Annotated in this window: 58 protein-coding genes and 2 pseudogenes (2 of these 60 cut by a window edge); 27 read left to right on the forward strand and 33 right to left on the reverse strand. The window is 67.8% G+C overall.

From position 1 onward, the window contains the following. Window positions 1–506 carry the 3' portion of a response regulator transcription factor gene (locus NE2_RS14205; protein WP_030513615.1) on the forward strand. The gene continues 172 nt to the left of window position 1, outside the view, so the window shows 506 of its 678 coding nt (coding positions 173–678); its start codon lies beyond the left edge, outside the window; the stop codon is at window positions 504–506. Between the two features lie 6 nt (window positions 507–512). Next, window positions 513–1,823: a sensor histidine kinase gene (locus NE2_RS14210; RefSeq protein ID WP_063026362.1), complete on the forward strand. Its 1,311-nt coding sequence runs from the start codon at window positions 513–515 to the stop codon at window positions 1,821–1,823. Between the two features lie 9 nt (window positions 1,824–1,832). On the opposite strand, the gene NE2_RS14215 is transcribed toward NE2_RS14210, so the two are convergent. Beyond that, complete coding sequence (locus NE2_RS14215; protein WP_063011191.1) at window positions 1,833–2,378, reverse strand: GtrA family protein; 546 nt, start codon at window positions 2,376–2,378, stop codon at window positions 1,833–1,835. A gap of 151 nt (window positions 2,379–2,529) precedes the next feature. Between NE2_RS14215 and NE2_RS14220 the strand changes: the two genes are divergently transcribed. From NE2_RS14220 to NE2_RS14235, 4 genes are all read left to right on the forward strand, one after another. Next, a complete protein-coding gene (locus tag NE2_RS14220; RefSeq protein WP_063026505.1) occupies window positions 2,530–3,732 on the forward strand; it encodes a 5-(carboxyamino)imidazole ribonucleotide synthase in 1,203 nt (400 codons plus the stop codon). Window positions 3,733–3,799: 67 nt separating this feature from the next. After that, window positions 3,800–4,273: a 5-(carboxyamino)imidazole ribonucleotide mutase gene (gene purE, locus NE2_RS14225; RefSeq protein ID WP_030513619.1), complete on the forward strand. Its 474-nt coding sequence runs from the start codon at window positions 3,800–3,802 to the stop codon at window positions 4,271–4,273. A gap of 231 nt (window positions 4,274–4,504) precedes the next feature. Continuing rightward, window positions 4,505–5,215 (forward strand): TetR family transcriptional regulator, encoded by a 711-nt coding sequence (locus NE2_RS14230; RefSeq protein WP_063026364.1) that lies wholly within the window; start codon window positions 4,505–4,507, stop codon window positions 5,213–5,215. Window positions 5,216–5,366: 151 nt separating this feature from the next. Beyond that, a complete protein-coding gene (locus tag NE2_RS14235; RefSeq protein WP_063026366.1) occupies window positions 5,367–6,527 on the forward strand; it encodes an acyl-CoA dehydrogenase in 1,161 nt (386 codons plus the stop codon). Window positions 6,528–6,557: 30 nt separating this feature from the next. On the opposite strand, the gene NE2_RS14240 is transcribed toward NE2_RS14235, so the two are convergent. The 10 genes from NE2_RS14240 to NE2_RS14285 form a co-directional block, all read right to left on the reverse strand. Next, window positions 6,558–7,820, reverse strand: coding sequence for a tyrosine-type recombinase/integrase (locus tag NE2_RS14240; RefSeq protein WP_063026368.1), 1,263 nt, complete (start codon window positions 7,818–7,820; stop codon window positions 6,558–6,560). Continuing rightward, complete coding sequence (locus tag NE2_RS14245) at window positions 7,820–8,005, reverse strand: helix-turn-helix transcriptional regulator (protein ID WP_063026370.1); 186 nt, start codon at window positions 8,003–8,005, stop codon at window positions 7,820–7,822. The genes NE2_RS14240 and NE2_RS14245 overlap by 1 nt, the downstream gene beginning before the upstream one ends. Before the next feature lie 13 nt (window positions 8,006–8,018). Further along, window positions 8,019–9,698, reverse strand: a complete 1,680-nt coding sequence (locus NE2_RS14250; protein ID WP_218018607.1) for a replication initiator — start codon at window positions 9,696–9,698, stop codon at window positions 8,019–8,021. Further along, window positions 9,698–10,333, reverse strand: coding sequence for a hypothetical protein (locus tag NE2_RS14255; protein ID WP_063026372.1), 636 nt, complete (start codon window positions 10,331–10,333; stop codon window positions 9,698–9,700). The genes NE2_RS14250 and NE2_RS14255 overlap by 1 nt, the downstream gene beginning before the upstream one ends. Next, window positions 10,330–10,494, reverse strand: a complete 165-nt coding sequence (locus NE2_RS35680; protein ID WP_157110938.1) for a hypothetical protein — start codon at window positions 10,492–10,494, stop codon at window positions 10,330–10,332. Before NE2_RS35680 ends, NE2_RS14255 begins: the two co-directional genes overlap by 4 nt. Beyond that, on the reverse strand, window positions 10,491–10,697 hold the full coding sequence (locus NE2_RS14260; RefSeq protein ID WP_063026374.1) for a hypothetical protein: 207 nt from the start codon (window positions 10,695–10,697) through the stop codon (window positions 10,491–10,493). The genes NE2_RS35680 and NE2_RS14260 overlap by 4 nt, the downstream gene beginning before the upstream one ends. 112 nt (window positions 10,698–10,809) lie before the next feature. Continuing rightward, window positions 10,810–12,132, reverse strand: coding sequence for an FtsK/SpoIIIE domain-containing protein (locus NE2_RS14265; protein WP_063026376.1), 1,323 nt, complete (start codon window positions 12,130–12,132; stop codon window positions 10,810–10,812). A 302-nt stretch (window positions 12,133–12,434) separates the two neighbouring features. Continuing rightward, window positions 12,435–13,058 (reverse strand): DUF2637 domain-containing protein, encoded by a 624-nt coding sequence (locus NE2_RS14275; protein ID WP_063026380.1) that lies wholly within the window; start codon window positions 13,056–13,058, stop codon window positions 12,435–12,437. Then, window positions 13,058–13,291 (reverse strand): hypothetical protein, encoded by a 234-nt coding sequence (locus tag NE2_RS14280; RefSeq protein ID WP_233429779.1) that lies wholly within the window; start codon window positions 13,289–13,291, stop codon window positions 13,058–13,060. The genes NE2_RS14275 and NE2_RS14280 overlap by 1 nt, the downstream gene beginning before the upstream one ends. A gap of 14 nt (window positions 13,292–13,305) precedes the next feature. Continuing rightward, the gene (locus tag NE2_RS14285) at window positions 13,306–13,767 is read right to left on the reverse strand and encodes a hypothetical protein (RefSeq protein WP_063026384.1); all 462 of its coding nucleotides are present in this window, start codon (window positions 13,765–13,767) and stop codon (window positions 13,306–13,308) included. Window positions 13,768–13,968: 201 nt separating this feature from the next. Here NE2_RS14285 and NE2_RS14290 point away from each other — a divergent pair, with 201 nt between their 5' ends. The 3 genes from NE2_RS14290 to NE2_RS35685 all read left to right on the forward strand — a co-directional run bounded on the left by NE2_RS14290 (window position 13,969) and on the right by NE2_RS35685 (window position 16,357). Beyond that, the gene (locus tag NE2_RS14290) at window positions 13,969–14,826 is read left to right on the forward strand and encodes a P-loop nucleotide/nucleoside kinase family protein (protein WP_063026386.1); all 858 of its coding nucleotides are present in this window, start codon (window positions 13,969–13,971) and stop codon (window positions 14,824–14,826) included. A gap of 8 nt (window positions 14,827–14,834) precedes the next feature. After that, complete coding sequence (locus NE2_RS14295) at window positions 14,835–15,353, forward strand: AAA family ATPase (RefSeq protein ID WP_233429780.1); 519 nt, start codon at window positions 14,835–14,837, stop codon at window positions 15,351–15,353. 830 nt (window positions 15,354–16,183) lie between these two features. Beyond that, complete coding sequence (locus tag NE2_RS35685) at window positions 16,184–16,357, forward strand: hypothetical protein (RefSeq protein WP_157110939.1); 174 nt, start codon at window positions 16,184–16,186, stop codon at window positions 16,355–16,357. A gap of 282 nt (window positions 16,358–16,639) precedes the next feature. On the opposite strand, the gene NE2_RS14300 is transcribed toward NE2_RS35685, so the two are convergent. Then, window positions 16,640–17,014: a hypothetical protein gene (locus NE2_RS14300; RefSeq protein ID WP_063026390.1), complete on the reverse strand. Its 375-nt coding sequence runs from the start codon at window positions 17,012–17,014 to the stop codon at window positions 16,640–16,642. Window positions 17,015–17,392: 378 nt separating this feature from the next. On the opposite strand from NE2_RS14300, the pseudogene NE2_RS37075 reads away from it, so the two are divergent. Continuing rightward, a pseudogene (locus NE2_RS37075) lies at window positions 17,393–17,464 on the forward strand (hypothetical protein); the annotation flags it as partial. A gap of 301 nt (window positions 17,465–17,765) precedes the next feature. After that, window positions 17,766–18,074, forward strand: coding sequence for a hypothetical protein (locus tag NE2_RS14305; protein ID WP_063909392.1), 309 nt, complete (start codon window positions 17,766–17,768; stop codon window positions 18,072–18,074). Between the two features lie 40 nt (window positions 18,075–18,114). Here NE2_RS14305 and NE2_RS14310 read toward each other — a convergent pair whose 3' ends face one another. The 3 genes from NE2_RS14310 to NE2_RS14320 form a co-directional block, all read right to left on the reverse strand. Then, window positions 18,115–18,405 (reverse strand): GNAT family N-acetyltransferase, encoded by a 291-nt coding sequence (locus NE2_RS14310; protein WP_030513630.1) that lies wholly within the window; start codon window positions 18,403–18,405, stop codon window positions 18,115–18,117. A gap of 45 nt (window positions 18,406–18,450) precedes the next feature. Then, complete coding sequence (locus NE2_RS14315) at window positions 18,451–18,768, reverse strand: hypothetical protein (protein ID WP_063026394.1); 318 nt, start codon at window positions 18,766–18,768, stop codon at window positions 18,451–18,453. A 110-nt stretch (window positions 18,769–18,878) separates the two neighbouring features. Beyond that, window positions 18,879–20,237, reverse strand: coding sequence for an FAD-binding oxidoreductase (locus NE2_RS14320; protein WP_030513632.1), 1,359 nt, complete (start codon window positions 20,235–20,237; stop codon window positions 18,879–18,881). Window positions 20,238–20,287: 50 nt separating this feature from the next. Here NE2_RS14320 and NE2_RS14325 point away from each other — a divergent pair, with 50 nt between their 5' ends. Then, complete coding sequence (locus tag NE2_RS14325) at window positions 20,288–20,608, forward strand: GroES family chaperonin (protein WP_030513633.1); 321 nt, start codon at window positions 20,288–20,290, stop codon at window positions 20,606–20,608. A gap of 47 nt (window positions 20,609–20,655) precedes the next feature. Here the strand turns inward: NE2_RS14325 and NE2_RS14330 are convergent, their stop codons facing one another. Then, a complete protein-coding gene (locus NE2_RS14330; protein ID WP_063026509.1) occupies window positions 20,656–22,119 on the reverse strand; it encodes an MFS transporter in 1,464 nt (487 codons plus the stop codon). A 157-nt stretch (window positions 22,120–22,276) separates the two neighbouring features. On the opposite strand from NE2_RS14330, the gene NE2_RS14335 reads away from it, so the two are divergent. Continuing rightward, window positions 22,277–22,864: a TetR/AcrR family transcriptional regulator gene (locus tag NE2_RS14335; protein ID WP_063026396.1), complete on the forward strand. Its 588-nt coding sequence runs from the start codon at window positions 22,277–22,279 to the stop codon at window positions 22,862–22,864. Between the two features lie 11 nt (window positions 22,865–22,875). On the opposite strand, the gene NE2_RS14340 is transcribed toward NE2_RS14335, so the two are convergent. Then, complete coding sequence (locus NE2_RS14340) at window positions 22,876–23,520, reverse strand: cysteine hydrolase family protein (RefSeq protein ID WP_063026398.1); 645 nt, start codon at window positions 23,518–23,520, stop codon at window positions 22,876–22,878. Between the two features lie 4 nt (window positions 23,521–23,524). Then, window positions 23,525–23,851, reverse strand: a complete 327-nt coding sequence (locus NE2_RS14345; protein ID WP_063026511.1) for a hypothetical protein — start codon at window positions 23,849–23,851, stop codon at window positions 23,525–23,527. A 67-nt stretch (window positions 23,852–23,918) separates the two neighbouring features. Here NE2_RS14345 and NE2_RS14350 point away from each other — a divergent pair, with 67 nt between their 5' ends. Then, a complete protein-coding gene (locus NE2_RS14350) occupies window positions 23,919–24,251 on the forward strand; it encodes a winged helix-turn-helix transcriptional regulator (RefSeq protein WP_063026400.1) in 333 nt (110 codons plus the stop codon). A 27-nt stretch (window positions 24,252–24,278) separates the two neighbouring features. On the opposite strand, the gene NE2_RS14355 is transcribed toward NE2_RS14350, so the two are convergent. Genes NE2_RS14355 through NE2_RS14365 form a run of 3 tightly spaced genes read right to left on the reverse strand, consistent with a single transcriptional unit; the run spans window position 24,279 to window position 26,242 of the window. Further along, the gene (locus tag NE2_RS14355; RefSeq protein WP_063026402.1) at window positions 24,279–24,929 is read right to left on the reverse strand and encodes a Type 1 glutamine amidotransferase-like domain-containing protein; all 651 of its coding nucleotides are present in this window, start codon (window positions 24,927–24,929) and stop codon (window positions 24,279–24,281) included. Between the two features lie 6 nt (window positions 24,930–24,935). After that, window positions 24,936–25,775 carry a maleylpyruvate isomerase family mycothiol-dependent enzyme gene (locus tag NE2_RS14360; protein WP_063026404.1) on the reverse strand — a complete coding sequence of 280 codons (840 nt, stop codon included), beginning with the start codon at window positions 25,773–25,775 and terminating at the stop codon, window positions 24,936–24,938. After that, window positions 25,772–26,242 (reverse strand): HIT family protein, encoded by a 471-nt coding sequence (locus NE2_RS14365; protein ID WP_063026513.1) that lies wholly within the window; start codon window positions 26,240–26,242, stop codon window positions 25,772–25,774. The genes NE2_RS14360 and NE2_RS14365 overlap by 4 nt, the downstream gene beginning before the upstream one ends. A 248-nt stretch (window positions 26,243–26,490) precedes the next feature. On the opposite strand from NE2_RS14365, the gene NE2_RS14370 reads away from it, so the two are divergent. The 4 genes from NE2_RS14370 to NE2_RS14385 all read left to right on the forward strand — a co-directional run bounded on the left by NE2_RS14370 (window position 26,491) and on the right by NE2_RS14385 (window position 29,913). Further along, entirely contained in the window at window positions 26,491–27,657 is a 1,167-nt protein-coding gene (locus tag NE2_RS14370; protein ID WP_373862246.1) for a Re/Si-specific NAD(P)(+) transhydrogenase subunit alpha, read from the forward strand. Further along, complete coding sequence (locus NE2_RS14375; protein WP_063011164.1) at window positions 27,657–27,998, forward strand: NAD(P) transhydrogenase subunit alpha part 2; 342 nt, start codon at window positions 27,657–27,659, stop codon at window positions 27,996–27,998. Before NE2_RS14370 ends, NE2_RS14375 begins: the two co-directional genes overlap by 1 nt. Before the next feature lie 3 nt (window positions 27,999–28,001). Further along, window positions 28,002–29,414: an NAD(P)(+) transhydrogenase (Re/Si-specific) subunit beta gene (locus NE2_RS14380; protein WP_063026406.1), complete on the forward strand. Its 1,413-nt coding sequence runs from the start codon at window positions 28,002–28,004 to the stop codon at window positions 29,412–29,414. 148 nt (window positions 29,415–29,562) lie between these two features. Beyond that, complete coding sequence (locus tag NE2_RS14385) at window positions 29,563–29,913, forward strand: hypothetical protein (RefSeq protein ID WP_233429781.1); 351 nt, start codon at window positions 29,563–29,565, stop codon at window positions 29,911–29,913. Window positions 29,914–29,919: 6 nt separating this feature from the next. Here the strand turns inward: NE2_RS14385 and NE2_RS14390 are convergent, their stop codons facing one another. Continuing rightward, complete coding sequence (locus tag NE2_RS14390) at window positions 29,920–30,426, reverse strand: MarR family winged helix-turn-helix transcriptional regulator (RefSeq protein ID WP_063026410.1); 507 nt, start codon at window positions 30,424–30,426, stop codon at window positions 29,920–29,922. Between the two features lie 59 nt (window positions 30,427–30,485). Between NE2_RS14390 and NE2_RS14395 the strand changes: the two genes are divergently transcribed. Continuing rightward, a complete protein-coding gene (locus NE2_RS14395) occupies window positions 30,486–31,940 on the forward strand; it encodes an MFS transporter (protein WP_063026412.1) in 1,455 nt (484 codons plus the stop codon). A gap of 767 nt (window positions 31,941–32,707) precedes the next feature. Here the strand turns inward: NE2_RS14395 and NE2_RS14405 are convergent. Further along, complete coding sequence (locus tag NE2_RS14405; protein WP_063026523.1) at window positions 32,708–34,036, reverse strand: MFS transporter; 1,329 nt, start codon at window positions 34,034–34,036, stop codon at window positions 32,708–32,710. A 430-nt stretch (window positions 34,037–34,466) separates the two neighbouring features. On the opposite strand from NE2_RS14405, the gene NE2_RS14410 reads away from it, so the two are divergent. Then, window positions 34,467–34,928 carry an acyl-CoA thioesterase gene (locus tag NE2_RS14410; RefSeq protein WP_084494033.1) on the forward strand — a complete coding sequence of 154 codons (462 nt, stop codon included), beginning with the start codon at window positions 34,467–34,469 and terminating at the stop codon, window positions 34,926–34,928. A gap of 21 nt (window positions 34,929–34,949) precedes the next feature. Here NE2_RS14410 and NE2_RS14415 read toward each other — a convergent pair whose 3' ends face one another. Genes NE2_RS14415 through pdhA form a run of 3 tightly spaced genes read right to left on the reverse strand, consistent with a single transcriptional unit; the run spans window position 34,950 to window position 38,503 of the window. Then, window positions 34,950–36,374, reverse strand: a complete 1,425-nt coding sequence (locus NE2_RS14415; RefSeq protein WP_063026416.1) for a dihydrolipoamide acetyltransferase family protein — start codon at window positions 36,372–36,374, stop codon at window positions 34,950–34,952. A 24-nt stretch (window positions 36,375–36,398) separates the two neighbouring features. Then, entirely contained in the window at window positions 36,399–37,379 is a 981-nt protein-coding gene (locus tag NE2_RS14420; RefSeq protein WP_063026418.1) for an alpha-ketoacid dehydrogenase subunit beta, read from the reverse strand. Beyond that, complete coding sequence (pdhA, locus tag NE2_RS14425; protein WP_063026420.1) at window positions 37,376–38,503, reverse strand: pyruvate dehydrogenase (acetyl-transferring) E1 component subunit alpha; 1,128 nt, start codon at window positions 38,501–38,503, stop codon at window positions 37,376–37,378. The genes NE2_RS14420 and pdhA overlap by 4 nt, the downstream gene beginning before the upstream one ends. 186 nt (window positions 38,504–38,689) lie before the next feature. On the opposite strand from pdhA, the pseudogene NE2_RS14430 reads away from it, so the two are divergent. The 3 genes and pseudogenes from NE2_RS14430 to NE2_RS14440 all read left to right on the forward strand — a co-directional run. Beyond that, window positions 38,690–39,172: pseudogene (locus NE2_RS14430) on the forward strand (Lrp/AsnC family transcriptional regulator); the annotation flags it as partial. A 263-nt stretch (window positions 39,173–39,435) separates the two neighbouring features. Further along, the gene (locus NE2_RS14435; protein ID WP_063026528.1) at window positions 39,436–40,590 is read left to right on the forward strand and encodes a benzoate/H(+) symporter BenE family transporter; all 1,155 of its coding nucleotides are present in this window, start codon (window positions 39,436–39,438) and stop codon (window positions 40,588–40,590) included. 62 nt (window positions 40,591–40,652) lie between these two features. After that, the gene (locus NE2_RS14440; protein WP_063026530.1) at window positions 40,653–41,468 is read left to right on the forward strand and encodes a sulfurtransferase; all 816 of its coding nucleotides are present in this window, start codon (window positions 40,653–40,655) and stop codon (window positions 41,466–41,468) included. Here the strand turns inward: NE2_RS14440 and atzF are convergent, their stop codons facing one another. The 5 genes from atzF to NE2_RS14465 are packed head-to-tail and all read right to left on the reverse strand — an operon-like array spanning window position 41,469 to window position 48,024. Then, window positions 41,469–43,070 carry an allophanate hydrolase gene (gene atzF, locus NE2_RS14445; protein ID WP_063026532.1) on the reverse strand — a complete coding sequence of 534 codons (1,602 nt, stop codon included), beginning with the start codon at window positions 43,068–43,070 and terminating at the stop codon, window positions 41,469–41,471. 10 nt (window positions 43,071–43,080) lie between these two features. After that, complete coding sequence (locus NE2_RS14450) at window positions 43,081–45,102, reverse strand: 5-oxoprolinase/urea amidolyase family protein (RefSeq protein ID WP_084494035.1); 2,022 nt, start codon at window positions 45,100–45,102, stop codon at window positions 43,081–43,083. Then, entirely contained in the window at window positions 45,099–45,719 is a 621-nt protein-coding gene (locus NE2_RS14455) for an urea amidolyase associated protein UAAP2 (protein WP_030513661.1), read from the reverse strand. The genes NE2_RS14450 and NE2_RS14455 overlap by 4 nt, the downstream gene beginning before the upstream one ends. Further along, window positions 45,716–46,468 carry a DUF1989 domain-containing protein gene (locus tag NE2_RS14460; protein WP_063026422.1) on the reverse strand — a complete coding sequence of 251 codons (753 nt, stop codon included), beginning with the start codon at window positions 46,466–46,468 and terminating at the stop codon, window positions 45,716–45,718. The genes NE2_RS14455 and NE2_RS14460 overlap by 4 nt, the downstream gene beginning before the upstream one ends. Window positions 46,469–46,500: 32 nt before the next feature. Beyond that, on the reverse strand, window positions 46,501–48,024 hold the full coding sequence (locus tag NE2_RS14465) for an amino acid permease (protein ID WP_063026424.1): 1,524 nt from the start codon (window positions 48,022–48,024) through the stop codon (window positions 46,501–46,503). Window positions 48,025–48,241: 217 nt separating this feature from the next. Here NE2_RS14465 and NE2_RS14470 point away from each other — a divergent pair, with 217 nt between their 5' ends. Next, entirely contained in the window at window positions 48,242–48,910 is a 669-nt protein-coding gene (locus NE2_RS14470; RefSeq protein WP_063026426.1) for a TetR/AcrR family transcriptional regulator, read from the forward strand. A 129-nt stretch (window positions 48,911–49,039) separates the two neighbouring features. Here the strand turns inward: NE2_RS14470 and NE2_RS14475 are convergent, their stop codons facing one another. Beyond that, complete coding sequence (locus NE2_RS14475) at window positions 49,040–49,741, reverse strand: HNH endonuclease family protein (RefSeq protein ID WP_063026428.1); 702 nt, start codon at window positions 49,739–49,741, stop codon at window positions 49,040–49,042. A 188-nt stretch (window positions 49,742–49,929) separates the two neighbouring features. Between NE2_RS14475 and NE2_RS14480 the strand changes: the two genes are divergently transcribed. Genes NE2_RS14480 through NE2_RS14490 form a run of 3 tightly spaced genes read left to right on the forward strand, consistent with a single transcriptional unit; the run spans window position 49,930 to window position 54,363 of the window. Beyond that, complete coding sequence (locus tag NE2_RS14480) at window positions 49,930–52,788, forward strand: DEAD/DEAH box helicase (RefSeq protein WP_063026430.1); 2,859 nt, start codon at window positions 49,930–49,932, stop codon at window positions 52,786–52,788. Beyond that, the gene (locus NE2_RS14485; RefSeq protein WP_063015867.1) at window positions 52,785–53,573 is read left to right on the forward strand and encodes an SWIM zinc finger family protein; all 789 of its coding nucleotides are present in this window, start codon (window positions 52,785–52,787) and stop codon (window positions 53,571–53,573) included. Before NE2_RS14480 ends, NE2_RS14485 begins: the two co-directional genes overlap by 4 nt. Before the next feature lie 16 nt (window positions 53,574–53,589). Then, window positions 53,590–54,363 (forward strand): helical backbone metal receptor, encoded by a 774-nt coding sequence (locus NE2_RS14490; protein ID WP_036526129.1) that lies wholly within the window; start codon window positions 53,590–53,592, stop codon window positions 54,361–54,363. Here the strand turns inward: NE2_RS14490 and NE2_RS14495 are convergent. Then, on the reverse strand, window positions 54,336–55,581 hold the 3' portion of the coding sequence (locus NE2_RS14495; protein ID WP_063026432.1) for a flavin-containing monooxygenase. Its footprint extends 269 nt past the window's final position; the window shows 1,246 of its 1,515 coding nt (coding positions 270–1,515); its start codon lies beyond the right edge, outside the window; its stop codon occupies window positions 54,336–54,338. The genes NE2_RS14490 and NE2_RS14495 overlap by 28 nt on opposite strands.

Below are 55,581 nucleotides of genomic sequence, written 5' to 3' on the forward strand. Positions count from 1 at the left end.
TGGACGGCCTGGAAGTGTGCCGCCAGGTCCGTGCCCGCGGCGCCGATCTCGCGGTGCTGATGCTGACCGCCCGCACCGACGAGGTCGATTTCGTGGTGGGTCTGGACGCCGGCGCCGACGATTATGTCGGTAAACCGTTCCGTCTCGCCGAACTATTGGCCCGCGTGCGAGCCCTGTTGCGGCGCAGTGGCATCGGCGACGAGGCGGTGGAGATCGGCGGAGTGCGGCTCGAACCCGCCGCACGTCGGGTGCTGGTCAACGGCCACGAGGTGAATCTGGCCAACAAGGAGTACGAACTGCTCAAGGTGCTCATCGACCGGGCCGGGCAGGTCGTGCCGCGCGAGACGATTCTGCGCGAGGTGTGGGGCGATGCCGATCTGCGCGGCTCCAAAACCCTCGACATGCACATGTCCTGGCTGCGCCGCAAGATCGGCGACGAGGGCCCGGTCGCGGAGCGGCGCATCGTCACCGTGCGCGGTGTCGGTTTCCGCTTCAACACCGATTGATCGCCGATGCGGCGCCGAATTCTGCTGTCCATGCTGGCGGCCTTGACCCTCACCACCGTGGTGCTGGGTATCCCCCTGGCGTTCACCGCCTGGCAGTGGGTGGCCGATATCACCCGCAGCGATCTGCGGGCCCGCCTGGATCGCATGTCGGTGGAGATCGTCGGCCAGGAGCGTGAGGACGGGTTGGTTCACGGCGTGCTCGACCTGCGCTCGGTGCGGCCGCTGATTCCGTCCGGCGGGCGTCTCACGATCATCTATCCGACTCCGGAGGACGCCGCGCTGCGTGTGGACGCCGGGGCGCCGGAGGTCGACAACCCGGTGGTGGAATCGCTGTCGATGGGCACGTCGGGCTCGCTGCGACTCGAGGTGCCCGCCGCCCCCATGCATTCGATGCAGCGGCAAGCGGTGGGCGCGGTGGCATTGGTGGCACTGGCCTCGCTGGCCGCGGGCGCCGCCGTGGCGGTGGTGACCGCGCGGCGGGTCGCCGATCCGCTGCGGGATGTGGCCGCCCGCGCCGCGCGGCTGGCGAAGGGCGATTTCCGGCCGGACCCGCGCCGGCACGGCATCACCGAACTCGACCGGGTCTCGGATGTGCTCGATTCGGCCACGGTGGAGATCGCGGGCCGGCTGCAGCGCGAGCACGCACTGGTCGCCGACGTGTCCCATCAGTTGCGCAGTCGCTTGACGGCGGTGCGGCTGCGTCTCGACGAATTGTCGGCGCATGCGGACCCGGCGGTCGTCCAGGAATCGGAGGAGGCGATGGCGCAGGTCGATCGGCTCACCGAGGCGATCGACGAGTTGGTTCGCGATTCCCGCGACCAGGACGCCGCCGATCACGAACCGGTTCCCGTGGTCGCGGAATTGCGTGGGGTGGTCGCCGAGTGGCGGCATCCCTTCGCCGAGGCCGGACGCAAACTCGTGCTGTCCGGCGATCCTGCCCTGCGCGCACCGGTGACCGGATCGCGGTTGCGCGAGGCGGTGGCCGTACTGGTCGACAACGCGCTGGTGCACGGCGGCGGAGACTGCTCGGTGTCGGTGCGCACCGTCTACGGCGGGCCCGACCGCGAACCGCTGGTGGCGGTCGAGGTGGCCGACGAGGGCGAGGGGGTCAGCGACGAACTGGCACCGCACATCTTCGACCGCGGCTTCTCCGGCGCCGGATCGACCGGGGTGGGGCTGGCGCTGGCGCGCGCGCTGATCGAAGCCGATGGCGGCCGGTTGGAACTACAGCGTCGGCGTCCGGCGCTGTTCGCGGTATTCCTCGGTAAGCCGACCGCGGGGCGGTCGGGTAACGGCGTCATCGGGGAGCCCCGCTGAACGGTGGGTTCAGCTGAAGCCGAGCGGTTTCTCTTCCTCGTACAGTTCTTCGAATTCTTCGACCAGTGCGTCGATTTCGTCGGGGAACACCCAGCGCTTCATCGCCCAGAATCGGAACACCATCTGCAGGATGTTGCCGATGATGAAGGCGCTGACGAAGTCGGCGATGTTCTCCACGGTCAAGCTGACATCGGGGACGTGCAGATGGAAGAAATACCGCGAAACCCACAGCGGGAGATTCGACAGCAGCACACCGATGGCGCTGACCACGAAGAACAACAGGGCTTCGTGGTGTTTCTCACGACCGCCGCGCCCCTTGAACGACCATTCCCGGTTCAGGATGTAGGACGCGATGACCGCGATAACTCCGGAAATGATCTTGGCCGTGATCGGTTTCGACTCGAGAACCGTCAATTTGAGGATGTAGAAGATACCGCTGTCGATGACGAAAGTGGTCGCTCCGACAATCGCGAACTTGATCAGCTCGTGATGACGAATAGCGAGGTCCCGTAGTGTTTTGGGGAGGATGTTGACCACATCGTCGACAAATGGCACCCGGTGAGTCTACGTCCGTCCCGCGCTGGGCAATCAACCCGCACTCATCCCCGCGTGTGGGCGCATGACAACATGGTGGGCTGTGAGCGAGCGTAGTGGGCCATCGATGGACCCCTCCACCGGGGTGCAAGAGGTTGCCGAGGGTGAACCGATGCCGGTTTCGCGCAGTTTCGAAGGTGGTGGAATGCCGACCGTCGCGATGATCGGCGGCGGGCAGCTGGCGCGAATGACGCATCAGGCCGCCGTGGCGCTGGGGCAGTGCCTGCGGGTCCTGGCCGAGCGACCCGACGATCCGGCGGCCCAGGTGAGCCCCGAGCTGGTCCTCGGATCGCATACCGACCTGGCGGCCCTGCGCAAGGTTGCCGTCGGTACGCACGCGGTGACCTTCGATCACGAACATGTGCCGACCGAACATCTGCTGGCGCTGGTGGCCGAGGGCGTGAACGTGCAGCCGCCGCCGGCCGCGCTGGTCTACGCCCAGGACAAGCTCGCGATGCGGCGCAAACTGGCCGAGATGGGCGTGCCGGTCCCGGCGTTCACCGCGGTCGAGAACGTCGCGGATGCCACCGGCTTCCTCGCCGAACACGGTCCGTTCGTGCTGAAGGCGGTGCGCGGCGGCTACGACGGGCGCGGCGTGTGGATGATCGATGACGCCGCCGAGGCCGAGCGCATCGTCACCGACCAGCTCGGGCACGGTGTGACCTTGCTCGCCGAGCAGCGGGTGGATCTGAAGCGTGAGCTCTCCGCGATGGTGGCGCGCTCGCCGTTCGGGCAGGCCGCGGCCTGGCCGGTGGTGGAGACCGTGCAGCGCGAGGGCCAGTGTGCCGTGGTGATCGCGCCCGCGCCGCAGCTGTCGGACGAGGCCGCGACCGAGGCCGAATCGCTGGCCCTGCGGCTGGCCGCCGAGCTCGGCGTCACCGGTGCGATGGCCGTCGAGCTGTTCGAAACCCACGCCGGTGAACTGCTGGTCAACGAACTGGCCATGCGCCCGCACAATTCCGGGCACTGGGGGATGGACGGTGCCGTCACCGGGCAGTTCGAACAGCATCTGCGCGCGGTTCTCGACTATCCGCTCGGTGCTACGACGCCGCTGGCGCCGGTGACGGTGATGGCGAACATCCTCGGCGCGGCCGAGGCGCCGGCGATGTCGATGGACGAGCGGCTGCACCACCTGTTCGCGCGGATACCGGAGGCGAGGGTGCATCTCTACGGCAAGGGCGAGCGCCCGAAGCGCAAGATCGGGCACGTGAACATCCTCGGTGACGATGTGGCCGAGGTGCGGGAGAAGGCCGAACGGGCGGCGCACTGGATGTCGCACGCGGTGTGGACCGATGGATGGGATCCCCATGAGTGAACAAGAGGAGGCCGGAGCTGTGTCCGATGGTCGCTCCGCAGGCTCCGCTCCGGCGGTCGGCCTGATCATGGGCAGCGATTCCGACTGGCCCACGATGGAAGCCGCCGCGGAAGCGTTGGCGGAGTTCGGGATTCGCTTCGAGGTCGGTGTCGTCTCGGCGCATCGCACGCCGCAGCGCATGCTCGACTACGCCCGCGAGGCCGCCGGTCGCGGCGTGAAGGTGATCATCGCCGGTGCCGGTGGCGCCGCCCACCTGCCCGGCATGGTCGCCTCGGCCACCCCGCTTCCGGTGATCGGCGTTCCGGTGCCCCTGAAATACCTCGACGGCATGGACTCCCTGCTGTCGATCGTGCAGATGCCCGCCGGCGTCCCCGTCGCCACGGTCTCCATCGGCGGCGCCCGCAACGCGGGCCTGCTCGCCGTCCGCATCCTCGCCGCCACCGACCCCCACCTGCGCACCCGCATGGAACAGTTCCAGGCCGACCTGGAAAAACTGGTCCTCGACAAGGACGAAGCCCTGCGCACCCGCCTGCTGGGTTAGGACGATCCGGGCGGTGCCGCGAGCATCGCCCGGAACTGCTCGGCGGTCACCGTCGAACGCGCCGTGGGATTTTCGACACCCGCCGGGCATCAGGACGTATTTCTTCTTGCTCGCCGCAACACGGCTGCCACCGCAGCACCTATCGATACCCGGGCGGTGTCGTCGGAGTACCCGGGATCTCCTCGTACGGCGCAGACATGGTCGCTCGAACATACCGATTACCGTTGTGGGGTGCCCAGCGACAATTCGACCCCCGTTCGTGCTGCCGACGCCGCGGAGTTTCGGCTGGCTGTGGTCGATCACGCGTTGCGGCTGTTTGCCGAGCAGGGATACGAGGCGACGACGGTGGACGAGATCGCGGAGGCGGCGGGGATTTCGCGGCGGACGTTCTTTCGGCAGTTCCGGTCGAAGGAGGATGTGGTCTTCGCCGACCACGAGGAGCAGCTCGCCCGGGCGAAGGCGTATCTGGCTGCGGCGCAGGGGGATCCGTGGGATGCCGTGCGGGAGGCGGTGGTCGGGATCTTCGAGCGGTTCACCGAGACCAGGGAATTGGCCGCGCGCCGGTACCGGGTGGTCCGGCAGGCCTCGGCGCTGCGCGACCGCGAGATCGTGACCGTCTTCCGGTACGAACGGCTGTTCACCGACTATCTGCGCGATCGGCTGCCGGAGGTGCCCGATCTCGCGCTGATCCAGTTCAGTGCGGCCGTCACCGCCACCCACAACTATCTGCTGCGCCGCATGGTGCGGGGCCGATCCGAGGCGAGCGCTGCCGATCTGCGCGCGGCGGTCCGGGCGATCGCGCCCCCCGGTGCGGCCCCGGAACCGGGCGAGATGGTGGTGGCGGTCTTCCCGCGCGAGATGCCCGCCCGGCAGGTCGCCGACCTCCTGGCCGACCGCCTCGAATCTGTGAACCGGGCCGCCGAATCCAGGATTTGGCACTGAGTGCCACGGCGGATTCCGGCTATCCCCTCACGTCGTCGCCCTCAGGCGGCGTATACTCGAACGCGACTGGCACTGAGTGCCGAGGTGCGCCAGTGTAGTGCCGGGATTCGCGGACCAGGCGAATCGAAACCCCACGACCAGGAGTGAACCCATGGCGGGCAACCCCGATTTCGAACTGTTCAAGTTGGACGACATCCACGACGAGTTGCGCGCGGCGATTCGCGGCCTGGCCGAGAAGGAGATCGCCCCGCACGCCAAGGATGTCGACGGCAACGCCCGGTTCCCGCAGGAGGCCCTGGACGCGCTGAACGCCGCGGGCTTCAACGCGGTCCACGTCCCCGAGGCCTACGGCGGCCAGGGCGCCGACTCGGTCGCCACCTGCATCGTCATCGAGGAGGTCGCCCGCGTCTGTGGTTCGTCCTCGCTGATCCCGGCCGTGAACAAGCTCGGCACGATGGGCCTGATCCTGCAGGGTTCGGAGGAGCTGAAGCAGAAGGTGCTGCCCGACCTCGTCGAGGGCAAGATGGCCTCCTACTGCTTGTCCGAGCGCGAGGCCGGTTCGGACGCCGCCTCCATGCGCACCCGCGCCAAGCGCGACGGTGACGACTGGGTGATCAACGGCTCCAAGTGCTGGATCACCAACGGCGGTCAGTCCACCTGGTACACCGTGATGGCGGTGACCGATCCGGAGAAGGGCGCCAACGGCATCTCCGCGTTCATGGTCCACAAGGACGACGAGGGCTTCGTGGTCGGCCCGCTCGAGCACAAGCTGGGCATCAAGGGTTCGCCGACCGCCGAGCTGTACTTCGAGAACTGCCGCATCCCGGGTGACCGGATCATCGGCGCCGAGGGCACCGGTTTCAAGACCGCGCTGCAGACCCTCGACCACACCCGGCCCACCATCGGCGCGCAGGCCGTCGGCCTGGCCCAGGGTGCGCTGGACGCCGCGATCGCCTACACCAAGGAGCGCAAGCAGTTCGGCAAGGCCATCGCCGATTTCCAGAACACCCAGTTCATGCTCGCCGATATGGCGATGAAGGTCGAGGCCGCGCGCCTGATGGTCTACACCTCCGCCGCACGCGCCGAGCGTGGTGAGAAGAACCTGGGCTTCATCTCCGCCGCCTCCAAGTGCTTCGCCTCCGATGTGGCGATGGAGGTCACCACCAACGCCGTGCAGCTGTTCGGCGGCGCCGGCTACACCACCGATTTCCCGGTGGAGCGGATGATGCGCGATGCCAAGATCACCCAGATCTACGAGGGCACCAACCAGATTCAGCGTCTGGTCATGTCGCGGCAGCTGCTCAAGGGCTAGATCGCATATCGACCGGGTGTTCCGCATGGTCTAGTTCCCCTCTTCCAGGCCGTCTACAGGCCGTGGGGGCAACTCAGGCCGGAACACTCGGTCGATCGCCATCCGAGCCCGCTCGTAGCTCGACGGCACCAGGTGGGTATAGGTGCGCAGCGTGAATCCGGGATCGGTGTGGCCGAGGAACGCCGCCAGTTCCTTGATCGAGCAGCCATCGGCGAGAAGCGTCGAGGCGAAGAAGTGCCGCAAGGCATGCATGCCATCGGCGCGCCGGCGGTACTCCAATCCGCCGTTGCGGAACGCCGCCTGCCACACGACCTTGGTGAACAGGTCACCGGTGTAGAGCCGCCCGTTTTCACCCGTCATCAGCAGACGCACAGTTACCAATTCGCCGTCCGGTTTGCCCCACGGCAGACTCACCGTGACCGGCGGAAATCGGTTCTCGTGCTCCTTGATCGAGGCGAGCAACGTCTCAGCCAGCGGAGCCGAGCGAGTCTTGCCGCCCTTCGGAAGCGCGAACATCATCACGCCGTCGACAGTCTTGATCTGGCGTTCAATGCGAATCTCGCGAGAACCGTAGTCCACATCATCAGGAGAGAAGCCGAGTATTTCCCCCTGGCGCAAGCCCGCGGCTGCACCGAGGTCGACCCCGATCCGAAACCGGTCCACGATGCTATCCCGCACTGCCATCAGCCGATCAGCAGGCCACACAACAACTTTCGGGCTTCGCGCCTGCGGACGACGAACAGTCTTGGCGTGGCAGGGATTTCGGCGGATCACCTTGTCATCAACCGCCGAATCGCACACCGACGCCACGATGGTGAACACCACGGCCTGATAGTTGTCCGACAAGCCACGCTCGCCCATCCCCGCGACGAAATCGCGAATCGTGGCCGGCTGTTCGATCCTGTCGAACGTCTGATCACCGAGATACGGGTAAATCTGGCGTTCGAGGCGACTCCTCAGAACCTCCCGAGTCGCCGGGTCCGGCGATTGCGCCTTGTACCAGCTTTCCGCCTGTTGCCGAAAGGTTTTGCGGGAGGCCCGAGGGTTGATGTACTTGCCCTCGCGCTTATCCGATTCGACCTCGATCAGGAAATCATCCGCGCGCTTCTTCTCCCGGTCGGCGAACGATTTCGACCGCTCCGAACCGTCCGGGTCGATATAGCGCACCCGATACCGAAGGCCACGGCCATACAGTTCGGTCTTCTCCATGACCGGCTTGCCGCGGCCGTTCACCACCACACGATCGTTCTCGTCGCGCTGCGGACGCCACCAACGGTCTTCTACGTGCCCCATCAGGCCGCCTCATCCATGCCGGCCCACTCCCGCACCTTGGCAGGGTTGTAGCGCAAATGCCGCCCGATCTTGCGGACCGGAGGACCTTCGCCCTGCCACTTCCACTGATACAGAGTCTTCACCGGCAGATCGAGGAAGTACGCGACTTCCTCCGCCGTCCACATACGGTTTGCAGGCAACTCCATCTAGAATCCCCTCCTAGGCTGCCGGCTGAATTGCCGAAGTCTTTTGCGACCCATCCGGTCCGAGAGCGAGCTGGGCTCTCAGGTACTCCGCTCGCCACTTCGTGCGCTTGGCGATCGCGCCCATGATCAGGTGCTCCCGCAAGGGCCGTTGTTTGTCGCCCGGCTCTACCGGTGTGATCCGCAGGTGTGAGGTGTCCGGGCGCTGGATACCGACCTCGGCGAGCAGTTGCCGAACAAATTCCGCGCGGTCGGCCTTGTGATCGGGCAGGGTCTTACCAGTCCACCTGCGGGAGACCAGGACTCGGCGGCCGGGCATGCCGAGGGTGTCTCGGCGGTGGGCTTTGCCCTTGCAGCGGCCGGGGATCGTCTTGCCGGTCGCGCCCTGGGGGACGATGCCGTATTCGAGCCAGACCGGGCAGCGAGGCGAGCACGGCACGTTCTGCAGCTCGGCGTGCAAGCGGTCGTAGTGATCGGCCGCGCGGTCCGAGCGTGGTTCGATGATTTCGCTGATGGACTTCACCAGGTATTTGGTGACGTAGCCGATGGTCTTGCCGGCCTTCTCCGCGATGACGCCCTTGATGTGCTGGCGATCCATTTGGGTTCCGAACCGCACCACGTGCGCGGGCTCGAGATCGTCTACCGAGTCGAGGATGTCGAGAGCGTCGTCCCAGAAGGTCAGCGGCTGGTGCGTGGTCGGGTCCACGAAAGTGGCCTGTCGGTGATCCCACACAGGCTGGAAGTCACCGCCGTAGACGCGGTTCTCCTGATCGAAGCGCGGCCACCACACCTGGTGATAGGTCGCCGCGGTCACTTGCTTGAGCAGCTCGCGCGAGATCGCGCCACGAATCAGGATGTGCAGGTGCGGGGCACCGCGTTTCTGGGGTTCGACCACCGCGAAGTACTGCACGTCCCAGCCGACCGCGCGCCGCAGGTTCTGAATCCAGCGATCCACCAGCTTGGAGAAGAACACGGCGTCGCGGGCCTGGCGCTGGTAGTCGTAGGTGCCCGGGTGGACCGGTGAGCCGTCCGAGCAGAGTTTGCCCTTGTCGTCGGTCGCGCCGTCCTGGTTGATGCGTCCGTAGGACGGCATGGTGAGGGTGACGAACATGCTGGACAGGTAGCCGCCGATTTCCTTGCCCACCGTGCGCTTTTCGACCTTGCGGCGCGGCAGGTCCGGAACATCCTGGCGCCGACGAGTAGAACGCCGCCGGCGATCCTTCCCGGTCTCGTCCAGACTCGGTAGCCGACCACGTACACCCAGTTCCCGAAGTTCCGCATCCAGGTCCGCGACCACTTCCTTGATGCCGGCGGCAGCGTCTTCGTCACCGTCAGCGACCGCGGCGCGATATTGCTCGGCCAGATCGGAGCGAGCAGCGATGATCGCGGTCTGTGCTTCGGTGGGTTCGGGTTTGTATTCGACCGGTTCGGAGGCGATGTGCCAGCCCTCACGGCACTGCTGAATCCGCAGGGCGCGGTTGGCTTTCGCGCAGGCCGGGCACACCGATTCCATCGTGGACTTACACGGAGCGCCCTCGTAGGTGATCGTGCCAGTTTTCGGGTCCTCGATCCGCATCGGGATCGGTCGCTGGCACACGTCGAACTTCTCGGCGGTGGCTTGGGCGATTTCGACCAGGTTCGGGATGGAACGCCGTTGCTGGGCGGTCAACCGCGGTTCGGGAGCTGTCGAGTTCATCAGGCTGCGTCCTTCCGCTGTTCGGTACCGCCGATGCGGGGCAGGGTGACCGTTTCGGCGAGCGAATCCTTGTGCCGCATAACCAGTTCCACCGTTCCCGGGCCGACGATGGTGGCGCGGCAGTCGAGAGCGCCGAAGGTGTGCCCGACCCGGGAGACCCGGTTGATGTAGTCCTCGGGGCATTGGCCTTCCAGCATCCGCACCCGCAGCCGATCCACCGACGCCGAGGTTTCGACACCAGTCAACCGCGGAGCGCGCACGGTTCCGTCGTAGTGGTTCTTCACACCCAAGCCGCAAGCGATGGCGAGTTTGGCCCAGTGCCGGCGGTACCGCCACCACGCGCGTGCCCGGTGTCGTGCCCGGGAGGTGATCCAGCGCTCGAAGGTCTGCGGGCTCCGCAGTCGCCACAGCACCATCCCCGCGATGAACACCCCGACCACCACGACACCCAGCACCCACGACACCAAAACCCAAGCAGCAATAGCGATCCCGACCGGAATCGAGATCATCGGGAACAGCACCGCCCACCACGCGGCGACGAATACGAACCCGATCCCCTGCAACACCCCGAGGGCGAACAGGTCGAACACATCCAACTTCTGAGACTGCGACTGTGACTGCTGATGGTTGGTCATTTCCCGGCCCCTTCCGAGGGATCGAACAACGAGAGTTGGTTACGGCACTCCCAGCGCGGGAGGTCCTTCGCCTTGGCCGGGCGACGCCGCTTGGCCTTCACCTGATCGGCCGCGGCCTGCACAATCGGATTCACCTGCGAGGCAGAGGGTTTCGCGCTCATGCGGCCCAGTCCTCTCCGCCGTCGGGATCGAAGTCCCAGCCCGAGGGAGCCGACCCGGTTTCGGCGAGCAGATGCACCGCGACCGAGACGGGATCCAACCCGCGGCGTTCCAGCCGGCACCGGCGGTGGGCTTGCAGGTCGATCACGTCTTCCTCGTAGCCGGCATCGGGGACGACGGGGGCGGGGCGGCGGTTGCGCTTCATGGCTTGTTTCTCCTGTTCAGAGGTGGTGCGCGCCGACCGGATGAAGGCGCGCGGAACGAAGCCCGGAATTCGGGCAGAGGTCGGAAATTCCCCCCCCCCCCGGGAATCGGTGTCAGGCGGCGGCGAGACCGTCGCCGGGGGTTTCGTCGCCGAGGTCGTCGGGGTCGAAACCGCTGTAGTCGGCCTGCGGTGCGTAGTCGATCGCGGCCTGTTGAGGCTTGTACCGGTTGACGATCCAGTCGATATCGTCGTCGGTGACCTGGTAGGCGCGTGCCCGCCGGAATCCCGCGATGCCGTCTTCCTGCACGTAGCACACACCCGGTGTGGCGTAGTCGATTTCGTCGCAGTACGAGCCCCGGTCACGGGCTCCGCGGCCGTGGATCATCTCCACCTGCGTCGGCTCAGCCATCCGCAACCCGATCCGATACGGCAACAACTGTCGTTGCGGCACAGTCTCTTTCGACGGATCAATCACGGTCTCGATCACCGAGAACAGCGGCGCACGCCCCTGCGACAACAACAGCCCGTGAGCCTGCTCGAAACGAGCCCGCAACTTCGAATCGGTGAACGCCGACAGCGTTGCGGCCTCATCGATGATGATCACGACCAGCGGATTTTCCCGGGTCGGTTCGGGCTTGCGGACCTTGCCACGCCAACGTTGCGCACGTTCCTGCATGTCCGACACCGACTCTTCCAACAGCCCGATCATGGTCTCGGGCATCGTGCACTCGAACCGGGTGCACAGCGGCTCCAACCACCCCAGTTCCATGCCGCCTTTCGGGTCGATCACCCGCAACTCGACACGACCGGCGGCGATGGCCGGACCCATGCCGTTGACCAGCGACCACAGAACACCGGACTTGCCCGAGCCGGTTTCACCGCCCAACAGAACGTGGCGGCCCTGCACCGGTACCCGCCAGGTCGTGCCGTCTTCGAACACGCCGGTCGGGACCGCGGTCAGGTCCACACCGTCACCGATCACCACGGGGACCGGCGCGGATTCGGCGAGGGTGTCGTACAGACGGACGTCCAGCCGGACAACGCCCGGTGCCGGCGAGGACACAGCGACATCGGGAACACCGATGTAGTGAGCGATCGCCGCGCGGGTTTCCCGGTCCGACCAGGTCGACAGGGTGTGTCCGCCGCGCATCAGCACGTCCACGGTGATGCCCTGGCGGGTGTACTCCCACGATTCGACCTTCGGAAAGCCGAGTTCGGCCGACCCGAGTTTCAGGTCTGCGAACATCTGCTGTGCGTGAGCGTTCGAGGCGAACGACAACACAGCCGGGCGCAGCTGCACCGGGGCTTCATCGACGATGTCTTCCAGGCCCCGCGGGCGCGGGGTAGGTTGGCGGCCCCACGGCAGCAGCCACGCCATGAACGCCAGCGCACCGCCCGCAGCGGCCGCGTACGGCACCATGTCCACGGCGGTCATCGGGTTTCCTCCTTCGGGGTTTCGAGTTCGCAGAACAGGCGGCAACCGTTGTCGGTAGCCGGGGGCAAGGTGGGCTCGTTGCAGAACAAGCTGCACCCGTGCCCGTCCGCCGGCGGGGGAGTCGGTTCGTCGCAGAACATGACGCATCCCGCCGGGGTAGTGGTGTGCTGCACCGCGGCCGGGGCCACCTCGTGACGCGGCCCGAAGGCCAAGAACCCCGCGACCCCGAGAACCGCGGCAGTCGCGCCGAGAGCGGTAATGCCTACCGTGGCAGCACCATTGATACGGGTATCCATGACAGATCAGCTCCCCACCGGGACCGCGATCGGCAGCATGTCTTGCACCGGCCGCGCAGAACGAACAGGCCGCGCCGGACGAGCAGGAGCCGAAACCGGAATCGGAGCCGGTGTCGGTTCGGGCGCGGGAGTTTCGATTGGCTCCGGAACTTCCGGTGCCGCAACAGGTTCGGAGACGGGCTCCGACGCGGGAGCCGTTTCGGGCTCCGTGACAGGTTCGGGATTGCGGGCCGCGCGGAACAGCACCGCTAGGCCGTGTGTGTCCACCAGCAATGACACCGGGGCGATAGCCGCGACGATCGCGCACAACCACGGCGGAAGCGGGTGACCGTTGGCGACAGCGTGAATGCTGTTGCCGGCCACCGACACCACCGCACCCACCGCCAGGACCCAGTTGAAGAACTTGCGTTCCGGCGACTTCGCCAGCACCAGCGCGCCGGCGGTGGCTTGCACGATCGTGCCGTCGATGATCAGCGGGAACAGCCACGCATCCGAGCGCGGAATATGTGCCAGTTGCGCGAGGTCGCGCAGGGTGGCGAAGGAAAGGCGGAACGCGGCGGCACCGACGCCCACGATCACCAGGACCGCGAACACCCGCGCCGCACGCATTCCCCGCTCAGCCGTGAACATCACGCCACGGCTTTCTCATCTGCCAGCCGCTCAGCGGCGTCGTGCAGCATCAGAATCCGCGGCAGCTGCTCTGCCAGAGCGCGAGCATCCTCGATCGACAGTCGCAGCCACGCATGACTCTGGTCGTTGTCCAGATGCACATCCACACCGGCCGGAACCGGGGTGTCCTCGGTCCGACGCGCCTCGCGGTACTTCACCTCGATGCCATCCCACTTGCTGGCTGTGACCTGCATGAACGACATGGTGATCACGCAGCCTTGTCGTCGGCCGGACGCGAGGCTCCGACGTTGTTCGGGGGCCGCTTGGCGCCGGAGTTGTCGCCCTTGATGCCGGTCGCGCGGATGTTGAAACCGAGCGACTTGTACTCACCGGTGCCGGCGACCTTCGGCTTGATCTGCAAGCCCTCCAACTCGACCGGGGTGAAGCCCGGAGCGAGCTCGGGGGCGGCCGGGACGGGCTGGACGTCGGAGACGAACACGATGTCGAAACCGGCCTGCCTGGCGTTGCCGCCGGAGGGGTCCATGAAGGTGCCCTTCCACATCCGCTTACCGGTGCCGTTGCCGTCCTTGTCCAGGTCGATCTTGTGACGCTTCGGCGCGTTGCGGTCCTGGCTGAACTCCGTCACCGCGGAAATCTCGCCCAGCAGGTAGAGGCCCATCGGAAACGCCTCGTGGAACTCCGGGGTGAACCAAACATCCTTCAAAGCCATTGCCTTTTCCTCCTGCTATGTGATTGCGGCCTCGGTGTGTGCCGTGCCACAACAGTAGCAAGTGCTTTCGTTGAGAAGCAACTACTTCTCTCAAAAATGGCTGATAGCCGCTAGAAGGGAATAGGTTCCCCAGGTCAGCAAGTCGGTAGGTCAGTGACAACTGGTACCCTGCCGAAGGCAACTGCTACCGAAGGAGAAACCGTGCCGCGATCGGACCGCTCGGCCCAACTGGCTCATTTGCGGATCGCGCAGGCCATCCGGAATGACATCGAGTCCGGCCGTCTGCGCGATGGCCAGCGGTTGCCGTCCACGCGAGAACTGGCGCAGGAATGGCAGGCCAGCCAACTGACCATTACGAAGGCTATGGAACAACTTGCCGCAGATGGGTACGTGGCCAGCCGGGATCGATCCGGCCGAATCGTCACAACTCCAACCGCCTTCTCGCTCGCCCTCGCCGGCCCCGTTCGCCCCGTCCGTCCCCATGTCGTCTACGTGGCGGGGTTTCCTGGGAGTGGCAAGAGTGAGTTCGGCCGGACTCTGGCCCGTGAAACCAACTGGGCCATCCTCGACAAGGACACCATCGCGCGCCCCATCATCGAACCCGCACTGGAAGATCTCGGCTCCACCATCGATGACCGGGAATCGGATCTATACCTGTCGAGAATCCGCCCGCGGGAGTACGACGCGTTGGCTGCGGTGATCGAGGAAAACATCGCCGTGGGCAACTCGGTAGTCGCGACTGCACCGTATATCCGCGAGCTCAATAACCGCACGTGGGTGGAGCAGACGATTTCGCGGGCCGCCAACTACAACGCAGATGCAACCTTCGTGTGGGTTCGGTGCAGTGTCGAGACGATGCATCTCTACCTACGGAAACGTGGAGCAGCACGCGACAGCTGGAAGCTGTCCAACTGGGATAAGTACCTGTCCAGCCTCGATCTGTCGTTCACGCCGGCGACGGAGCATGTCGTGATCGACAACGATCCCGATAGTGAACCGCTTCGGAAGCAAGCGCAGCAGCTCATCGAGGCCATTCGCAAGCAATCGGCAAACGGATGAGCTGCGGCGTGATCCTGTACGGTGCGCCGGCGAGCGGCAAGGACACCGTGACGAGGGAGATCGCGAAGCGGGACAGCGCTTTTCGGCTGTTCAGGCGAATCAAGGTCGGCGCAGGGCGCACGTCCGGATATCGCATCTCCAGCCATGCAGAGCTGGCCCGCCTTCGCGAAGCCAATCAGGTCATCTGGGAAAACAGCCGCTACGGGGCTGACTACGCCATAGATCGGCCGGGGCTCGTCGCGATGCTCGATGACGGCCTGATTCCTGTCGTGCATGCTGGTCAAACTGCCGTTATAGATGCCCTCCGAGACGCCATGCCAGATACCAGATGGACGGTTGTCCAGTTGCAATGCAGTCGGTCGACAGCAGAGCGGCGAATCATCGACCGTGGCACCGGTGACACCGCCGAGCGGCTTGCGGCGTGGGACAGCACGCCCGTTCTCGATGAAGCCGATTGCACTATCGACACGGATATCACTTCCGCCGAGGATGCAGCGGACATGATTCGGGCGCTGGCCCGCCGATAGTCACCGGAAGCGCGTCTTCCAGACGTAGTCGATTCCGGCGGGCCAGCTGTGGTCGGCCATACGCCTTTGCCAGGAAGTTGCGCATCCTTGCCTGTGTCCATCTCTCCGCGATCGCGCGGCGTTGACCACTGTCCATACCGGTACGACGACGGCACAGGTTGCACGGTTCCTTCGGTTCGACAGCCGCACCCCGTGTCGGAGATGGCTTATCCTTCGCCGCCCAGATTGCTCGGTACTCGTTGCCGAATTCAGCCATACAGGATCAAGGGCGGCGGCGCGCACGGCGCGCCGCCGCCGCACTTCGACACGCAGCGCGCGGCCGAAAAAGCGCCGGCCGCGCGGCGCGTCGGTGCGTCGGCGGCACCCCGAGCGCGCATCGCCCAGTTCCTAATTGGCTTACCTCGTGCATCGAACTACCGGAGCAGTGCTGGGCGCGACGTCAGCCGTACCCGACATGGCCTCCCGCAGCCGAGCCCGAAGGTCCCGGCACCCAGCCCAGTCAACCGGCTGTGGTCACCCCCGCAGAATTCGTCGGAGCCGATCGGGCAGCGTCCGTCACCCCGCAGAGGTGGTGGCCGGCGGTGCCTCCGGTGGCCTCGTCCCTGGGTGGGATGTCACTTCCGGAGGTCTTTCCGCCGAGCGTGCTGCTCGCGAGTGTCCTTCCCGGTCGCGCTGTCCTGGCTTATCCGAGGACTATCACGAACCAGCCGCGGATCAAGGGCGCATTCGCGTCAGCTTCGCTGATGGGCATTCGCCCACCCTTGACCCACGACCGGCCCGTGATCGAGGCGTCCTCAGCCAGAACAGCACAACCGGGAAGGACACCCACCATGATCACCAAGTTCGGCGGAAAGACCTCCATCGTCTGCGACATCTGCGACTACGACGAGGCCACCTACCTCACCCCCGACCACCACCTCTGCTCGAAGTGCTACGACCGCTACCCGATCGGCTCCGACGAATTCTTCGAGGCGCTCGACTGGTCCGAGCGGACGCTGGGCTGAGCGACCGGGGGGCTTCGGCCCCCACCCAGCTTCCGGCCGCCCGCCACCGATGTCGGGCAGTGAGTCGCCAACGACGCCGACTCCAGGCCGGTAGCCCCGGACCCTGGCTATCCGGGGAACCACCGGTCACCCGGTGTGGACGACGGTCCTTCCGTCCGCACCGGGTCACCGCCACGGTTTCAGTTCGCGCGCTGCCGAATTCGCCTTATATCTATAGATAGAAGGGGCCCGAACTACGGCTCTTGGATGTCGCCGACGCGGTCGTGGCCGGGCCTTGGCAAGCTACGACTCGGCGGCTGAGCGGTCGATGTTCGACCGCACCTCGTCGTAATTCTTCTTCGCGGCCTTGAGGTCATCTACTGCGTCGATCAGCACCTGATTCTTCTCCACCAGATCGGCACGGTTTTCGACGAGCGTGTTGTGCTTCTCGGTGAGATTCGCGATCACTGCTTGCGCCTGCGCAACGATGTCCGGTCGGCCCAGCGCACGCGCACGTTCGATCGTCTCTTCTGCCTGTGCGATCAGCGATTCCGTCTGCCCAGTGGCCAGCAGCTCTTCACCGGACTTGATCGTCTCTTCGGCGGACTCGATCGACTCTTCGCCGGACTTGATCGTCTCTTCTACGTTGATCGGCTCGCTGGCCGAGGGGTTGGTCATGTGCCAATTGTTGCGCACGACACCGACAATGCGCCGCTACCGCGGCGTGGCCCTGGTTGTGGTCGGCCTGCATTGTGATCCCGCGCCCCTCCAGCCTCAAGGGCGCATTCGCGTCAGCTTCGCTGATGGGCATTCGCCCACCCTTGACCCCGGAGCCTCTACGCGAGAAGGGCAGGCCCTATGGGGCAGGCGGGGAGCCAGCCCACCCTATGACGCATCCCGACCACAACCAGGGCCATCGGTGGTCCGGACCGCAGGCCGTCTACAGGCCGTCCGATGCTGGAAACACCCCAGAACACGCGAGAACTCCCGAGATGCATTCGTGCAGCTCGGGAGTGGTTTTCCGATTGAAATTGCTGATCAGCCGAAACGGGCTGAGAGATCACCCAGATCTACGAGGGCACCAACCAGATTCAGCGTCTGGTCATGTCGCGCCAGCTGCTGCGCTGATCGCAGACCCGATCGACGACGCGCGCGGCGCCGGGGAACGACTCGGCGCCGCCCGCGTTCGCTTGTGACATCGAACCGAAGCGGCACCGCCTCGTGGCGCGTCGCGCACGGTGAGTTGTCAGGACGCGTTACGGTATCGAAGCGCCGAATTCAGTGAATTACCGGCAATTTTCGCTGGTAGAACGGTAGTGCCACGAAAATCTCTGCGAAGTACTTTCAGATGCAATTTCAAATGTTCGTTCAATCGCAATCGGGCGAATTCGGAATTGTCCCAACGGCTTTCGCAGCGCACTATTGATGCATGGCAGGCGTGGAGATCACCGACAGGTTCGTCCGCCGCACCCTGGACAACGGGCGAATCGAAGAGGTCACCTGGCTGGAGTTGACCGAGGTGCGGATCATCACCACCGCCGACGGTCCCTTCGCCGACGACGTGTTCTTCGTACTGATCGGTGTGCGCGGGAACGGTTGCGTGGTCCCGCATTCCGCTGCCGACACCGAGTTTCTGGCCCGCCTGCAGAAACTACCGGGCTTCGACAACGCCGCCGTGATCGAGGCGATGGGGACGGTCGGCGACCGCCAGTTCCTGGTCTGGCGGCGCCGCGTCTGATGCGGAGGCCGCGGACGAACGCGGCGCCGCAGGAGGACCGCTAGGCGACCAGATCGGCGTATTCGCGATGGTCGCCGATGTACTGCTCCACGTACCAGCAGGTCGGCACGACGGCGAAGCCGTTGTCGCGGCAGTCGGTGAGCGCGTATTCGACCAGTTGCGCCGCCACCCCGCGCCCGCGGAACTCCGGGAAGGTGAGGGTGTGGTTGAGATCGCGAATCGGCTTGTCGCCCACGCTGTTCTCGGCGTAGTCCGCGTAGCCGGCGAGCGTGTCGTCGATGTAGATCTCGTAGCGGCCGGCGGCCGTATTGTGCTCGAGCCTGGTCGTCATATCAGGTAGAACTCCGTCGTCGCCACGATTTGTTCCGCGCGCGGGTCAGCTCCCGCAGACTCGATTGAGCTCGTCGGTGAAGGGCTGCAGGTCGGTGACGTTGTCGTCGATCAGGGCATCGGCGTATCCGGTGATCGCCGCCCGCTCGTCACCCACGGCGAGATCGCCGACGGTCCACAGCCGATCGTGCAGGGCCCGGGCCGTCTCGACGTCGAATGTGCCGCCGCTCGTCTGCACGCCCGCGTTGACCATGGCGATGGCTCGATCGCAGGCCGGAGACTTCGCCTGGGCGGTGGCCGCGGGGAGAATCAGCAGGGAAGCGGTCGTCACAGCGGCGAACACGGCGGGCAGGCTCTTGAACATGTGTCCTCGGGAGGCTTTCGATAGGGGCCGCTCACCAGGCGAGCGAACCGAGATCTCGCAGCCTAGCCGTCGATTGTCCGGTTTGCGAGATTTTTTCGCCCGGCCCGAGTTCAGAGCACCGCACCCGGGTTGAGGATGCCGTGCGGATCCAGGGCTTCCTTGATGCGCCGGGTCAGATCCATCACCTCCGGACCGACCTGATCCGGCAGCCACGCCTTCTTCAACCGGCCGACGCCGTGTTCGCCGGTGATCGTGCCGCCCAGCGCGATGGCCAGGTCCATGATCTCGCCGAAGGCCTGATGCGCGCGTGCGGTCTCGTCCGCATCGGCGGGGTTGTAGACGATCAGCGGGTGGGTGTTGCCGTCACCGGCGTGCGCGATCACCGAGATCAGCACCTCCCGCCGCGCGGCGATCTCGGCGATACCCGTGACCAGCTCGCCCAGGCGCGGTAGCGGCACGCCGACGTCCTCGAGCAGGAGCGGGCCCTTGCGTTCCACCGCGGGAATCGCGAATCGCCGTGCGGCGCAGAACGCTTCGCCCTCCTCGGGGTCCTCGGTCCGGAAAACCTCGGCGGCTCCGGCGCTTTCGCATGCCTCGGCGATGATCGCGGCCTCCCGGGCCCGGTATTCGCCGGGGGCGTCCGAGCGGGCCACCAGCATGGCGGCGGCCTCGCGATCGAGTCCCATCCGCATCTCGTCCTCGACGGCGTTGATCGCCACGGAGTCCATGAATTCCAGCATCGAGGGACGCAGCCGGGCCGCGACCGCCTCGATCGCCGCGGTAGCCGCGGTGAGGGTGGAAAACGTGGCGACAACGGTGCTCTGTTGCGGCTGGGCGGGCAGCAACCGCAGCGTCAGCTCGGTGATGATGCCGAGGGTGCCCTCGCTGCCGACGAACAGTTTGGTCAGCGACAGCCCGGCGGAATCCTTGAGTCGCGGCCCGCCCAGTCGCACCACCGTGCCGTCGGCGAGCACCACCTCCATACCCAGGATGTAGTCGGTGGTGACGCCGTATTTCACGCAGCACAGCCCGCCGGCGTTGGTAGCCGCGTTGCCGCCGATCGAGCAGATCTCGAACGACGACGGATCCGGCGGGTACCACAGTCCGTGTTCGGCTGCCGCCCGCTTGACCTCGGCGTTCAGCAGTCCGGGCTGGGTGACGGCGGTGCGGGTGACCGGATCGACCGTGATCTCCCGCATGCGCTCGGTACTCACCAGCAGGGCGCCGTCCTGCGCGGTCGCGCCGCCGGACAGTCCGGTTCCGGCGCCGCGCGGCACCAGCGGGACCCGATGTTCGTGCGCCCAGCCGACCACGGTCGCGACCTGTTCGGTGGTCAGCGGCCGGACCAGTGCCGCCGGCATTCCGGCCTGTGGATCGAGCGCGCGGTCGTGGCGGTACCCGGCGAGGATGTCGGGATCGGTGACGACCGTGCCGTCGGGAAGCCGGTCTGCGAGTGTTGCGATGTCCACACCCCGAACCTACGTGCTCGCGCGGGATCCGTGCGCAGTACACTGCCGCGGTGTCCGATGCCAAGCTAGAGATCCAGATGCTCCACGACCGGATCATGGTTCGCGTCTCCCAGGAGGAGGGCGAACGACGCAGCAGCGGCGGCATTCTGATTCCCGCCACCGCGCAGGTGGCCAAGCGGCTGACCTGGGGTGAGGTCAGCGGGGTGGGTTCGCATGTGCGCAGCGTGGGCGTCGGCGACCGTGTGCTGTTCAGCGCCGAGGACCAGTTCGAGGTGGAGGTGCAGGGTCAGGCCTACCTGGTGCTGCGCGAGCGCGATCTGCACGCGGTGGCGAGCGAACGCCCCGAACACGGCACCGGCCTGTACCTGTAACCGGCACGGCGATGCCCCCGGCCGGGTAGCCGGGAGCATCGAGCGCATCAGCGGGTGTGCCGTGGCAGCGCCAGCGCGGCGGCGAGCACCACACCGAGGACCACGATCCCGGCAATCGCGGCCATCTCCATGGCGGTCACATAGCTGCCGGTGCTGTGCGCCGCGCCCAGAGCCGAGAAGAAGATGACGCCGAGAACGGTTGCGCCGATGGCGTTTCCGAACTGCTGCGCGGTGGTGAGCACGCCGGCCGCCATCCCGGCCTGCGGTGCGGGGATGCCCGAGGAGAGCACGGCCGAGACCACCGACGGGATGGTCATCCCGTTGCCGAGGCCGACGACCATCATGCCCGGAATCAACGCGAGGGCGCTCACCTGCGTGCCCATGCCGGCCAGCACCGCCAGGGTGATTCCCAGGCCGGTCAGGCTGGTGCAGGTTCCGATCACCATGACCCGGTTCCCGAACCGGTTGGCGACCCGCGGTGCCAGGAACAGCGAACTGCCCGCGAAGCAGAGTCCCAGCGGCGCGAACGCCAAACCCGCACGCAGCGGCGACAATCCGAGGCCGCCCTGCAGCATCAGCGTCAGGCAGAGCATGAATCCGGCGAAGAAGGTCAGATAGCCGCCCGCGATCACGAGGCCGAGACTGAAGCCGCGTTCGCGAACCATGGCGGTGTCGAGGACCGGTTCCCCGCCGCGGCGTGCCAGCCGGTTCTCGTAACGCAGGGTCGCCAGCAGCACCGGCGCCGCGGCCGCCATCGACACCCAGGTCCACAGCGGCCAGCCCTCCGGCCGGCCCAGTGTGATCGGAATCAGCAGCAGTGCCAGTGCCGCGGAAATGCCCACGGCGCCAACGGGATCCAGTCGCGCCCGGCGAGTGCTGCCGGTGCGGGGCAGCCAGCGTGCGGCCAGCGCGGCCGCGACCAGTCCGATCGGCACGTTGATGTAGAAGATGGTCCGCCAGCCCCAGCCGAACAGATCGGCGTCGAGCAGGACGCCGCCGAGCACCTGGCCCGCGACCGCGCCGAGGCCGATGGTGGCGCCGAACGCGGCCATCGCCCGGGGCCGTTCGAGCGGCGGGAACAGGGTGTTGATCAGTGCCAGCATCTGCGGCACCATCAGCGCCGCGGTGCCGCCCTGCAGGACGCGTGCACCGACCAGCGCCCAGGCGTTGGGTGCGAGGCCGCAGAGCAGCGACGCCACCGTGAAGGCCAGCATGCCGACCACGAACAGGCGCCGATGGCCGAACAGGTCGCCGAGCCGGCCGCCCGTGATCAGGCCCGAGGCGTAGGCGAAGCCGTAGCCGCCGACGATCAGTTCCAGCGCCGCTTCGCCGGCGTTCAGATCGTGTTGCAGCGAAGAGGCGGCGACATTGACGACGAACCAGTCGAACATCGCCATGAACATGGCGCTCAGCACCACCGGCAGCACCCGCCAGCGCGCCGGGTAGGGCACGGGCTCGGCCGGCGGCGTACGCAGAAGTGGTGGGGCGGTGGGTGTTTCGAGGGTGGGCATATCGGACTCCCCGGAATCGGTCGAGAGTATCGACGGCGCCGCGCTGCGCCGCGGGATGCGGATCGGTCTCCGCACGGGATGTAACTAACCGGTTGGTTAGAACTATTCCAGTGCCCGCGACGTCGTGTCAACCAATTGGTTGGTTAGCATCGATGGCATGCCCCCGCGCGATCCCGAGGCCACCAAGGCCCGCATCTTCGAGGCGGCGACCGAGGAGTTCGCCGCCCACGGGATCGCCGGTGCCCGCGTGGATCGCATCGCCCGCAACGCCAAGGCCAACAAGCAGCTGATCTACGCCTACTTCGGCGACAAACAGCACCTGTTCGAACAGGTGCTGGAGAAGGCGATGCTCGATGTGGCCGCGGCGGTCTCGACCGATATCGACGATATCGACGCTTGGGTGGACGCCCATATCGCCTACCACCGCGAACATCCGGAATTCCTCCGGTTGCAGATGTGGGAGGCGTTGGAACTCGCGCCGGACCAGGTGACCGCCGGCGAGGCCCGCGCGCGCCGCTACCGGGACAAGATCGAGAAGGTCGAGGACGCACAACGGCGGGGACTGCTGCGCGACGATATGCCGCCCGGCTATCTGCTCACCCTGCTGACCGGGCTGATCAACTATCAGCAGGCGCTCCCGCAATCCCGGCGGTTCGTCGTCGGCGGCCCCGACGATCCGGCGGAGCTGCGCAACTGGGTGCGTGACGCCGCGCGCCGGATCGTGGCGCCGCGCGAGGAATCCTGAGCCGAACACCACTAACGCCGCGCGGCGATCTCCGTCTCGAGGGTGGCCAGGTCGGTGGTCAGTGATCCTCCGGCGAAAGCCATTGCGGCATATGACCGTTCGGCCGCATCGGCATGTCCGGCGCCACAGGCGTCGGTCACCGTGATCGGCAGATAACCCAGATCGATGGCATGCCGCACCGTCGGCTCGATACCGACCTCGAGGGCGATCCCCGCGATCACGATCGTATCGATGCGCAGGTCACGCAGGGCGATATCCAGGGGTGTGCCCGCGAAGGCCGACATGGTGATCTTGTCGAAGACCACCTCGTCCGGGCCGGGGGTCAGCTCCGGAACCAGGTGATACTGCGGTGAGCCCTGCGGGAACATCGAACGCACCCGGCTCGGGTCGTCCACACGCTGCCAAGCCATGGCCGTCCGCAGCTGCGCCACCCCCGCTGCGGCCGGCGGCAATGACATGTGCCGGGTGTAGAACACACGAAAACCGTTGGCTCGGGCCGTGTCCCGGAGCCGGACGCAGGCATCGACGATCTGCTGCCCGGCGGCGATCTGACCGACGATGCCGACCTGCATGTCGTAGATCAGCACCGCGGTCCGAGCCGGATCGCACGCGTCCGCCACGGTCAGGGCAATGTCGAGTCCGAATGCATGCCGCATATGCTCACCTGGTCCGATCGTAGGGTTCGGCCGTGTCGACCGACGCGTCTATGAGCGCCTCGAGCGGGAGTGGGGCGGTCACCGGAACGTAGGTCCATTCCAGAAAGCCCTTTTTGGACAACGGGAAATCGTCCACATAGCGCCGGGCCTCCGCGACACTGTTCACCTCGAAGACGATCACCACACCCGATTCGTCCGCGCGGGCGTAGTTCTCCCGGACGATTCCGGCCTTCCAGAGGCGCCACACATTGGCCACCTCCTCGGGCAGATACGGTGTGATGGTCTCGAGCGTGACCCCGGGTTTGAAGCGGTCGAAGGCGATAACTTTCATGAGATCCATGCAAGTCGCGTGATTACAGTGTTACAAGAGCGCACTTTTCGGTAAGTAGGTGAGCGCGATGTCGCAGCGGCGGTATTACTGCCCGGTCGAGGTCACTGTCGACCTGATCGGTGGGAAGTGGAAACCGGTGATCCTCGCGCATTTGAAGGAGGGGGTGCGGCGCTACGGTCACCTGCGCCGGGCCATGCCCGCGACCAGCGAGAAGATGCTGGTGCAGCAACTGCGCGAGCTCGAGGCCGACGGTCTCGTCAGCCGGACCGTATTCGACACCGTCCCGCCGCAGGTGGAATACGATCTGACCGCCGAGGGGCGCAGCCTGGTTCCGGTGTTGACCGCGCTGTACGAATGGGGCGAAAAACGGTGTGAGCGAACGGGTATCACCCTCGGGTGAGCAGGATCGCGGCCGGACCGTGCCGGGTCAGCCGGCTGCGGTCAGCACCTCGGTGCGTGCACCGTCGACCACGACGGCGTCGTCGTCGGTCAGCGCCCAGTGCGGCGTTCCCGCCGCGCGCAAACGTGCGGCCAGGCGGGTGCCGTGGCCTTCCGGATCGGTGGCCGGTGAATCCACATGCGGCACGATCGCCCGGTCCACCACCCCCAGTCCGTCCCAGCGCGGATCGATACCGCAGGCGAGCCGCACCTCGGCCGGATCGTCGGCGTCCTCCAGGCCGTGCAGGTCGGGAGTGAGCAGGCAGGCGCCCGCGCTGTACCCGGTGTAGGCCAGCGCGTCCTCGGCCAACAGGTCACGCAGAACGAGATCGGCCGCGCTGCGGGCGAACTGAGCCCGCAGGACGAAGGTGTTGCCCCCGCGAACCCACAGCGCCGGATATCCGCGCAGCGCCCGCTCCAATTCGGCGCGACGACCGATGTAATCGCGCAAATCGACCACCTCGGGCCGAAAACCGCTGCGCCGCAGGGGAACAAGATCGCTGGTCACCGCGCCGGACCACGCGGACGGCCACGCATCGCAGGCGTTCGGAACGACCGCGATCGGCCCCGGACCGCCGACCAGCTCGGCGAACCGGTCGTAATGGGCGCCGAATCGGTAGCTGGACAGGAAGAGTCGCACGGCGAGTCAGATGGTGAAGGCGAGATTCGCGGTGATCCGCTCACCCAGTGCACGGTCGCCGTCGACCTCGATCTCGTCGCGATGATCCGCGGCGGCGGTGCGTCCGCCGCACAGGCGGGCGAACAGGCTCGAACTCAGCCGAACGACGGTGTCGGCCGGATGATCGAGGGCTGCGACGACGTCCGCGCGCCCGTCGACGCGGATGTGGACGGTCCGGGCGACGGGACCGGTGGTCTCGATCGTGATGCGGGATCCGTCGGGCGCGCCGCCCCGCTTGACCACCACGCGCCCGAGGAAGGGTTCGATCTCGTCCAGCGCGATCTCGGCGCGCCGCCCGCCCTCGTCCATACCCAGGGCTTTCGCGTCGCCGCCGAGCGCATCGGTGATGTCGAGTTGATGCATCCAGCAGTCGAACAACCGCACCCGCATGAATCTGCCGTACGGCACCACCCCGATCGGGGACTGGATATCGGCCGTCCAGGCGGCCTCGTCGACGGCCGCCAGCACGGCGCGGCGGCGGTCGGTCACCTCGGTGAACCGCCGCAGCAGTTCGTCGCCGCGCAGCGGCCGCAGCGATTCCAGCCACATCTCGTTCAGCGCCCCGGTGTCGTTGCGGACGTGATCGAAGGCGTGAACGTCACGGTCCACCTGTGGCAGCGACTCGCCGAGCAGCATCGATTCGGTGCCGACGACGTGGGCGAGCACATCGAAGATCGTCCACCCCGGCAGCGGTGACGGCAGCCGCCAGCGGTCCTCGTTCAATCCGGCGGTCAGTTCCGCCAGCACATCCCACTGGCCGGAGAGCGCACTGGTCAGTTCGGCGCGGTCGAGTGAGGCTGTGCTCATGAACGAGTCTCCCTGTCGGTCGGGTCGAATCGGTCCGGCTCCGCGCCGAGCCGGTCGAGCCCGGTGCGAAGCGCGGCCGCGGTGGCCGTCGGATCGTGCGGCCGTCGCAGCAGGAAGCCGCGGGCGAAGGTGAACAGGTCACCACCGCGGCGCGGCACCACGTGCAGGTGGACGTGATGCACCGTCTGGAAGGCCGCTTTACCGTCGTTGAGCACGAGATTCGCGCCGTCGGCGCCGAGATCGCTGCGCCGCAACGCCTTCGCGATGCGATGGCCCACGCGGAACAGGTCCGCGCCCAGTTCGGCGTCGAGTTCGTCGAGGTGGGCGGCATGGCTTTTCGGAATCACCAGGGTGTGTCCCCGGGTGATCGGCCGGATGTCGAGGAAGGCGTACACGCGCTCGTCCTCGTAGATCCGCGTCGCCGGCGCGTCGCCCGCGACGATCCGGCAGAAGATACAGCCACTCACCACGCAGACATTACGGCGTAAGGCGCACCCGGCATAGCCCGCTTCTGCGCTGCGTGAAGCGGCAATCGAGGGAAAAGCCGTGGTGTGGTGTGATGTTGATCTCAACTAATCTCACCGGCCTGCCGGGTACAGTTGCGAGAATTATTTCGGACCTTACTGGAAAGTAAGTTCCACTCGGCCAGACCCAACAGGCGGCCCACCTGGACATCAGGGGGCCAGCTTGCCGTCACAAGTAAGGAAGTTGACCAGTGGAGACAACGCAGGGCGCGAACGAGGGCGCGCAGCCCGGCGACGACAGTCGCGCGTCGCACCGCACGCGTGTCGGTGTGGTTCGTGAGACCGATGCCGACGAACGACGCGTCGCGTTGGTGCCGAAGATCATCCCGAGCCTGGTGAAGCAGGGTGTACAGGTCGTCGTCGAAGCCGGCGCGGGTGTCGGGGCATTGATTCCGGACAAAGCCTACGAGGCCGCGGGCGCGACGATCGGTGATCCGTGGCAGGCCGAGGTCGTGGTGAAGGTGGCCCCGCCCAACGACGCCGAGATCGCCAAACTGTCCCAGGGCCAGACGCTGATCGGATTCCTGGCTCCGCGCAACGCCGACAACAAGATCGGGGCGCTGCAGAACGCGGGCGTGCGCGCGTTCGCCGTGGAGGCGATCCCGCGCATCTCGCGCGCGCAGGTGATGGACGCCCTGTCCTCGCAGGCCAACGTCGCCGGATACAAGGCGGTGTTGCTGGCGGCGTCGGAGTCGACGCGCTTCTTCCCGATGCTGACCACCGCGGCGGGCACGGTGAAGCCGGCGACGGTGCTGGTGCTCGGCGTGGGTGTCGCGGGTCTGCAGGCCCTGGCGACCGCCAAGCGTCTCGGTGCGCGCACCACCGGATACGACGTACGGCCCGAGGTGGCCGACCAGGTGCGGTCGGTGGGTGCGCAGTGGCTGGACCTGGGTATCGATGCGGCCGGCGAGGGTGGCTACGCCCGCGAGCTGACCGAGGACGAAAAGGCCCAGCAGCAGCAGGCTTTGGAAGATGCCATCAAGGGTTTCGACGTGGTGGTGACCACCGCGCTGGTCCCGGGTCGCCCCGCGCCGCGTCTGGTGACCGCCGCGGCGGTGGAGGGGATGAAGCCCGGCAGTGTGATCATCGACCTGGCGGGGGAGACCGGCGGCAACTGCGAGCTGACCGAGCCCGGTAAGACGGTGGTCCGCCACGGTGTCACGATCTGCTCGCCGCTGAATCTGCCGGCGACGATGCCCGAGCACGCCTCGGAGCTGTACTCGAAGAATATTGCGGCGCTGCTGGAGCTGATGCTGAAAGACGGCGAGCTCGAGCCCGATTTCGGTGACCAGGTGCTCGCCGATTCCTGTGTGGCCGGTGCGCCGAGCCGTCCCGCCGATTCCGAGGAGCAGGGCTGATGTATACCGAGCTTTTGGCCAATATCGCGATTCTGGTGCTGTCCGGATTCGTGGGTTTCGCGGTGATCTCCAAGGTGCCCAACACCTTGCACACCCCGCTGATGTCGGGCACCAACGCCATCCACGGCATCGTGGTGCTGGGTGCGCTGGTCACCCTCGGCAAGGTCGAGCACCCGTCGGTGATCACGCAGATCATTCTGTTCGTCGCGGTGGTGTTCGGAACGCTGAACGTGGTCGGTGGTTTCGTGGTGACCGACCGGATGCTGGGGATGTTCAAGGGCAAGAAGCCCGCTGCGTCGGGCGCGGAGCGCCCTGGAAACACCGAGAAGGCGGGCCGCTGACTCATGGACAATCTGGTCAACATCCTTTATATCGTCGCGTTCTCGCTGTTCATCTACGGTCTGATGGGGCTGACCGGGCCCAAGACCGCGGTGCGTGGTAACTGGATCGCGGCGGTCGGTATGGGCATCGCGGTGATCGCGACGTTCATCTCCATCCGTGACACCTCGAACTGGATCATCATCATCGCGGGCCTCGTTGTCGGTGTGGCGCTGGGTGTTCCGCCCGCGCGGTTCACCAAGATGACCGCGATGCCGCAGCTGGTGGCGGCGTTCAACGGTGTCGGTGGTGGCACGGTCGCGTTGATCGCGTGGTCGGAATTCCTCAACAGCGACGGCTTCTCGTCGCTGCACGAGCAGCCCACCGTGCACATCATCATCGGTTCGCTGTTCGCGGCGATCATCGGTTCGATCTCGTTCTGGGGCTCGCTGATCGCGTTCGGCAAGCTGCAGGAGATCCTGCCCGGCCGCCCGATCGGGCTCGGGAAACTGCAGCAGCCGGTCAACCTGCTGCTGGCCCTGGGCGCGATCGCCTCCGCGGTGGTGATCGGCATCGGCGCCACCAAGGACGGTGCGCCGTGGTGGTGGATGGTGCTGCTGCTGGTGCTGGCCGCGGTGCTCGGTTTGATGGTCGTGCTGCCGATCGGCGGCGCGGACATGCCGGTGGTCATCTCGCTGCTCAACGCACTCACCGGTCTGTCCGCGGCGGCCGCGGGTCTGGCGTTGAACAACACCGCGATGATCGTGGCCGGCATGATCGTCGGCGCGTCCGGCACCATCCTGACCAACCTGATGGCCAAGGCCATGAACCGGTCCATCCCCGCGATCGTGGCGGGTGGTTTCGGCGGTGGCGGCGGTGCCGCGGCCGCCGGTGACGGTGAACAGAAGCAGGCCAAGGCCACCTCGGCCGCCGATGCCGCGATCCAGATGGCCTACGCCAACCAGGTGATCGTGGTGCCCGGCTACGGTATGGCCGTCGCCCAGGCCCAGCACGCGGTCAAGGAGATGGCCTCGCTGCTGGAGGCCAAGGGAGTCGAGGTCAAATACGCCATCCATCCGGTCGCGGGACGGATGCCCGGGCACATGAACGTGCTGCTGGCCGAGGCCGAGGTCTCCTACGACGCGCTCAAGGAAATGGACGACATCAACGGCGAATTCTCGCGCACCGACGTGGCGTTGGTGATCGGCGCCAACGACGTCACCAACCCCGCCGCGCGCGAGGACTCCTCGAGCCCGATCTACGGCATGCCGGTGCTCAACGTCGACCAGGCCAAGAGCGTGATCGTGCTGAAGCGGTCGATGAACTCCGGCTTCGCCGGCATCGACAACCCGCTGTTCTACGCCGACCACACCTCCATGCTGTTCGGCGACGCCAAGAAATCCGTCGGAGCCGTCACCGAAGAACTCAAGGCGCTCTAACGAACGAGGCGTCATCACTGCATCGGTGGTGGCTCAGTTCGGACCCGAAACGGCCCGCAGCAGATCTGCTGCGGGCCGTTTCCTTGCGTGCACGGTGCCTCCCGGCAGCGCGGGGCGGACTAGAGTGGCCCGCAGAGGCGGTGGTGTCGTGAGCGTCGCACAACAGCCGGAAGGGGTCGACATGACGGTTCGGGAGCGATTCGATCTGCCTGCGGTGGGCGATGATTCGGCGGTCTACGGGACGCCGTACCAGACCCCCGAGGGCGCCACGGTCATCCCGGTGACGCGCCCCGGCGGAAAATTCCGGCGCGCGCGACCGCTGGGCGTCTTCGTGATCCAGGACGGGAACACCGGCTGGCATGCAGTCACCGACGACACCGCCATCGCGCTGCTGGGCATCTTCGTCGGCTTGGTGGCGACGACGCTGTCCTTGATCGCGGTCGTGCGGAATCCGCCGTGGCCGGACGTCACGATCCGGATCGACCGCAAGGAGCGCTGACGAGGGTCATCGCCGCCAGGCGTCGGTGCGCTCGGCATTGTCGAGAAACGCGTCGACCATGCGGTGGTTGAGCGCCGCGAGCTGACGCAGGTCCTCGGTCGACCAGTCCGCCAGCGCGTCGCGCATGTGACGTCGGCTCACCGCGCGGATCGCGTCGACGGTGGCCCGGCCCTCGTCGGTGATGCGCACCCGCTGTGCCCGGCGGTCCTCCGGATCGGTCACCCGATCAACGTAGCCGGCCCGTTCCAGGCGCTGGATCTGACGCGTGACATGCGGCGCCTCCACATCCAGGCAGGCCGCGAGCTCACCCATGCGCATGGGCTCCGCGGCGTCGGCGAGCATCCGCAGCAGCGGCACGTTCGCGCGATCGAGATTCACCCCGGCCGCGGCCACGGTGCGATCGTGCCGTCTGGCCCGGGTGAGCAGGTGCGCGATCCGGGTCAGGGCGCGCTCGAGTTCCACGATGTAGTCGGCGTCGACCACCGATTCGGGACTTCCTTCGGAACGCGGCACAGGGTTATCCTACTACCCAACTTACTTAAGTTAGGTAAGTATAAAGATAGGGAACTCAGATGACGTCGACCGTCACCGGCCGATCCACCGGAACCGATTCCGAAACCGGTGCGCCGGCGCACCTGGTCGTCACACTGCTGGCGCTGTGCGCGGCAGGACTCGTGGTCTCGCTGCAGCAGACCGTGGTAATTCCGTTGCTGCCCAGGCTGATCGGGCAACTTCACACCGACGTAGCGGGTGTGACGTGGTTGTTCACCGCCGCGTTGCTCACCGGAGCCGTTGCCACGCCGCTGCTTTCGCGCTTCGGCGACATGTACGGCAAGAAGCGCATGGTGATGTTCTGTATGGGACTGCTGATCGTCGGTTCGGTGGTCTGCGCGGTGGCGACTTCGCTGGGGGTCTACATCGTCGGCCGGGCGCTGCAGGGCACGTCGTCGGCGTTGATTCCCTTGGGCATCGGCATCATTCGCGACACCTTCCCGCGCGAGCGGCTCACCACCGCCATCGGCGTCATCAGCGGCACCATGGGTGTCGGCGGCACCATCGGCATGCTGGTGACCGGTGTCATCGCGGACAAGACAACCAATCCGCATCCGGTGTTCTGGATGACCGCGGTGCTGGCCGTCATCGCGACCGTGCTGGTCGGGGTGAGCGCCAAGGATGTAGGGCAGCGCCACGGCGGGCAGCCGGACTATCTCGGCGCCGTCCTGCTCGCCGGTCTGCTGGTGTGCCTGCTGCTGGCCATCAGCGAGGGGCCGCGCTGGGGCTGGGGGGAGACCAGCGTGATCGGGCTGTTCGCCGCGGCCGCCGTGCTGGCGGTGGTGTGGGTGCTGGTGGAGCGCAAGGTCGCGCAGCCGCTGGTGCGCTTGCCCCTGCTGGTCGGTCCGCGCTCGCTGTCGGCCAATATGGCGTCGGCGCTGCTGGGCTTCGCGATGTTCGGCTCCTTCACCCTGATCTCGAATTTCGTGCAGACCCCCGCCGACAAGGTCGGCTACGGTCTGTCCGGCTCGGTGCTGGCCGTGGGTCTCTACGGCATTCCCAGCTCGGTGTTGATGACCTTCTTCTCCTTCCGGACCGGGCGCATCGTCGCGCGCATCGGACCCGCCTTCACCCTGGCCATCGGCGCGGCCTTCGCCGGCGCGGCGACCGGATGGCTGGCGTTGTCGAATGCGCACGGCTACGACATGGTCATCTCGAATACGCTGCAGGGCATCGGCTTCGGGATCGGTTATGCGGCGCTGGGAACCCTTGCCGTCCAGCATGTTCCGATGAGCGAGAGCGGAATCGCCAGCGGAATCAACTCACTGGTGCGTACGGCGGGCGGCAGTATCGCCGGCGCCATCACGGCCTCGATTCTGAGCGCTCTCACCATCGGTCACACCGGGGTGCCATCGCTGCACGCCTACGTGATCAGCTTCGCGGTGCTGAGTGTCGGGGCGTGGCTGGCCGCGGCCGTAGCGCTGGGCAACGGCCTGCGGCACAAGCACGAACGGCAGCGTCGTTCCAGTCGGTGAACGGACCGAAGGCCGCACCTCCCACGCCGATGTCATGGTGAAACGGCAGATTCAGGGCCGGGCCGAGTGAGCTCCCGGATCGAGCCGGATCCAGCGCGATCGTTTGCGTGCGACCGTCGGGGGTGTCTTGATACACCTCCAATGATGGGTAATCGGTGCGCGTCCCGTTCACTTGGACCCCGTTCGGACCGGGCTGGAACACCAAATCGCCGTTGACCGTGACATCGTGGCCATCCAGGCCGGGAGGTTTGGTCATCCAAGAGGGCGGCAGTGGGTTATCCGCGTCGTACTGGATGCGGACCGACCCGTCGGGGTTCTGCCACACTTTCCCGTCCGGCGCACCAACTTTGACTTCGCCCGGGCTGCCGTCGTCGTTCTCGCGGACGGGTTCTGGCGCATGACGACGATGCCGTTCTCGTAGTCGACATACGTGGTGACCTTCGTATGTTCGGGATCGAAGTTCGGGTCGGCCGTTCGATTGTTCCCCAAGTCGCGAGCGCCGGGATTGAGATTGAGCGGGTTGGGGTCCGGGTCGGAGACGTCACGTTGCTCGATGTACTGAGACATCGCCGCGGATGGTGTCCTGCCAGCTTTCGAAGCGCACACCCCGCACCACTTCGTCGGTCCGCCTCACCACGTTGCCGACGAGGAAACCGGATGAACGCACCGATGCACTCCCGCGCCGTCCCCGGCCGCGCCATGAACTCGCCGACCACTTCCGACCCATCCGGTCGTAGCGGTTCAGCACCCGCTCGAACAGCTCCCGCTTACTGCCGAACGCGGTGTGCGTCTCCGACGGTCCCTGCGAACCAGGCGCAGAGCAGGACGGCTATCAGGGGGAAGGTGAAGGCGAGGGTGAGGGAGGTGAGTTGGGCGAGCCAGCCGATGACCGAGGGGCCGGCGAGGAAGCCGAGGTAGCCGAGGCCGAAGACCTTGGACATGTCGGTGGCGGCGGTGGCGGTGCCCAGATTGCCTGCGGCGGTGAAGATTTGGGGGACGCCGCCGGCGAGGCCGAGGCCGGCGAGGATCCAGCCCGCGAGGCTCAGCGGCAGCCACGGCGAGACCATGATGACGGCGAGGCCGGCGGCACCGAGGACCGAACCCCAGCGGACGACGGCGATGCGGCCGAAGCGTTCGCTGACCCGGTCCGCGGTGAAGCGGCCGACGGTCATGGCGATGGAGAACGCGCCGAACGACAGTGCGGCGGTGGCGTCGCCGACCCCCAGGTGTTCGTGCGTCTGCAGGGCGCTCCAGTCGTTGGCCACGCCCTCGGCCATCAGCAGGGCGAAAGCGATGGCGGCCAAGGCCAGTACCTTCGGCGGGAGCAGACGCCGGATGCGCCGCCGTACGGATTCACCGCGTCGGGTGCGGGAATCCTGCGATGCAACGGCGGATTTCACGTCCGATTCGCGAGCCACCGCGGCGGCGGTGCCCGCGTGGCCGGCGGCCGGCGCGGCGTATTCGGCCACCGCGGCGCTGGGTTCGACGTGTGAGGTCGTGTGCGGGCGGGGGAGCAGACTCGGCACACTGGCCAGCATCACCAGCAGGCCCAGCACCGCCGCGACCGCGAAACTCACCCGGATATCGGCGCCGGCGTGCATGGCCGCCGCGCCGGCTAGCGAGCCGACCAGGCCGCCGCAGGAGAAGAGTGCGTGGAACGCGGCCATGATCGGCCGGCCGTAAACCCGCTCGACCTGCACGGCCTGGGCGTTCATCGACACGTCGAGCGCGCCGTTGCCGAAACCGAAGATCGCGAGCGCGAGGCCGAGCTGGATCGGTCCGGTCGCCCACGCCGGCCCGCTCACCGCCACGATCAGCCAGCTGACGGCAGCGGTGACCAGAGCCCGGCTGCCGAAGCGGTCGGCGAGCGGACCCGCCGCCTGCATACCGACGATGCCGCTGCCGGCCATCACCAGAATCAGTAATCCCAGGGTTCCATGCGATACCCCGGTGCGATCGGTGATGACCGGAATGTGCACCACCCACATCGCGGCCAGGAACCCGTTGAGCGCGAAAGTCGCGAACACCGCTGCCCGCGCGCGGCGAGCGGCCGGAGCAACCGTCCCGCGCCGTGTCGTCTCCACCGATGAATGCATCGATTCGACGGTACCGGGCGCGCACCGATCGTTCACCGCACGAGAGGCCGTGCCGGACCGGGCGGCCCGGCAGGCGGATCCCCTTGGGGCCCAACATCCGAAGCGCCTGCCCCGCGGGTACGACTCCGGAGCGGAGGAGTGCGTCGAAGCGTCGTTGATTCGGCGGCGCCGACCGCGGTCGGCGGCTCCCCGTCTCCCGAACGATCACGGCATCGTCGACGTCACCGCACGGGCCCCGGATGTAACCGGTTTCGATTCGAGTGTATGACCTACCACCGACACGTTTCGGCGGCGCGCCGGGTTCACCGCCGCCTCCGCCCGCCTCGCTCCGGTCTCGGTGTCGGAGGGCGACCTGCGCGGCGGGCTCCGTGGTGACGCGGGCTGCCGCCTCCGCCCGCGTCGCTCCGGTCGCGTCACTATTGTCGGGGCGGTGACCACACAGCAGGACTATCCGGTGCTCTGGCCGGTGCCGACTCGATGGGCCGACAACGACCACTACGGCCACGTCAACAACGTGACCTACTACTCGTACTTCGACACCGCGGTCAACGCCTGGTTGATGGCCGCGACCGGCACCGACATCCGGGAACTGCCCGCGATCGGCGTGGTCGCCCAGACCTCGTGCCAGTATCTGGGCTCGCTGAGTTTTCCCGACCAACTGCGGGTGGGGCTGCGAATCAGCCGCCTCGGTCGCTCCAGCATCACCTACGATCTGGCGATCTTCCGCGTCCTGGACGCCGGCACCGCCGCCGACACCACGGGTGAAGATCTGGAGTTGGCCGCCACCGGCACCTTCGTGCACGTCTACGTGGACAACGAGACTCGCAAATCGGTCGAGATCCCGGCGATCATCCGCCGCGCCGCCGCCGCGCTGGTGACCGACGCGACCTAGGCACCGGCGCCCCGGGAAACCTCAGACCCGGCCCAGCAGTGTCAGCGGATCCTCGAGCAGTGAGGCCACCGTCGACAGGAACCGCGCGCCGAGCTCCCCGTCGATCATGCGGTGATCGAAGCTCACACCGAGCGTGGTGATCCACCGGATCGCCGGTTCGTCGCGGTACACCCAGGGGCGTTTCCGGATCGAACCCAGACACAGAATCGCACCTTCACCCGGATTGACCAGCGGCACACCGGTATCCACACCGAAGACACCCACATTGCTGATGGTGAAGGTACCGCCGCGCAGATCGGCCGGTGTCGCCGAGCCGGCGCGTGCCACATCGGCGAGCCAGCCGATCTCCCGGCACAGTTCGCGCAGGCTCAGCGACTGCGCCTCCTTGATGTTGGGGACGAGCAGGCCACGTTCGGTGGCCACGGCGATGCCGAGATTGACGTAATGCTTGGTGACGATCTGATTGGCCTCGGCGTCCCAATAGGAGTTGATCCCCGGGAATTCGGCGATCGCCGCCAGCGTCGCCTTCGCGACCAGCGCCAGCGGAGTGAGCGACAGCCCGGTGAAGGAGTCGGTGCTGCGCAGGTGGTCGAGCAGTTCCATCGAGGCGGTGAAATCGGTGGTGACGAACGCGCTGGCCTGCGGGATGGTGCGGGCGCTGGTGGTCATGGCCGCGGCGATGCGCTTGCGGACGCCGCTGACCGGGGTGCGGGTTTCGCGTTCGCTCGGCGTCGGCCGGATGACGCCGCCGTCGGGCCGCATGGTCGGCACCGGCGGGGCGGCCGGGCGCGGCGCGTCGGCGGGCTCCTCCTCGGTCCGCACTCGGCGCGGCGGCTGCGATACCGGCACCGCGTGGCGCACATCCTCGACCGTCACCGCCCCGCCCGGACCGGAGCCGGCCACGAAGGCGATATTGATACCGAGTTCGCGAGCCAGCTGGCGGGCGGCCGGCGTGGCGGGCGGGCGGCCCGGGAACTCCGGCGGGATCTCCTCGCCGCGTGGCCGCACGGCCGAATTCGCCTTCGCCGCACCGTTTTTCGACGCGGTGCGACGCCGGGTGGGCGCTTCGGCCCCGGGGCCGTAACCGACGAGCACCGACGTGCGGCCCTCGGCGGCAGCCCCGGCAGCTCCGCCTGCAGCCCCGGCAGCCTCGGCTGCCGTCGTGGGAGCTTCGCCGGCATCGGTGCGCACTCTGATCAGCGGTGCGCCGACCGCCACCGTTTCACCGGGCCGGGCCAGCAACTCGGCGACCTGCCCGGCGAACGGACACGGTAGTTCAACCTGCGCCTTGGCGGTCTCCACCTCGGCGATGGTCTGATTGAGCTCGACGGCATCGCCGACGGCCACCGACCAGGAGATCAGTTCGGCCTCGGTCAATCCCTCCCCGAGATCGGGCAGCCGGAACTCGAGTATGTGATTGTTGTCGTCCACAGCAGGGTCTTCCAACGGGCACCTCTGTCCGAACAGTTATCAGGCGGCGAAGGTTCGATCGACCGCGTCGAGAATGCGGTCCGGGTCTGGCATGTGGTGCCGTTCGAGCTTAGCCGGGGGATAGGGGATGTCGAAGCCACCGACGCGCAGGACCGGCGCCTCGAGGTAGTAGAAACACCGTTCGGCGACGCGCGCGGCGATCTCGGCACCGAGTCCGGCGAAGACGGGCGCCTCGTGTGTGACGATCAGCCGGCCGGTCCGGCGCACCGATTCCTCGATGGTGTCGAAGTCGATCGGCGACAGGCTGCGCAGATCGATCACCTCGAGTGAATGTCCCTCTCCGGCCGCGATCTCGGCCGCCGTCAGGGCGGTGGCGACCATACCGCCGTAGGCGACGAGGGTGGCGTCGTGGCCCGACCGGCGGATGCGTGCCCGGTCCATGGGCAGCGGATCGGCGTCCAGAGCGGTGAAATCGAGATCGGCCTTGTCCCAATAGCGTCGCTTCGGTTCGAAGAAGACGACCGGGTCGTCGCACGCAATCGATTGGCGCAACAGCCGATACGCGTCCTCGGGCGTGCTCGGCGACACCACGCGCAGTCCGGCGGTATGCGCGAAATACGCCTCCGGTGACTCCGAATGATGTTCGACCGAACCGATTCCGCCGCCGAAGGGAATCCGGATGGTGATCGGGGCGCGGACCTTGCCCTGCGTGCGGTAGTGGATTTTGGCGACCTGCGAAACGATCTGGTCGAAGGCCGGGTAGACGAATCCGTCGAACTGGATCTCGCACACCGGCCGCAAGCCGCGCAGCGCCATTCCGAAAGCCGTTCCGATGATGCCGGATTCGGCCAGCGGCGTGTCGATGACGCGATTGTTGCCGAAGTCCTTCTGCAGCGTGTCGGTCACCCGGAAGACGCCGCCGAGCCGCCCGATGTCCTCACCCATCAGCACGACCGTCGGATCGTCCTCCAAGGCCCGGCGCATCCCCGTGTTCAGCGCGTTCGCGAAGGTGGTGATCATGCCCGTACTCCTTCCTCGAAACCCGCCAGGTATCCGGCGTACTCGTCGCGCTCGGCGGCGATCAGGGGATGCGGGGTGGTGTAGACGTGCTCGAACAGTTGCATCGGATCCGGATCGGTCATGTCGATGGTCGCGGTGCGGACCGCGGCACCGACCGCGTCGGCGCGTTCGGTGACCTTCCGCTCGAAGTCGCTGTCCCACAGGCCCTCTCGCTCGAGCAGCCGTCGCATGCGGTCGATCGGATCGCGGCGCTTCCACAGTTCGGTTTCCGCGGCCGAACGGTATCGGGTGGGATCGTCGGCGGTGGTGTGCGGGCCCATCCGATAGGTGATGGCCTCGATGAACGAGGGGCCGCCGCCGGCGCGGGCGCGGGCGACGGCCTGGCGGGTCACCGCCAGCACGGCCAGCACGTCGTTGCCGTCGACCTGGACACCCGGTATGCCGTACCCGTAGGCGCGCCGGACAATCGGCGTCTGGCTCTGCAGCTCTACCGGTTCGCTGATCGCCCAGTGGTTGTTCTGGCAGAAGAACACCACCGGCGCACTCCAGGTGGCGGCGAAGCCGAGCGCCTCGGCGATATCGCCCTGACTGCTGGCGCCGTCACCGAAGTAGGTCAGCACCGCGATCTCCGCACCTTCCAGGTGTGCGGCGTAGGCGTAGCCGGTGGCGTGCAGGCCCTGAGAGCCGACGACGATGGCCGGATTGGTCATATTGATCTCGTCCGGATCCCAGCACGAATGCGCGACGCCCCGCCACAGCCGGGTGATGAGAGTGGGATCCACGCCGCGGCAGTATGCGACACCCGCCTCGCGGTAGCTGCAGAAGACATAGTCGTCGTCGTGCAGCGCGCGGGCCGAGCCGATCTGCGATGCCTCCTGCCCGAGCAGCGGGGCCCACAGGCCGAGCTGGCCCTGCCGCTGCAATGCGGTGGCCTCGACGTCGATGCGGCGGGTGACGACCAGGTCCTCGTACAGTTCGCGCAGTTCGGCCGGACCGATATCCGCGATCAGGGCCGCGTGCTCGCGGTCGAGAACGCGGCGCCCGTCGGGCTGAACCAGTTGCACGGGATAGGGGTTCGTCCCGGTGTTGTGCGCGGTGGTGTTGTGCGTAGTGGTGTTGTGCACAGCCGTCACCTCCTCGTTGCCGCGTACGACGGGGTCTTCCGTCCCTCGCGATCCGGCGGACTGCTCTTCGCCAGCTGTGTGCTGTACTTCACAGCATCCACGATTGAGCGGGATGCGCAAGTGACGACACGCGAACTGTGCAGAATGCTCGATCGCGACCGGGTCGGAGCTGTCATACTGCGTAACATGCCCAGTGCCGAACCCGCTCCGGCGACTATCGACGCCACCGACGCCCGGCTGCTGCTGGAACTGGTTGCCAACCCTCGTGCCACCGGGGTGGAACTGGCCACGCGGCTGGGGCTGTCCCGTAACACGGTGCAGGCCCGGCTGGCCCGATGGGAGGCCGCCGGTGTGCTGGCCGGATTCGAGCGGCGGGTGGACCCGCGCGCACTCGGTTACCGGCTGGCGGCCTTCGTCGCGGTGGTGGTCGATCAGCATCGGCTCGCCGACGTGGTGGCCGAACTCGCCGAGATCCCCGAGGTCACCGAGGTGTGCGGCACCACCGGGCAGACGGATCTGACCGTTCGCGTGGTCGCGCGCGACGCCGACGATCTGTATCGAATCACCGGCGCGATCCTGAAGATCGCGGGCGTGCAGCGCACCAATATGGCGCTGGTCATGCAGCAGTTGGTCGGGCCGCGTACCGCGCCGCTGCTGCAGCGACTGGCCGGAGCCGACGAGGCGGCAGCATCGCGGCAGGACGCCGGGCGAGACGACGCAGGGCGAACCGACGCAGGGCGATCCGATGCCGGCGAGAATTCGGTCCAGTTCCGGCGTACTGGCCGCTGACGGCGGGGCCACCCGCCCGCGAAGATAGCTCGGTGACTGCCACCGCCGATTCCGCATCCAGTCCACCCGATGTCGCCGAGGGGCAGACGGGCCTCCGAGCGGCGGTCGAGGGCGAGCACGGGCCCGGCGGTACCGGACAGGCGATCGGCGCCGGGATCATCGCGGCGCTGGTCGGTTTCACCAGTTCGTTCGCCGTCGTGCTGGCGGGACTGACCGCGGTCGGCGCGACACCGGCGCAGGCCGCCTCGGGCCTGCTGGCCGTCTGTGTCACCCAGGCGCTGGGCATGTGGATCCTGAGCCGGCGTTATCGCATGCCGATCACCCTCGCCTGGTCGACTCCCGGTGCGGCGCTGCTGGCCGGCGCCGGCGCGGTGACCGGCGGCTGGCCCGCGGCGGTGGGAGCGTTCGCGGTCACCGGTGTATTGATCGTTCTCACCGGGCGCTGGTCACGGCTGGGCCGGCTGATCACCGCGATCCCGGTCGAGATCGCGCAGGCCATGCTCGCCGGTGTCCTGCTGCCGCTGTGCCTCGCGCCGTTGCGGGCCTCGAGCACCTCGAGTGCGGCGGTGGTGGCGCCGGTGCTGGTGGTGTGGGTGGTGCTGCAGCGGTACGCGCAGCGGTGGGCGGTGCCCGGCGCCTTCGCCACCGCGGTGGCCGGGGCGGGGATCGCGATGATCGCCGTGCATCGCTCGATTCCGGTCGCCGATCTGGTTCCGAAGCTGGAAATCACTGTGCCGCAATGGAGTTGGCAGGCCATTGTCGGCATCGCGATTCCGCTGTACGTGGTCACGATGGCCGCGCAGAACATACCCGGCGTGGCGGTCATGAGCTCGTTCGGCTATCGGGTGCCGTGGCGGGCGTCGATGACCGTCACCGGCCTGGGAACCATCGTGGGCGCCCCGGCGGGCGGACATGCGATCAATCTGGCCGCGATCAGCGCGGCGTTGGCGGCCGCGCCCTCGGCCCATCCCGATCCGCGTCGGCGCTGGGCGGCCACCATGGCCGCCGGGGCGTCCTATCTCGTGCTGGCCCCGGCGGCCGCTGCGCTGGTCGCGCTCGCCGCCGCCGCGCCCGCCGGTGTGCTGGAAACCGTTGCCGGACTTGCCCTCCTCGGAACCTTCGCCGCCGCCCTGACCGCGGCGCTCGGGGTGGCCGAACATCGCGTCGCGGCCACGGTGACCTTCCTGGTCTCGGCCTCCGGGATCGCGGTGTTCGGCATCGGCGCCGCGTTCTGGGCGGTGGTCGCGGGCCTGGTCGTGCGGTGGATGCTGACCCGCCGGGACGCGCCCGTGTCGTAGGCTGACACGTGTTCGCGTCACGGGTACATCTGTTGACTGAGGAGCCGGGCTTGACCGCGGTACTGATCTCCCCCGAAGAACTCCGGAAATCGCTGGCGGACAGCGAGAGCCGGACGCATCTGCTGGATGTGCGCTGGGCGCTGGGCGATCCCGACGGTCCCCAGCACTATCTCGCCGGCCACATTCCCGGCGCGATCTTCGTCGATCTGGAGACCGAGCTGGCCGCCCCGCCCTCCCCGGCGCACGGCCGCCACCCGTTGCCGACGCTTACTCACCTGCAGAAATGCGCGCGCAGCTGGGGACTGCGCACCGGGGAGCCGACGGTCGTCTACGACGCCACCGGCGGCATGGCCGCCGCCCGGGCATGGTGGCTGCTGCGCTGGGCGGGCCTGCGCGACGTGCGCATTCTCGACGGCGGCCTGCCCGCGTGGGAACGCGGCGGCGGCGATCTGGCCGTCGGCACCGAACCCGACCCGGCGCCCGGCGACGTCGTGCTCACCCCCGGCAATATGCCGGTGGTGGAGGCCGACGAGGTCGCGGGCTGGCCGGGCGCGCTGCTGGACGCGCGAGCCGGGGAACGCTATCGCGGGCAGGTCGAGCCGATCGACCCGCGCGCCGGCCACATTCCCGGCGCGGTGAGCGTGCCCACCGCGGAAAACCTCACGCCCGAGGGCACTTTCAAAACTCCGGACCAGTTGCGGGCGCGGTTCTCCGATCTCGTCTCCGGTCCGGTGGCGGTCTACTGCGGTTCCGGGGTGACCGCCGCGCACCAGATCGCGGCGTTGTCGGTCGTCGGAGTGTCGGCCGCGCTGTACCCGGGTTCGTGGTCGCAGTGGTCGTCGGATCCGGAGCGTCCGGTCGCCACGGCACTGGATTGATCAGCCCACGGCCCCGGCCGCGAGGGCCGCGCGCCAGTCACCGTATTCGCTGATGTCCTTCCCTTCCGCGGCGGCGGTCCCGTCACATCCGAATGCGGTGTGCCAGGTGCCGTCGTCGAGTTCGACGGCACCCAGCTGCATCGGCGCCGGTAGTGCGGCGAGGAAGCGGCCGAGAGCGGCGGGGGAGAGCAACCAGCGTTCGCCCGCGACGGACACACCACCCTCGCAGCGGGTCACCGCGGGTTTCGGCGGGGTGGTGTCCAGGGCGGCAAGGCGATAGGCCGCGGCCGTGCGGACCGGCCCGGCCCAGCGCGCACCCAGCTCATGCAACTGATGTTCCAACGGCTGGCCGCGCAGATGGGCCCCGAACACGATCAGCTCGCACACCGGCGCCACGGCCAGGGGCCACGGCCGCGTGATCTCCGTATCGCCGGTGATCGACACGGCGATGTCCAAGGCCACCGCATCCTCGAACGGCCGAGCGAAAACCGTGACACCGAAACAGGATTCGCCCGCCGTGCCGGCCGGTACCGCCACCGCGCACAGATCGAACAGGTTGCAGAAGTTGGTGTAGGTGCCCATGCGGGAGTTGATTCCGATCGGATCCGCCTCGACCTGCGCGATGGTGGGGTGCATCGGTGCGGTCGGCGCGAGCAGGGCGTCGGCGTCACCCAGACTGGCCATCGCGAGGGCGCGCAGGCGCTCGAGTTCGGCGCGATCGGCGACCAGCCGATGCGCTGGAATCGCGCCCGCGGCGCGGATGATGCTCGCGACGGTGGGGTCGACGGCGTCGGGGCGCGACTCGACGAATTCGCCGACCGCGGCGTATCTTTCGGCGACCAGCGCCCCGTCGTAGAGCAGCCGGGCAGCGGCCAGGAACGGCTCCGGGTCGATCTCCACGATGGTCGCGCCGCGCTGCCGTAACACGGCGACGGCCCGCTCGAAGGCCGCCCGCCACACGGGGTCGAGTTCCGGCAGGTCGGCGAAGATCGCGACGGTCGGGCGCGGCGGCGCCGCCAGCCTGGTATCGGCGGGCCAGGCACGTCCGGGCGCCCCGGCGGCCATCACTCCCATCGCCTGGTCGGCACGTGCCGGGTCGGCGGCGAAGATCGTCACGCAATCGTAGGAACGGCAGGCAGGGACGACCCCCTCGGTCGAGACGACTCCCACGGTCGGTTTGATGCCGACGATGCCCTGCAGCGCCGCCGGAACGCGCCCGGAACCCGCGGTGTCGGTGCCGATGGCGATATCGGCCGCACCGGTCGCGACGGCCACCGCCGACCCGGAACTCGAACCGCCCGAGATGAATTCGGGCCGCCGCGAGTCCGAGACCGGACCGTAGGGCGAGCGGGTGCCGACCAGACCGGTCGCGAACTGATCCATATTGGTCTTGCCGGCCACCACCGCCCCCGCGGCGCGCAGGGCCGCGACCGCGGGCGCGTCGCGGTCGGGGAGATAGGCGTAGTCCGGGCAGCCGGCGGTCGTCGGCAGGCCGGCGACGTCGACGTTGTCCTTGACGGCCACCCGCAGACCTGCCAGGGTGCCGGTGCCGGTGCCGTGCGGGCCCGGATCGTCGGCACAGCGGTGAACCCAGATGCTCACGTCGGTGTCCTCATCCTCGTTCGTGCAATTCGCCCGCCGCCTGCCACGAATCACGCTCGGCGGCAAACGCTTCCGACTGAACCGCGCGGAAGGCGGCGATGGATTCGGCGTTGGCGGACAGGAAATCGCGGTATTCGGCGAGACGGAATTCGCCCTCCTCCGCACGCAGTACGCCACGGCCGCGGGCGACGTCGGCCCGCAGGTCCAACAGTTCCTCCGCGGAGACCGGATACCAGCGGATCCGATCGAAATACCGCAGCAGCCAAGGATCTTCGGCCTCGCCGGTGGACCGGTGGTTCCACACCTGCGTGGTCCGGCCGACGAATTGATAGCCGCCGGGCCCCTCCATGCCGTAGATGCACAGGTAGGCGCCGCCGATCCCGACCGCATTCTCCGGCGTCCAGGTGCGGGCCGGATTGTATTTGGTGGTGACCAGGCGATGGCGCGGATCGGTCGGCGTGGCCACCGGCGCGCCGAGGTACACGTCGCCGAGCCCGAGCACGAGGTATTCGGCGGCGAAGACGGTATCGAAAACGTCTGTGACCGTGTTCAATCCGTTCATCCGGCGAATGAACTCGATATTCCACGGGCACCACGGCGCATCGGCCCGCACGCCGTGCATATAGCGGATGATGGCCTCCCGCGTGGCCGGATCGTCCCACGAGAGCGGCAGGTGCACCGTGCGGCTCGGCACCACCAGTTCCGCAGCCGAGGGCAGGGCGGATTCGGCCTCGCGCAGCAGTCGCAACAGTTTCGGCGCGGCCAGCCGGTCCGGATCGAAACGCACCTGCAGCGAACGGATTCCGGGTGTCAGTTCGGTGATCCCCGGCTCGGCGTATTCGAGCAGATGCCGGTGCAGGGCGTGGACGCGGGCGCGCAGCCCGAGATCCAGTGTCATATCGCCGTATTCGACGAGTACGCCGTCGTCGCCGGCGCGGCGATAGGTGACGGCGGTGGTGTCGTCGGCGTCGGCGCGGGCCAGGATGCCGTCGTCGCCGTCACCGCCGTCGGACAGCACGATCGGCCAGTCGGCGCGCCGGGCCGGGCCCAGAGCGCGGATCGAGGCGGCCCGGTCGGCGCGCACCGGAACGAAGCGCACGGTGTCACCCGGACAGAGCTGGCCGAGTTTCCAGCGCTCCGCCGCGACCACCGTGACGGGACAGACGAATCCGCCGAGGCTGGGACCGTCCGGCCCCAGCAGGATCGGCGTATCACCGGTGAAGTCCAGGGCGCCGACCGAATAGGCGGTGTCGTGGATGTTCGAGGGATGCAGTCCGGCCTCGCCGCCGTCGCTGCGCGCCCAGTGCGGTTTCGGCCCGATCAGCCGCACTCCGGTCCGATCGGAGTTGAAATGCACCTCGTAGTCGGTGCCGAGGATGGTGTCGATATCGGCCCGGGTGAAGAATTCCGGTGCGCCGTGCGGACCCTCGGTGACCGCGAGTTCCCATCGTCGCGTCAGCACCGGCTGCTCAGCCATCGGCACCCCGGCCCCGATGGGGCCGTTCGCCTCGCCCAGGGGTAACCGGTCGCCGGCCCGGAGGGCGGCGCCGGTGCCGCCGCCGAACCTGCCGAGCGTGAAAGTGGCCGCGCTGCCGAGATACTCGGGCAAGTCCAGACCGCCGGCGAACAGCACGTAGGTCCGCATCCCCGGCCCCTGCGCGGCGCCGACATCCAGCGTGCCGCCCGCCGGGACCTCGACGGTGCGCCACTGACGTACGCGCTCGCCGTCGACGGTCACCGTCGCGGGCGCACCGGTCACGCACACCCGGGTCGCGGTGCGGAATCGCAGCGCCGGCCCGGCGAGGGTGCATTCGAGTCCGGCCGCGCCCTCGTCGTTGCCCAGCGCGCGGTTGCCGAGCCGGAACGACAGGTCGTCCATCGGTCCCGACGGCGGGACACCGACGTGCCAGTAGCCGACCCGGCCCGGCCAGTCCTGCACGGTGGTGAGCATGCCCGGCCGCACTACCTCGACGTCGGCGGGTTCTGTGTCCGGAGTCGTTGTGCCGAACTCGATTTCGGTTGCTGTCGTCATTGCGTCACCACCATGCGTACCGGCGTCGGATCGAATCCGTTGCAGGGGTTGTTGATCTGCGGGCAGTTGGAGATCAGGACGAGGGTGTCGATCTCGGCACGCAGCGTCACCGACTTACCCGGTGCGGAGAGCCCGTCGACGATGCCGAGGGTGCCGTCGGCCTCGACCGGAACGTTCATGAACCAGTTGATGTTCGAGACCAGATCGCGTTTGCCGAGCCCCCATCGCAACGCCTCGGTGAGGAAGTTCTCCACGCAGGCGTGCTGATGGCGGGTGTGGTGGCCGTAGCGCAGGGTGTTGGATTCCTGCGAGCACGCGCCGGCGATGGTGTCGTGGTTGCCGACCTCGTCGGCGACCACGGTCATCAGCGCTGTCCCCGATTCGGCACGGAGCACGCTGCCGGTGGTCAGGAAGATGTTGCGCTGGGCGGCGACGGTCGCCTGGGCGCTGTAGCGGTCGGCGTGGTCGGCGGCCGAGTAGAGCAGGCAGTCCACCGCCTGGTTGCCGTACAGGTCGATGATCTGCCATTGCTGACCCGCCCGGACCACGGTCGACCACGGCGCGCAGGCGGCCACGGTCTCGTCCAGGACGACGGTGCGTTCGGTCACGGTGGTCATGCGATCGCCTCCGGATCGTGTGCGGCCAGCCAGGCCTGTTCGGTGTTCTCCACGGCCCGGCGATATTCCGGTTCGGTGTCCTCGGTGCCGTCCGGTTCCCCGGCGCCGCGCCAGGCGACGACGTCCAGCGGCGTGGCGGGCCGATCGTCGAGCGGATGCGTGCCGTTGGCGATCAGGACGGTCAGCGGCAGGTGGATCAGCAATTCGACCGAGCTGCCCGGGCCGGCGCTGCCGGTGGCGGCGAGGGTGCCATCCGCGCCGACGCGCACACCGCGAAACAGCGCGATGGAGGGGCCGATATCGCGCGGTGTGAGACCGTGTTTCGCTCCCGCGACTCGCAGCGTTCGCCGTACCTCGGGGGTCGGGCCGCACAGCGTGTCGTGCCGGCCGGACGTGTCGGCGACGATCGTGGCGAGGACGCGACCCTGATCCGAGAGCAGCGGATGGCCCGGGCCCGGGTAGGCCTGCCACGGCACCTTGATCGTGTCGGCGACGTTCAACCGTTCCCACGGCGCCTCGGCTCGCAGGAGCAGCAGGTGCGCACCGGCCGCGCCGTCCGGATCGGCCAGCCGGAGCCGGGTGCCGCGGGCGAGCACCGCGGTGGTGTAACCGTTGCCCGGAACCCGTTGGGCGAAGTTCACTTTCGCGGGGTCGAGGCCGGCCGGCAGGTCGGGGCCGGCGACGGTGGCGGCCGCGGCTTGCGCTCGCGCGTGGTCGCGGGCGCCGACGGTGGAGGCGGTTGCGGACATGGTGTCTCCTCGCAGTCGGATGGAAAGGTCGCTCAGGCGGGTTGCGGAGCGGGCCGGGCTTCGGCGGCCGCGGCGCGGGGTGTGACGATGCGGTGCACGGCCGCGCCCACCACGACGGTCAGGAGCAGGAACAGCGGTGCGGCCCAGAGCATCCACCAGCCGCCACCGGCGGGCGTGTACACCTCGGCGCGCGGCCAAGCCAGATTCACCGCCATCGCGATGCCCCACACCACCGCCGCGACGTTCACCGCGATGCCGTAGCGACCCAGCGAGAACAGGCCGGGCTCGGCGGCGGGCAGCCCGCGCAGCCGCCGGATCAGCAGTGGCACGGTGACCAGCAGATAGGCCACATACAGCGTGACTATGCAGACACTGGCCAGCGTCGCGAACAGCGCGGCGTTGCCGAGGTTCACCACCAGCAGCGCCACGGCGAGCACGCCGATGATCACCGCGGGCAGGATCGGGGTGCCGAAGCGCGGGTGCACGGCGGCCAGCCGGGACGCGAACGGCAGGCGGCCGTCGCGGGCCATCGAGAAGATCAGTCGTGAACCCGCGGTCTGAATGGCCAAGGTGCACACCGTGATCGCCACCGCGACACAGCCCAGCAGCACGGTGCCGGCCGGGCTGTCGAGTTTGGCGGTGATCACGTAGGCCAGTCCGTCGGTGGCCAGGTGACCGTCGCTGACGCTCGGTGCGGCCATCAACGCGCCCAGCAGGAGCAGGCCGCCGCCGAGGGCGGAGGCGGCGAGCGCCAGCAGGATGGTGCGCGGTGCGACCCGGCGCGGATTCTTGGTCTCCTCGGAAAGCTCTCCGGCGGAATCGAATCCGACCATCACATAGGCGGCCATCAAGCCGGAGACCAGAAACGCCGCCCAGTACGGGCCGGGCGCCGCCTGGTCGGTCTGCAGGACCACATCGGCGCCGCGTTCGGTATGGGTGAAGAACAGGGCGATGACGGCGAGTACCCCCACGATTTCGACGGTGACGCCGATCGAATTGATCCGGGCCATCAGATCGATGCCGATCACGTTGATCACGGTCGTGATCACGAGCAGCACGCTGCCCAGCAGGACCGCGTTCGCCGCGCCGTCGGTGGAGGTGAGGGCGGTATCGGTGCCGACCAGCTGGAAGCCGCTCCAGATCGAGGGCAGGACCACCTGTAGCGCGATGGCGGCCGCGGCGGCGGTGACGATCTGGGCGATGATCATCATCCAGCCCGCGAACCAGCCGACCACCTCACCGGCGAGCCGGCGCGACCACTGGTAGATGCAGCCCGAGATGGGATAGCGAGCGGCGAGTTCCGCGAAATTCAGCGCGACGAGGAACTGGCCGGCGAACACGATCGGCCAGGTCCAGAAGAACGCGCCGCCGCCGAAACCGTAACCGAATCCGAAGAATTGGAAGATGGTGGTGAGGATCGAGACGAAGGAGAATCCCGCGGCGAACGAGGCGTAACGGCCGAGTTTGCGATGCAGCACCGGCTGATATCCGAAACGTTCGAGATCGGCGCTGTCACCGATCGGGGATTGCGAGGGGGGATCGAGTGTGATGGCCATGGGCTGTCCTTCGGCGTCGCGGCCAATATCTATCAGGTGACAGTTTTGCGGCCCGGATCGCGCTTTCGGTGACGGCTGTGTATCGCTTGCGGTAACCCGCGTAACGTCTGCGTTGCCGGCATTTCTGTCGAGTGACAGATATTTCACAACCGCAGGTGGGACGCGGTGCGCGGCATAGAGCCGGTCCGCGCGGCCGTGGCGATGGCAGGATGAGACGGTGACACACCTGGGTCCGGGCCGTCCTCGCGTCGATCAGCGCAGCCGTCGCGGGCGGACGCCGCGCGCCGAGATCCTCGACGCCGCAGCGGAATTGTTCACGGCCAACGGGTACGGCAGCACGTCCACGCGCGGCATCGCCGACGCGGTCGGTATCCGGCAGGCGTCGCTCTATCACCACTTCGCCGCCAAGGACGACATCCTGGACGCGTTGCTCGCGGAAACCATCACCGGCCCTTTGGAATTGGCCGAGCGGTTGCGTGCCGAACCCGATCCGGCCGCGGTGCGGCTGTACGCACTGGCCCGGGCCGACGTGCGCCAGCTGTGCGCGGCCAAATGGAATCTCGGTGCGCTGTATCTGCTGCCCGAACTGCGCAGCGACCGATTCGCCGACTTCCGCAGCCGCCGGGCCCGGTTGCGCCGCCACTACGAGGAACTGGCGGCGGCGGCGATCGAGGCCGCACCCGCCGGCGTCCCCGGCGCGCATGTCCTGCCCTTCCGGATGGTGGAAACGGTCATCAACATTCGCTCCGACGAGGGCGCCACCCCCGACTACGCGGAAACCACCATCCCCGACGCCGCGCTGCGGGTACTCGGGGTCACTGACGACCCGGCCGCGCTGCGCGCCGCCGCCCAGCGGCTGCTCCGGCGACTGGACGCGGGCGAATAAGTTCGACCGGTTCGGCAAACGGTTCGCGAGTAGCGGCCGAGCCGACTTCCCATCCTCGGTCGAGCAGACCGTCGCGGTGGACCGGTCCGGTGAACCGTGGTTGTTTGCCGTGCCCCGCCGATCGTCGCATCAGGGGCATTGCCGGGCGATTCGGGCGAGCGCGGCGTGGTCGGCTGCGGTGATGGGCAGGCGGTATTGCGCCGCGGTGGTGAGGTATTTGCCGGCGTAGAAGCAGTGATAGGCGCCGGCGGGTGGAAGCCAGTCGGCGGGTGTGCGATCGCCCTTGTCCATATTGGCCGGGCCGTCGACGGCCAGCAGATTGAATTCGATGTCGTTGGCGAAGCGTATCCGCTGTTCGGACGACCAGGCCGCCGCCCCCAGATCCCAGGCGGCGGCCAGCGGGTAGACGTGGTCGATCTGCACCTCCCGGGCCCGCGCCTTGTCGAAGGTGATCGCGCGGCCGGTGTACGGATCCCGCAGCGTGCCCGCGAGCACCACACAATCGTCCGTACCCGGCCGGAATCGCACCTCGCGCAGCTGCCGTGCCAGCACTCCGTTGCGCGAATCGCACCCGTCGTGCCCGCCCGGCCCGTCCTGGTCGTCCGACCACGCCGGCCCGAACACGCATCCGTGCCCCGCCCCGCAGTCCCGGTCGTACCCGCCCGGATGCGGCCGCCGGGCCACCACGGCCACCGCACCCAGCAACTGCTCGATCCGGGCCCGGCTCGGACTCCCCGGCGCGGGTTCGGGCCCACCGATCACCCCACACCCCGCCGCCGTCACCAGCACGACGATCCCCGCCGCCCATCCGAAAGCTCGTCCCCACCGCATAACCCAGATCTACCGACCCCGCCCGACAACTTCCGCGCCGGAAGTCACGCACAGGGTGCGTTCGTTCGATACGTCCGGATAGCGCGCTGCGGTACAGCCGGCCACTACCGTCATGCGCGGTCTGTGCACTGCTCGCCTCCACACCGGCCACGGACGGGCGTGTCGGTGGTGGCTGATTGGATGGGGACATGCTGCACGGTTTGTGGTCGCCCGGATCGGGGTTGGTGCTCTGGCGCCTGCCCGGGTCGGCGGCGCAGCCGGACGCGGACGCCGGGGGTGAGCTGCCCGATCCGCTGGGGACGATCGCGCGGACTGCGCGGTTTCGGCATCGAGTGCGGGTCCTGGTGGCGGGAGATTCCGGGCCGGAGGTCGTGGAGGTGCGGGGGCACGCCCTGGCGCCGGAGGTGGCCGCCCGCGTGCTCACCCAGCCGCTGCCCGACACGGCGGTGGCGGCGGATCTGCGGTTTCTCGCGCACGCGGCCCGGGGACTGCGGCGCTGGGTCCGGGCGGGGCGGATCGTGCCCGAACTGCATCGCGCCGACGGCGAGTGGTGGGTGCGATGGCGGCTGGTCGGCGGCCGGCGGCAACGGGCCTGGCTGGCCGAACTCGCGGCCGCGATGCCGCCCGCGCTGCGGGTGCCGGATGCCCGGTCCGCGGCCTCGATCCTCGAGGATTTCGTCGCCGAACTCGCCGACCCGCTCGTCCGGCTCGAGCTGAGTGTCCGGGAACCCTCGCATCCGCTGACGGCCGCGCTGGTCGCGGAGGTCCCGCTGGAATCGGGGTCGCATCGGGTGGCCTCGGTGCTCGACGAGTGGCGCGCGAGCCTCACCGTCGGCGAACCCGAACTGGTGCTTCGCCTGCTCGAACCGGACGACGATCCCGACGACGACCCGCAGGCGGTCGACGCCCTGTGGCGGCTCGAAGTCTGTCTCCGCTCGGAAGGTGAAGCGCCGCAACCGGTTCCGATCCAGGGCGACCCGGCGTTGATCCGGCTCGCCGGGGAGAAGGTGGCGGCCGCGATCCAGGCCTACCCGCGGCTGCAGCAGGTCCCGCGCGATCCGTACGGAATGGATTTCCTGCTCCCGACGCCGGTCGTGCAGGAGCTGGTCGCCCACGGTGCGCACGAATTGCGTTCGGCCGGTGTGCATCTGATGCTGCCGCGCGCATGGCGCATCGTCTCGCCGAGTATGCGGTTGCGGGTGCAGTCCCCGGCCGCCACCGAAACCGCGGTCGGACTCAGTGGATTGGTCTCCTACCGCTGGGAACTGGCCCTGGGCGATACCGTCCTCACGCCGGCGGAAATGAGCCGGCTCATCCAGGCCAAATCGGATCTGGTGCGGCTGCGCGGCCACTGGGTGCAGGCCGATCAGCGCAGCCTGGCCGCCGCGGCCGCCTATCTGGAGGGCAAGGTCGACGAACGCCCGGCGACCCTGACCCAGCTTCTGGGCGAGATCGCGGCCACGCAGGTGCGCCAGGTACCGATCGAGGAGGTCACGGCGACCGGCTGGGTTCGCGAACTGTTCGACGGTGTCCACTCCGGCGATCCGGTCGACCCGCCCGCCGGCTTGAAGGCGCAGCTGCGCCCCTACCAGTTGCGCGGACTGTCCTGGCTCGCGACGATGAATCGTCTCGGTTGCGGCGCCATCCTCGCCGACGATATGGGCCTCGGCAAGACGGTGCAGGTGCTCGCGCTACTTCTGCACGAGAACGAAAGTCCCGCAACCGATTCCGTCCTGGGGCCGACTCTGCTGGTGTGCCCGATGTCGGTGGTCGGCAATTGGCAACGCGAAACCGAACGCTTCGCCCCCGGGCTGCGGGTGCTGGTGCATCACGGCTCGTCGCGCCGCTCCGGTCCGGAGCTGGACGCGGCCGTGGCCGATTCCGACCTGGTGCTGACCACCTACGCGCTGCTGGCTCGCGATGTGGAGGAGTTGAAGCGCCAGCCGTGGGAACGTGTCGTCCTCGACGAGGCCCAGCACATCAAGAACGCTGCCACTCGGCAGGCCCGCGCCGCCCGCGCGATTCCGGCCCGGCATCGGCTGGCGCTGACCGGCACTCCGGTGGAGAACCGGCTCGAGGAATTGCGGTCGATTCTCGATTTCGCGGCGCCCAACGTGCTGGGCAAACCGTCGGAATTCCACGCCCGCTTCGCGGTGCCGATCGAACGCGAACACGACGAGAACGCCGTCAGCCGCCTGCGCGCCGTCACCGCACCGTTCGTCCTGCGCCGGGTGAAAACCGATCCCTCGGTCATCTCGGATCTGCCGGACAAGTTCGAGATGACAGTGCGCGCCAACCTCACGGTCGAGCAGGCCGCGCTGTATCAGGCGGTGGTCGACGACATGCTCGCGCAGCTGAAGGCTTCCCGGGGTACCGGCTCCAGCGCGGTGAACATGGCTCGCCGGGGTGCGGTCCTGGCCGCGCTCACCAGGCTGAAACAGGTGTGCAACCATCCCGCGCACTACCTCGGCGACGGGTCGGCGCTGCTGCGGCGGGGGCGCCACCGCTCCGGCAAGCTGGCCCTGGTCGAGGATGTGCTGGAGTCGGTGCTGGCCGAGGGGGAGCGGGCGCTGCTGTTCACCCAGTTCCGGGAATTCGGCGATCTGATCACGCCGTATCTGAGCGAGCGGTTCGGCACCGCGATCCCGTTCCTGCACGGCGGTGTCACCAAGAAGCGCCGCGACGGGATGGTGGAACGCTTCGCCGAGTCCGACGGACCGCCCATCATGGTTCTGTCCCTGAAGGCCGGTGGTACGGGCCTCAATCTCACGGCCGCCAATCACGTGGTGCACCTGGACCGCTGGTGGAATCCGGCGGTGGAGAATCAGGCCACCGACCGCGCCTTCCGCATCGGTCAGCGCCGCGATGTGCAGGTGCGCAAACTGGTCTGTGTCGACACCATCGAGGAGCGCATCGACGATATGCTCACCGGCAAACAGGAATTGGCGAATCTCACCGTCGGCACCGGGGAGAACTGGATCACCGAACTGAGTACCGACGAATTGCGCGATCTGTTCGCGCTCGGCGCCGAGGCGGTCGGCGAATGAGTCCGGCACCCGATTTCCCGGTCCCCGACTTCAGCGTCTACGGGAAGCGCCGCCCGGTGCGCGGCGGCGTCGAACCACGCAGCCGCCGTGGGTCTTTCGCGCGAACCTGGTGGGGCCGGGCCTTTCTGGAAGCCGTGGAGGAGGTCGCGGATGCGGGCCGGCTCTCCCGAGGGCGCACCTACGCACGCTCGGGGCAGGTGGTCAGCTACCACATCGAGCCCGGGGCGGTGGCCGCCGAGGTCCAGGGCAGTCAGCCGCGGCCGTTCACTTCGGTGCTGACGCTGCGGGTGTTGCGCGACGACCGGCTGGACGAACTGGTCGAGCAGGTCCGCGGCACACCGGGCATGCTCGCCCAGCTCGCCTCCGGCGCCCTGCCGCAGGAGCTCGGTCCGCTGTTGCTGCCCGGCACCGCCGCCGAACTCGATTTCTCCTGCACCTGCCCGGACGACGGCTGGCCGTGCAAACACGTCGCCGCGCTGTGCTACATCGTCGCCGAACGCCTCGACGAGTCCCCGGCCATCATGCTGACCCTGCGTGGCCTCGATCTCGACACTCTGATTCGCGGGGTGCAGGAGGACAGCGGCCCGACGATCTCCGACGACCTCTACGGTGAGAACGTCGCGCTGCCCGAGTTGCCGGCACCGCAGTTCCGCGCGGCGATCGAGGACCTCGATCCGATTCCCCTGCGGCAGGCGTTGCGGATGACCAGTGAGGACGAAGCGGTCGCCGAGGCCGGTATGCGGGAACTCCGTGCCCTGTACCGCGCCCTCGAGAGCTCCGGCTAGCCCCTATGCTGGCCTCGTGCCCGAGGATCTCGTCGACGATCTGAATGCCGCGGTTGCGCTGCGGCGTCCGGTCCGCCGGGTGATCTCGCTGGTTCCGTCGCTGACCGAGGCGATCGCGGCGAGCCGCCCGGAGTTGCTGCTCGCCGCCACCGACTGGTGTACCCATCCGCCGGAGCTGGCGGTCGAACGGGTGCGGGGGACGAAGAATCCGAATCTGCGCCGGATCGCCGAGCTGGCGCCGGATCTGGTGGTGTGCAATCAGGAGGAGAACCGCCGCCTCGATGTCGAGCGGATGCGCGAGGCGGGAATTCCGGTGTGGGTCACCAGGATTCGCACCGTAGACGAGGCGTTCACCTCGATGACGCGACTGTTCGGTATCGCCCTGGGCGGCGCGGTGCCGTCGTGGCTGACCCGGGCCCGCGCGGTCTGGTCCGCGCCCGCGCCGCATCCGCCGATCGATGCGGTGATCCCGATCTGGCGCAAGCCGTGGATGGTGGTCGGCCGCGACACGTTCACCGCGGATCTGGCCGGACGCCTGGGGCTGAACCTGGTGCACGCCACGGGTCCCGAGCGCTACCCCACGGTGACGGAATCCGAACTGGTACAGGGTGTTCGGCTGGCGGTGCTGCCGGACGAGCCGTACGTGTTCACCGCGACCGACGGCCCGGAGGCGTTTCCGGGCATCCCGGTCGCCCTGGTGAGCGGCCGCGATCTCACCTGGTACGGCCCGTCGCTGGTCGAGGCGCGCGAGCGGCTGACCGCTCAGCTGGCCCGTGTGGTCGGCAGCTGAGCTGGGATCCGTTCGAAGCTGTAGTCGCGCAGATCGAAATGCGTAGCGCGCCAGGCCGCTTCGACGGTGCTCATCGGTTTCAGCGGCACATCGCCGTGTTTGTCGAAGTAGTAGCTGTTCGAGACCGCGCAGCTGTCCTGCCAGAACACCTGTCCGTCGCGGCGTTCGAGCATTTCCCGGAAGTATCGCTCGTTGGCCGCCGCGGTGACCTCGACGCGGCCGGCCCGCTTGCTCCGCGCGTGCCGCAACAGCCGCACAATGTGCTGGGTCTGCATCTCGATCAGCGTGAAATAGGACGCGCCGTTGTATCCGTAGGGCCCGATGATCGAGAAGAAGTTCGGAAAGCCCGGCACGCTGACGCCCTCGTAGGCCTGCAGGCGGTTCTCGTCCCACCACTTCTCGAGATCACGGCCGCCGACGCCGGTCATCTCGAAGGTCGGCATGTTGCCCGATTCCATGACCTTGAAGCCCGTCGCGAGGATCAGCACGTCGGCCGGGTATTCGGTTCCGTTCGCCGTGCGCACCCCGGTGGGGGTGATCTCGGCGATCGGATCGGTTTCCAGCGTCACGTTGTCGCGGTTGAACGTCGGCAGGTAATCGTTGGAGAAACCGGGCCGCTTACATCCGAGCGCATACCGCGGGGTGAGTTTGTCCCGGATCGCCGGGTCGTGCACCTGGCGCCGCAGATGGGCCAGTCCGGAGCGCTCGCCGAGTTTGGCCAGGGGCAGCTTCGAATAGTAGTGCGCCGACAACGGGAAGGTCAGTTCGACGAACGCCTGGCTCGCCAGGCGCGAAACTGCCTGTCCGCCCGGCAGATACCGCAGTGCCCAGCGTGCGGGCGCGGGCAGCGTGGCGTCCGGCCGCGGCAGGCACCAGATCGGCGTGCGCTGGAATACCGTCAGCTCGGCGACCTCCGGGGCGATCGAGGGAATGACCTGCACCGCGGAGGCTCCGGTCCCGATGATCGCCACGCGCTTTCCGCGCAGGTCCCGGTCGTGGTCCCAGCGCGAGGTGTGCATGGTGATGCCCGAAAACGATTCCACGCCAGGAATATCCGGCAGTTTCGGCCGGGTCAGCACTCCGGTCGCACCGACGACGTAGCGCGCGGTCAAGCTCTCACCGTCGCTGGTGCGCAGCGTCCACACCGAGGCGTCCTCGTCGAATTCCGCGGCGGCGATGGTGGTGCTGAACCGGATGCGCGGTCGCAGCCCGTACTTG

Origin of the sequence: Nocardia elegans NBRC 108235 (genome assembly GCF_001612845.1) — a bacterium.
Lineage (GTDB): Bacteria > Actinomycetota > Actinomycetes > Mycobacteriales > Mycobacteriaceae > Nocardia > Nocardia nova.

What these genes read in the sequence shown, in the direction of transcription:
- NE2_RS14455 (WP_030513661.1), bottom strand. Translation starts at nt 45,719, where the DNA reads ATGACCACCGTGACCGAACGCACCGTCGTCCTGGACGAGACCGTGGCC.
- NE2_RS35680 (WP_157110938.1), bottom strand. Translation starts at nt 10,494, where the DNA reads ATGAGCGCGAAACCCTCTGCCTCGCAGGTGAATCCGATTGTGCAGGCC.
- NE2_RS14375 (WP_063011164.1), top strand. Translation starts at nt 27,657, where the DNA reads ATGTATACCGAGCTTTTGGCCAATATCGCGATTCTGGTGCTGTCCGGA.
- NE2_RS14285 (WP_063026384.1), bottom strand. Translation starts at nt 13,767, where the DNA reads ATGGCTTTGAAGGATGTTTGGTTCACCCCGGAGTTCCACGAGGCGTTT.
- NE2_RS14235 (WP_063026366.1), top strand. Translation starts at nt 5,367, where the DNA reads ATGGCGGGCAACCCCGATTTCGAACTGTTCAAGTTGGACGACATCCAC.
- NE2_RS14480 (WP_063026430.1), top strand. Translation starts at nt 49,930, where the DNA reads ATGCTGCACGGTTTGTGGTCGCCCGGATCGGGGTTGGTGCTCTGGCGC.
- NE2_RS14465 (WP_063026424.1), bottom strand. Translation starts at nt 48,024, where the DNA reads ATGGCCATCACACTCGATCCCCCCTCGCAATCCCCGATCGGTGACAGC.
- NE2_RS14345 (WP_063026511.1), bottom strand. Translation starts at nt 23,851, where the DNA reads ATGAAAGTTATCGCCTTCGACCGCTTCAAACCCGGGGTCACGCTCGAG.
- NE2_RS14240 (WP_063026368.1), bottom strand. Translation starts at nt 7,820, where the DNA reads ATGGGGCACGTAGAAGACCGTTGGTGGCGTCCGCAGCGCGACGAGAAC.
- NE2_RS14460 (WP_063026422.1), bottom strand. Translation starts at nt 46,468, where the DNA reads ATGTCCGCAACCGCCTCCACCGTCGGCGCCCGCGACCACGCGCGAGCG.
- NE2_RS14330 (WP_063026509.1), bottom strand. Translation starts at nt 22,119, where the DNA reads ATGCCCACCCTCGAAACACCCACCGCCCCACCACTTCTGCGTACGCCG.
- NE2_RS14395 (WP_063026412.1), top strand. Translation starts at nt 30,486, where the DNA reads ATGACGTCGACCGTCACCGGCCGATCCACCGGAACCGATTCCGAAACC.
- NE2_RS14220 (WP_063026505.1), top strand. Translation starts at nt 2,530, where the DNA reads ATGCCGGTTTCGCGCAGTTTCGAAGGTGGTGGAATGCCGACCGTCGCG.
- NE2_RS14300 (WP_063026390.1), bottom strand. Translation starts at nt 17,014, where the DNA reads ATGACCAACCCCTCGGCCAGCGAGCCGATCAACGTAGAAGAGACGATC.
- NE2_RS14265 (WP_063026376.1), bottom strand. Translation starts at nt 12,132, where the DNA reads ATGACCGCCGTGGACATGGTGCCGTACGCGGCCGCTGCGGGCGGTGCG.
- NE2_RS14255 (WP_063026372.1), bottom strand. Translation starts at nt 10,333, where the DNA reads ATGACCAACCATCAGCAGTCACAGTCGCAGTCTCAGAAGTTGGATGTG.
- NE2_RS14250 (WP_218018607.1), bottom strand. Translation starts at nt 9,698, where the DNA reads ATGAACTCGACAGCTCCCGAACCGCGGTTGACCGCCCAGCAACGGCGT.
- NE2_RS14475 (WP_063026428.1), bottom strand. Translation starts at nt 49,741, where the DNA reads ATGCGGTGGGGACGAGCTTTCGGATGGGCGGCGGGGATCGTCGTGCTG.
- NE2_RS14335 (WP_063026396.1), top strand. Translation starts at nt 22,277, where the DNA reads ATGCCCCCGCGCGATCCCGAGGCCACCAAGGCCCGCATCTTCGAGGCG.
- NE2_RS14360 (WP_063026404.1), bottom strand. Translation starts at nt 25,775, where the DNA reads ATGAGCACAGCCTCACTCGACCGCGCCGAACTGACCAGTGCGCTCTCC.
- NE2_RS14340 (WP_063026398.1), bottom strand. Translation starts at nt 23,520, where the DNA reads ATGCGGCATGCATTCGGACTCGACATTGCCCTGACCGTGGCGGACGCG.
- NE2_RS14305 (WP_063909392.1), top strand. Translation starts at nt 17,766, where the DNA reads ATGGCAGGCGTGGAGATCACCGACAGGTTCGTCCGCCGCACCCTGGAC.
- NE2_RS14310 (WP_030513630.1), bottom strand. Translation starts at nt 18,405, where the DNA reads ATGACGACCAGGCTCGAGCACAATACGGCCGCCGGCCGCTACGAGATC.
- NE2_RS14210 (WP_063026362.1), top strand. Translation starts at nt 513, where the DNA reads ATGCGGCGCCGAATTCTGCTGTCCATGCTGGCGGCCTTGACCCTCACC.
- NE2_RS14450 (WP_084494035.1), bottom strand. Translation starts at nt 45,102, where the DNA reads ATGACGACAGCAACCGAAATCGAGTTCGGCACAACGACTCCGGACACA.
- NE2_RS14405 (WP_063026523.1), bottom strand. Translation starts at nt 34,036, where the DNA reads ATGCATTCATCGGTGGAGACGACACGGCGCGGGACGGTTGCTCCGGCC.
- NE2_RS14280 (WP_233429779.1), bottom strand. Translation starts at nt 13,291, where the DNA reads ATGCAGGTCACAGCCAGCAAGTGGGATGGCATCGAGGTGAAGTACCGC.
- NE2_RS14245 (WP_063026370.1), bottom strand. Translation starts at nt 8,005, where the DNA reads ATGGAGTTGCCTGCAAACCGTATGTGGACGGCGGAGGAAGTCGCGTAC.
- NE2_RS14485 (WP_063015867.1), top strand. Translation starts at nt 52,785, where the DNA reads ATGAGTCCGGCACCCGATTTCCCGGTCCCCGACTTCAGCGTCTACGGG.
- NE2_RS14315 (WP_063026394.1), bottom strand. Translation starts at nt 18,768, where the DNA reads ATGTTCAAGAGCCTGCCCGCCGTGTTCGCCGCTGTGACGACCGCTTCC.
- NE2_RS35685 (WP_157110939.1), top strand. Translation starts at nt 16,184, where the DNA reads ATGATCACCAAGTTCGGCGGAAAGACCTCCATCGTCTGCGACATCTGC.
- NE2_RS14260 (WP_063026374.1), bottom strand. Translation starts at nt 10,697, where the DNA reads ATGAAGCGCAACCGCCGCCCCGCCCCCGTCGTCCCCGATGCCGGCTAC.
- purE (WP_030513619.1), top strand. Translation starts at nt 3,800, where the DNA reads ATGGGCAGCGATTCCGACTGGCCCACGATGGAAGCCGCCGCGGAAGCG.
- NE2_RS14275 (WP_063026380.1), bottom strand. Translation starts at nt 13,058, where the DNA reads ATGTTCACGGCTGAGCGGGGAATGCGTGCGGCGCGGGTGTTCGCGGTC.
- NE2_RS14380 (WP_063026406.1), top strand. Translation starts at nt 28,002, where the DNA reads ATGGACAATCTGGTCAACATCCTTTATATCGTCGCGTTCTCGCTGTTC.
- NE2_RS14420 (WP_063026418.1), bottom strand. Translation starts at nt 37,379, where the DNA reads ATGATCACCACCTTCGCGAACGCGCTGAACACGGGGATGCGCCGGGCC.
- NE2_RS14350 (WP_063026400.1), top strand. Translation starts at nt 23,919, where the DNA reads ATGTCGCAGCGGCGGTATTACTGCCCGGTCGAGGTCACTGTCGACCTG.